Raw genomic sequence first — 54831 nt, forward strand, 5'->3', positions numbered from 1 at the left:
CGCCGTTTTATACCGCTTTTGCTGACCGATGGCGCCGTACCGCACCGGCTGCGCGCCGCGCACTGTTCGATGCTGCGACGCTCGAACAGCGCTTTCGATGCAAGCTGATCCTGGCCGGTGGCGTACATACCAATCCGCACGCGTACACACACAAGCGCACACAAGCACGCGCAAGCGGCTGCAATCTCGTTGCAATATCCGCGCAACCGGTGTGCAACCTTCCTGCAACGAGACTGCAACAATCGCCCGCCGCCACGGCTTTTCGTCGTGGCGGCGCCGTGGTGCGATCACGCGTTCAGGCACTTGCGCCGGTGCCCTCCCTGCGCAGCAATCAGCGCGCCTGGCACCCGGTTCAGAAACCGTCGGCAAGACGCGGCTGAACATCGGCGAGCGCGACGTCGGCGCTGCCCTGCGCGAGATGCACGGTGAGCCGCTTGCCGGGCTTGAGCGTGGCGGGCGAGCGCACGGCCGCGCCGTTCTGCGCATCAAGCAGCGCCGCGTATCCGCGCTCAAAGGTGCGCTGCGGGCTCAGCACTTCGAGGCGCGCCGTCAGTTCCGAAACGCGCGCCGCCTCGCGCTCGCGCTGCCGCGCGAAGGCGCCGTCCAGGCGCCGGCCGAGCGACTCCACCTGGGTGCGCTGCGCGGCGGCGTCGGGCCGCGCGCGCTGCCAGCGCATTTGCATGACGTTCAGGCGCGCACGGGCTTCGGCGCTCGTACGCGAGCCGGCCGAAGCGAGCCGTATCGCCAGTTGGCGCAGGTGCGTACGCTGTTGCGCGAGCCGCTCGGCAGGCGAAACGAGCCGGCGCGCCAGCCAGTCGAGTTGCTGCGCGCGCCGCTCGAGCAGGCGGCCGAAGTCGCGCGCGAGGGCGGCGTGCCGCTGGTCGAGGTCGCGCAGCAGCAGCGCGCGCTGCGGGCTCACGAGTTCGGCCGCGCCCGTGGGCGTGGGTGCGCGCACGTCGGCGGCAAAGTCGGCGATGGTGAAATCGGTTTCGTGCCCCACGCCGCTCACCACGGGAATCGCGCTCGCCGCGATCGCGCGTGCCAGCGCCTCGTCGTTGAACGACCAGAGATCCTCGATCGAGCCGCCGCCCCGGCACAGCACGAGCACGTCCACCTCGTTGCGCGCGTTCGCGGTTTCGAGCATCGCCGTGAGCTTTTCGGCCGAGCCCGCGCCCTGCACCGGCGCCGGATAGACGATCACCGGCAGGTGCGGTGCGCGGCGGCACAATGTCGTGAGCACGTCGCGCAGCGCGGCCGCCTGCATCGACGTAATCACGCCGATGGCGCGCGGGTGCGAAGGCAGCGCGCGCTTGCGCTCGGGGTCGAAAAGCCCTTCGGCCTCGAGTTGCGCCTTCAGGCGCAGGAAGGCTTCGTAAAGCCGGCCCTGGCCGGTGCGCCGCACGGCTTCGACGTTCAGTTGCAGTTCGCCGCGCGGCTCGTACATCGTGACGAGCGCGCGCACTTCGATACGATCGCCTTCGCGCGGCGTGAATTCGGCGTACTGCGCGCGGCCGCGGAACATCACGCAACGAATCTGCGCCTGGCCGTCCTTGATCGAAAAGTACCAGTGGCCGCTCGCGGCGCGCGTGAAGTTCGAAACCTCGCCGGAGATCCATGCAAGCGGAAAGGTGCGCTCGAGCATCGAGGCGATCGCCCGGTTGAGCGCCGAAACCGGCACGACGACGTCGCCCGAGGCAGCGGAGGAAGCGGAAAATCGGTCGGATAGCATGCGAAAGGGGATGTGGATAAGCGTCGGCCGGACAGACGATAGACCGTTCGGGGGGCGGCAGTCCAGCACGAATGCGTCCCGGCCGGCAAGCCCGACGAAGTGTCCACATTGGGTGCGTCATGCGACACGATGACCGGCGACGCCTCGCAAACGCTGACAACTCCATACATCTGATTGATTTATATAGGTTTTTTATCTTTATAACATTCTTACAGACCGATGGAATGGCCGAGCAATGGGCCTTCCAGCCTTCGCGATGTCCACTTCTCCACAAAGTTGTCCACAGGCGGTGAATTTTCCGACGTTTCGCGGGGCTTACACCTTCCCGACAGTTACGCGCGGACAGGCAACTTGCCGCGTGGCGCCGACCCGCGCTAGAGTGCCGGGTTCACGACCGACTGCGCCATGCCACACGGCATGCGAAGCCGTCCCGCTTGCGGGCGCGCCTGGTCGCCGTCTTTGCCTCGCGCCCACTTCGAACCGGAGAACCGCCTCGATGCCCGCCCAGCCCGTCAGCCTCCTGCATCCCGCGTCCGGCGCTTCGCGCGTGGGCGACGGCCGCCGCGCGGTTCGCCAAGGCGTTTTCCACGCCGCAGTTAACCACGCTGTCAGCCCCGCAGTTAACCCATGAGCGGCCCCGTCTCCAGCCTCAAGGAACGCCTCGAAGCGCAATTCGCGCACGCGTGGCAGCGGCGCGGCGCGCTCGCCTGGGCGCTCACGCCGCTCGCCGCCGTGTTCGCCGCCGTGAGCGGCGCGCGCCGCGCCGCCTTCGCGGCCGGCTGGCTCAAGCGCGTGCGAGTGGGCGTGCCCGTGGTGGTGGTCGGCAACGTGACCGTGGGCGGCACGGGCAAGACGCCCACCGTGATCGCGCTCGTTGAGGCGCTGCGCGCGGCGGGCTTCTCGCCCGGTGTGGTCTCGCGCGGCTACGGCGCGAAAATCGATCGCCCCACGCCGGTGACGCCCGACACGCCCGCCCGTCTTTCGGGCGACGAACCCTTGCTGATCGCCCGGCGCACAGGCGTGCCCGTGTGGGTGTCGCCCGACCGCGTCGCGGCGGCCACGGCGCTGTGCGGCGCGCATCGCGACATCGACGTGATCGTGAGCGACGACGGCCTGCAACACTATCGCCTCGCGCGCGATGTCGAGATCGTGGTGTTCGATCATCGTCTGGGCGGCAACGGCTTCCTGCTGCCCGCGGGACCACTGCGCGAGCCGCTCTCGCGCCGGCGCGACGCCACGCTCGTCAACAACCCGTTCGAGCGCACGCTGCCGGCCTGGCCCAATACGTTCGCGCTCAAGCTCGAACCCGGCGACGCCTGGCACCTCGCCAATCCGGCGCTGCGCCGCCCGCTCGCGCAGTTCGCCGCTGACGCGGCCACGCCGGGGCAAGGCGCCCGGATAACGTCGGACAAGCCGGGCTCTCAGGCCGCGCCGCGCATCGTGGCGGCGGCCGGCATCGGCTCGCCGGAGCGCTTTTTCGCGACACTGCGCGCGGCCGGGCTCGCGCCGCAAACCATGCCGCTGCCCGATCATTACGCCTATGCGACCAACCCGTTCGCCGACGTCACTGCCGACGCGATCCTGGTCACCGAAAAGGATGCAGTAAAATTGGGGGCCTGGAACGACGCGCGCATCTGGGTTGTCCCCGTTGAAGCCGCGCTCGATCATCGCCTCATTACCCTGGTTGTGGAGAAACTCCGTGGACGCTCGTCTGCTTGAAATCCTGGTCTGCCCGATCTGCAAGGGCCCGCTCAGCTACGACCGCGCCGCGCAAGAGCTGATCTGCCATGCGGACAAGCTCGCTTACCCGATCCGTGACGGCATTCCGGTCATGCTCGTCGACGAAGCGCGTCAAACCGTGGAAGGCACGCCGGTCGATCCGGCCGGGCCGGGCGCCGCGTAAAGAGGCGCACCGGGCCTCAGGGCCCGCTCGCCCCTTGGCCCTCCGGCCCGCGGCCACGCGGGCCGCGCCGTCGGCATCGTGTCACCGCGGCGCGCCGCACACGCCCGATTCCTTCCGGCCTGGCCGTTCCGGCACGCCTTCGCTTTCCCAATCCGCTTCCCGCTCTTGCCGAGACTGGCCATGACCGCTCCCCTGCACCCCTTTATCGCCGTCGTCCCGGCGCGTCTCGCGTCCACCCGGCTGCCCAACAAACCGCTCGCCGACATCGGCGGCAAGCCCATGGTGGTGCGCGTGGCCGAACGCGCGCGCGCTTCGGGCGCGCAGCAGGTGCTGATCGCCTCGGACTCGCAAAGCGTGCTCGACGCCGCCCGCGCGCACGGCTTCGAAGCGGTGCTCACGCGCGAGGATCACCCCTCGGGCACCGACCGTCTCGCGGAAGTCGCCGAGCACTTCGGCTGGAGCGACGAGACGATCGTGGTCAACGTGCAGGGCGACGAGCCGCTGATCGACCCCGCGCTCGTGTGCGACGTTGCGTCGCACCTCGCCACGCATGCCGATTGCGCGATCGCCACGGCCGCGCACCCCATCACCGCCCCCGACGAAATCTTCAGCCCGAACGTCGTGAAGGTCGTGCTCGATGCACGAGGCGTGGCGCTTTATTTCTCGCGTGCACCCATTCCCTGGGCACGCGACGCATGGCAGCCGCACTGGTCGCCGGCCCGCCTCGATCTCGGCGCAATGCCCGCCCCGCCTGCCCCCGCGACGGTTTACCGTCATATCGGCCTCTATGCCTACCGTGCGAAATTCCTGCGCAGCTATCCGACGCTCGCGCACTCGCCGATCGAGCAGGTCGAGGCGCTCGAACAGCTCCGCGCGATGTGGCACGGCGAGCGCATCGCGGTGCTCGTCACGCAGGAGGCACCCGCTCCGGGCGTCGACACCCCCGCCGACCTCGCCCGTGTGCAGGCGTTATACCGGCCTTAATTCCGTCCGTGACGCAAAAATCCCATGGCATAATCAATTGTTTGCGCGAGCCGTCTAAAGCCTTTGTGCGTCGGGGTTTCCCCGCTTTTCGGCGCCGCCCCGCAGCGCCGCCGCGTGCCCAGGCACCGTGCGACAAGCCGCGCGGGACGCGTTGCCGCCCACCGAATGCGTGGGACCGCCGCGCCGCAAGAATTCACACAGATCGGAGATTGTTGACATGCGTTTGATCCTGTTGGGCGCCCCCGGTGCGGGCAAGGGAACCCAGGCAAACTTCATCAAGGAGAAGTTCGGCATCCCGCAAATCTCGACGGGCGACATGCTGCGCGCGGCCGTCAAGGCAGGCACGCCGCTGGGACTCGAAGCGAAGCGCTTCATGGACGCGGGCGAGCTCGTGACCGACGAGCTCATCATCAATCTCGTGAAGGAACGCCTTCAGGAGCCGGACTGCAAGAACGGCTACCTGTTCGACGGCTTCCCGCGCACGCTGCCGCAAGCCGAAGCGATGAAGCAGGCGGGCGTCGCGATCGACTACGTGCTGGAGATCGACGTGCCGTTCGACGAGATCATCACGCGCATGAGCGGTCGCCGCATGCACCCGGCTTCGGGCCGCACCTACCACGTCAAGTTCAATCCCCCGAAAGAGGACATGAAGGACGACGTGACGGGCGAGCCGCTCGTCCAGCGCGACGACGACAAGGAAGAAACGGTGCGCAAGCGTCTGGACGTGTACGTCGCCCAGACCAAGCCGCTCATCGCCTACTACAGCGACTGGGCGAAGCGCGGCGAGGAAAACGGCCTGAAGGCGCCGCAGTATCGCGCCATCGCGGGTCTGGGCAGCGTCGACGAAATTCGCGAGCGCGCGTTCGAAGCGCTCAAGTAAGCCGCTTCAAAGGCCGCTTCAAAGACTGATTCGAAGCCGGCTTCGGCTTCCTTGCTGGTTTGCCTGCGGGCCGGCTGGCGCCGCACTCCCGATTGCCTCGGGGCGCGACGCCGGCCGGCCCGCTTTGTTTTTGGTAGGTCTCGCGTGGGCTTGCTCCTGCGCCAGGCACGAGCACAACGAAAGGAGACAAGACATGCAGATCCGCGACAACGTATTCCTCATCACCGGCGGCGCGTCGGGCCTCGGCGCGGCCAGCGCCCGCCTCATCGCGGCGCAGGGCGGCAAGGTCGTCATCGCCGACCTCAACGAGGACGCCGGCAACGCGCTCGCCAGTGAGTTGGGCGGCGTGTTCGTGAAGTGCAACGTGGCGAGCGAGGAAGACGGCGCGCGCGCCGTGGCCGCGGCAACCGCGCTCGGCACGCTGCGCGGCCTCGTGAACTGCGCGGGCATCGCGCCCGCCGTGAAGACCGTGGGCAAGGACGGCCCGCACCCGCTCGACACGTTCTCGAAGACCATCTCGGTCAACCTCATCGGCACCTTCAACATGATCCGCCTCGCGGCGGCCGCCATTGCCCAGACCGCGGCCGCCGAGGGCGGCGAGCGCGGCGTGATCGTCAACACGGCTTCGGTGGCGGCGTACGACGGCCAGATCGGCCAGGCGGCCTATGCAGCATCGAAGGGCGGCGTCGTCGCCATGACGCTGCCGATCGCGCGCGACCTCTCGCGCAGCGGCATCCGTGTGATGACGATCGCGCCCGGCCTCTTCGAAACGCCGATGCTGCTCGGCATGCCCAAGGACGTGCAGGACGCGCTCGGCGCGATGGTGCCGTTCCCGCCGCGCCTCGGCAAGCCGGACGAGTACGCGATGCTCGTCAAGCAGATCGTCGAGAATCCGATGCTCAATGGCGAGGTGATTCGCCTGGACGGCGCGATCCGCATGCAGCCGAAGTAACGCGGCGCCCTGCCCTCCGCAAAACAAAAAAGCCCGCGACGTCTATCGCGGGCTTTTGCATTTTGGCGTCCAGGGCTCGTCCGGTCGCGCCTTCAGTCGTTATCGAGCGTGCGCTGGCGTAGCTCGTGCAACTGCGATTCGACGACGGTCGCGTCTTCGGCCTCGGGGCGCTCGTCGAGATAGTGTTCGAGGTCTTCGAGCGCCGGGCGCAGATAGTCGAGGCGCGCATACGCGAAGCCACGGTCGCGCACTTCCTCGATATTCTCCGGCAGCAGGATCACGAGCCGCTGCTGGATGGCGAGCAGGCGTTGCCAGCGCTCGGTCTGGAGATAGACGGCCTTCAGGTTGCGAAGCATGCGCGCGACGATCTCGCGCCGCGTGGCGGGTTCGAGCAGCATGCGCAGCGCGCGCGCCACCGAGTCGCCCGTGTTGGCCACGAACGGTTCGAGCATCTCCACCATGTCGGACTCGGTGAGCGTGCGGCCCGTGGTGGGGTCGAGCATTTCGTCGCCTTCGGGCAGCGTCACGCGCAGCAGGAAATGTCCCGGAAACGACACGCCCTTCACCGGCAATCCAAGCTGCCCCGCCACCTCCAGATACAGCACCGCCAGCGAAATGGGGATGCCGCGGCGGCGCTTGAGCACGACGTTCAGATGGCTGTTATCGGGATCGAGAAAATCGTTGAGATTGGCAGCGAAGCCCATCTCGCGAAAGAAGCAGCGGTTGAGCACGCCGACCTGCTGACGCACGTCCGCGCCCTCGGGCATGCGGCGACGTACGCGCAGCGCGAGTTCGTCGATCTCGGCGAGCGTGCCCTGCATATCCAGATCCGGATACGCGTCCTGGGCAATCGCGAGTGCCGCTTCGGTGAGCGGCAGGCTCTCGTCATCGGCAACGAGCGCGCTGAAATAATCCAGAACCCGCGTAGACATCGTGCTCACTTCGTCCGCCTCTTGAAGTACGCGTATTTGAAACCCATGAGCCACAGCATACCGAAATATAGCGCCGCGAACAGGACGAGACACGCGCCGAGCAGCGCAATGCGCGCGAGCGGTTCGTGACGCAGCGCGATCCAGTCGTAGCTGATCGCACACCAGTGCATGGCCCCTGCGAGCACGAGGCATGCCCCGAGCAATTGCACGAAGAACGTCGTCCAGCCCGACGACGGCATGTAGATGCCGCGGCGGCGCAGCCCGATGAAGAGCAGCAGCGCGTTGATGCAGGCGCCCAGGCCGACCGAGAGCGTCAGGCCCGCGTGCGAGAAGATCGGCACGAAGAAGTAGTTGCTGATCTGCGTGGCGATGAGCACACCCACGCCGATCTTCACCGGCGTCTTGATGTCCTGGCGCGCGTAGAAACCCGGCGCCAGGATCTTGATGAGAATGAGGCCGATGAGCCCCACGCCGTACGCCGCGAGCGCGCGGCCCGTCATGACGACGGAGGTTGCGTCGAACTTGCCGTAGTGAAACAGCGTGGCCGTGAGCGGCTCGGCGAAGAAGAACAGCGCGACGGCCGAAGGCGCGGCGAGCAGGAAGGTCACGCGCAGGCCCCAGTCGAGCAGCGCGGAATACTCGTGCGGATCGGCGTCCACGTGCGCTTTCGAGAGGCTCGGCAACAGGATCGTGCCGAGCGCCACGCCGAGCAGCGCCGTTGGGAACTCCATCAGGCGGTCGGCGTAGTTGATCCACGACACCGCGCCCGGCCCGAGACGCGAAGCGATATTGGTGTTGATGATGAGGCTGATCTGCGCGACCGAGACGGCGAACATGGCCGGCACCATCTTCGCGAGCACACGCTTCACACCCTTGTGCGCAAGCGCCTTGAGCGGGTTCAGGCCGATGCGCGGCATCATGTCGATGCGCTTCAAGCCCGGCAGCTGCACGAGGAATTGCAGCACGCCGCCCACGATCACGGCCCATGCGAGCGCGTAGACCGGCTGCTTCATGTGCGGCGCGAACGCCACGGCCGCCGTGATGAACGAAACGTTGAGCAGCACCGGCGCGAACGCGGGCAGCGAGAACTGCTTGTACGTGTTGAGCACGCCGGACGCGAGCGACGTCAGCGAGATGAACACGATGTAGGGGAACATGATGCGCGTCATCGTGACGGCGAGCGGGAACGCCTGGCCGTCGCTCTTCAAGCCCGACGCGACCACGATCACGACGAACGACGCGCCGAAGATGCCGAGCAGCGACAGGGCCGCGAGCACCCAGGCGAGCACGGTCGAGGTCGCGTCGACGAGCGCGCGCGTGGCGTCGTGGCCCTTCTGGTTCTTGAACTCCGCGAGAATCGGCACGAACGCCTGCGAAAAGGCGCCTTCCGCCGAGATGCGGCGCAGCAGGTTGGGAATGCGAAACGCGACGTAGAAAGCGTCGGTGTACTGACTCGCGCCAAATGCGCGGGCAATCAGCGTTTCTCGGGCCAGACCGGTCACGCGCGACAGCAGCGTGAAGCCGCTGACTGTCAGCAGGGCTCGGAATAGATTCATGGGGCGCTTATTATACGGGCGCCGTCCGGTCCGTCGCGCATGCGCGGCCCGAAGGCCTGCGCCGCGAGGAGGCAACGGCAAAGGGCGCTGATTGTGACCGCGTCGCGTTAAAGGCGTTCACCTCTGACAGCCCTTGACGTCGCAAATACGTCACGATTGTCACCTCGACGATTCTGTTGCTATAATTGTCGATTCGAGTTCTCTCGCTCATTGCGAGTATGACCCGAAACGCGCCTTGGAAAGGGAGCGGGAAGCATCCGGAGATTTCGGGCCAGCTTCTTCGCTTTGGCACAAAAGGCGCGGCCGGCAAGCCGGCAAATACCGTTTTGCGCTTTCAGGCAACACTGCCGAAAGAGCAAATCCAGGCAAAGAGCGTTGTCCGGCACGACCACAGGTCGGCGGGTCCGCGCTCCGCAATCACAAGGAATCGAAATGGCAAACTCCGCACAAGCACGCAAGCGCGCTCGTCAAGCCGTCAAGGCAAACGCACACAACTCGGCACTGCGCTCGAAGTTCCGCACCGCCATCAAGGCTGTTCGCAAGGCGATCGACGCCGGCGACAAGGCAAAGGCTGCTGAAGTTCTGAAGGCATCGGCCAAGACGCTCGACATCATCTCGGACAAGAAGATCGTCCACAAGAACAAGGCCGCTCGCCACAAGAGCCGCCTGGCTGCTGCCGTCAAGGCAATGCAAGCCGCGCAGTAAAGAGATTCAGGCTGCCCGTCATCACGGGCACGGCTTCTCCTGCGTCACAAGAAAAACCCGCTTCGGCGGGTTTTTTGTTGCCTCGACGTTTCGCACCGCCCGCCTCCGGACCGACGCAGACCAGCGCAGACCAGCGCGAACGAAACGGACAACGGGCAACGGAAGAAAGCGGACGTAAAAAAACCCGCCGAAGCGGGTCGTTCGCGCCGCGAGGCTCAGCGAGAGCCGCCGCGCTGCGTTGCGTGGTCCTCGGGCAGCTCGCACGCCTCGGTCACGACGAGATCGTTGTCCTTGGCGAAGTTCAGCACGAAGTTGAAGGCCATCGGCTCGATGTCCTTCAGGCGCGAGTCCAGCACCACGACCTTGAGGTCGCCGATCATCGTGGGACGCACATAGAGCGAATAGCGCAGGTAGGCGTTCGGGCCGCGAGCATTGGCCGACGCTTTCGGGCCGAAGCTCGACATCACGCCCGCGAGACGCTCCGACCAGTCACTCGGTCGAAACTTCTTCCCCGAGCTGGTGATGCCTTGAATGAAGTATTCGGTTGGAGCGTCGTCGGCCATGCAGGAGTACCTGTGTGTATAGCTGCTGGGTGCGTTTGCAGCATGTAACGGCGGCACGAGCGCTGCGCCCGCGCTTTTGCCGCGGGATGCCGGCCGCGGGGGTTCGCCCGCCGCCATGCGCATGGACAGTCCGATGGATGGGGAACGGCTGCCCGCGCACCCCGCCCGGCCGCACAGTCTCGAAAATCGCCGCCGCTGCCTTTGGCAAAGCAATCGATACCAAACGATCGATGCAGAACAATCGCCGCAAAGGGATGGGCAGGTCGATTCCGGACGCGCTGCCGCTCAGCGCACAGGCCGCTCCCGCGGGCTTTTCTGCCGTTGCTGCGAGGCGTTGCCACCTTGCCGCCGCATACGTCCAGGACCCGTTTGTCGTGCCTAAGAAATCCCTGAGATTATAGCGTACCGGCCGTTATGACGCAGCGCACACAAGGCATCTGAAAGGCTAAAGTCGGGCCGCGCCGACGCCCCTCGAACCGGCATGCGGCGCGCGCCGCCGTGCCTCGCCAAACTTTCGGGCAACTCGTCAAACTGCGCAAAATCCTTTATGCTGCTTTGACTTACCACCAACCGCAGCGGCGTCGCCGGCCCCAGCATGCAGTTCGAGGCCGGATCGGGCGCCGTTTTTCGTTTCATGACCTCCCGGACCATACGCCATTACCTTCAGTTCAAGGATTTCTCCCTTGACGAATATGAATATGTGCTGGAGCGCGCGCGCATCCTGAAGCGCAAGTTCAAGAACTACGAGACCTATCACCCGCTGCACGACCGCACGCTGGCGATGATCTTCGAGAAGAGCTCCACGCGCACGCGCCTCTCGTTCGAAGCCGGCATCTTCCAGCTGGGCGGCCACGCCGTGTTCATGAACACGCGCGACACGCAGCTCGGCCGCGGCGAACCGATCGAGGATTCGGCGCAGGTGATCTCGCGCATGGTCGACATCATCATGATCCGCACGTTCGGCCAGGACATCCTCGAGCGTTTTGCCGAGAGCTCGCGCGTGCCGGTCATCAACGGCCTCACGAACGAATATCACCCTTGCCAGGTGCTGGCCGACATCTTCACGTACTACGAGCATCGCGGGCCGATTCGCGGCAAGACCGTCGCGTGGGTTGGCGACGCCAACAACATGCTCTACACGTGGATCGAAGCCGCGCATATCCTCGGCTTCAAGCTGCGCATCTCCACGCCGCCGGGCTACCCGCTCGACCCCGCGCTGGTCGCGCCGGAAAGCCAGCCGTTCTACGAAGTGTTCGCGGACCCGCACGACGCCTGCGACGGCGCTGACCTCGTCACCACGGACGTCTGGACCAGCATGGGCTTCGAAGCCGAAAACGAAGCGCGCAAGCAGGCCTTCGCCGACTGGTGCGTGGACGCGCCGATGATGGCCCGCGCCAACGCCGACGCGCTCTTCATGCACTGCCTGCCCGCGCACCGCGGCGAGGAAGTGAGCGCCGAAGTGATCGACGGCCCGCAGAGCGTGGTGTGGGACGAGGCGGAAAACCGCCTGCACGTGCAGAAGGCGCTCATGGAGTTCCTGCTGCTCGGCCGCCTGAACCACTAAGGCCAGCGCGCACCGCCTTGCAAAAAAGCCGACCCTCGGGTCGGCTTTTTTTCGTCCGCGCTCGCGACAGTCGTCAGACCGTTTCGCCAAGACGCCGCGCGAGAGCCTTCAAAAGCGGCGCGACGCGCTCGCGGAACACCTCGGGCCCCATCGACGAAGCCGGCCCGCTGCAACTGAGCACGAGCCAGCGCCGTTCGCGCGGCTCGCGAAACGGCACCGCCACGGCGTTGACGTCTTCGTGCCAGTCGCGAAACGAGTAGCAGCACCCTTCCTTGCCGAACACTTCGATCTCGCGCTTCGCGGCTTCGACCAGCGCCGGACCTTGCGCGCCCGCCGCCTTCTCCAGTTCGGCGAACAGCGCGAGGCGCACGTCGATGGGCTGCACGGCCAGGTAGGCACGCCCCATCGAACTCGTCAGCATCGAGAGGCGCGAACCCGAAGCGAGACCGAGCGTGAGCGCCGTCTCGCTGCGGATCGTCTCCAGATAAATCACGTCGAGGCCGTCGCGGCACCCGAGCGACACCGCTGCCCCCACCTCGCGCGCGAACTCGCGCATGTGCGGGCGCGCGAGTTCGAGCGTGTCGGTACCCGAGAGCAGCGCGAAGCCCAGTGACAGCACGCCCGCGTCGAGCGCATATTTGCCGAGCGATTCGTCGAAACGCAGGTAGCCGAGCACGGTGAGCGTGTAGGCGAGCCGGTTCACCGTCGCCTTGGGCAAGCCCGTGCGCTCGACGAAGTCGCGGTTGCCGAGCAGCGTCTCGCCGGGCCGGAACGCCCGCAGCAGGTCGAGCCCGCGAGCCAGCGCCACGACGAACTTGCGCTCGTCGATCGGACCCTCGGCCAGCGAGGAAGAAAACGATGAAGTTGTCGTCGATCCGGATGCAGACATGGGTGCGCTAGTGCTACACTAAAGTCAATTTGCAAAACATTGTTCCGCATAGCGGAACTAACGTCAAGCGCAAATTCGCCCAATTCAAGGATTCAGGAAAGCAAGGAGAGACACCATGGCCGCAAACGCCCAGTTCCATTGGGAAGATCCGCTGTTGCTCGACCAGCAGCTCACCGAGGACGAGCGCATGGTGCGCGACGCCGCCGCCGCCTACTCGCAAGACAAGCTTGCGCCGCGCGTGCTGGAAGCGTTCCGCCACGAGAAAACGGACGCGTCGATCTTCCGCGAAATGGGCGAAGTCGGTCTGCTCGGCCCGACGATTCCCGAGCAATACGGCGGCCCCGGCCTCAACTACGTCGCCTATGGTCTGATCGCACGCGAAGTCGAGCGTATCGACTCGGGCTATCGCTCGATGATGTCGGTGCAGTCGTCGCTCGTGATGGTGCCGATCTACGAATTCGGCTCGGAAGCGCAAAAGCAGAAGTACCTGCCGAAGCTCGCGAGCGGTGAATGGATCGGCTGCTTCGGCCTCACGGAGCCGAACCACGGCTCGGACCCGGGCAGCATGGTCACGCGCGCGAAGAAGGTGAACGGCGGCTACTCGCTCTCGGGCGCGAAGATGTGGATCACGAACTCGCCGATCGCCGACGTGTTCGTCGTCTGGGCGAAGCTCGAGGAAGACGGCAAGGACGACATCCGCGGCTTCATCCTGGAGAAGGGCTGGAAGGGTCTCTCGGCCCCGGCCATCCACGGCAAGGTGGGCCTGCGCGCCTCGATCACCGGCGAGATCGTGCTCGACGAGGTGTTCGTGCCGGAAGAGAACATCATGCCGGGCGTGAAGGGCCTGCGCGGTCCGTTCACCTGCCTGAACTCGGCACGCTACGGCATCGCCTGGGGCGCGCTCGGCGCCGCGGAATCCTGCTGGCACACGGCGCGTCAGTACGTGCTCGACCGCAAGCAGTTCGGCCGCCCGCTCGCCGCCAACCAGCTGATCCAGAAAAAGCTCGCCGACATGCAGACGGAAATCACGCTCGGCCTGCAAGGCTGCCTGCGTCTGGGCCGCATGAAGGACGAAGGCACGGCCGCCGTCGAGATCACCTCGATCATGAAGCGCAACTCGTGCGGCAAGTCGCTCGACATCGCGCGTCTCGCGCGCGACATGCTGGGCGGCAACGGCATCTCCGACGAGTTCGGCGTGGCGCGCCACCTCGTGAACCTCGAAGTGGTGAACACGTACGAAGGCACGCACGACATTCACGCGCTGATCCTGGGCCGCGCGCAAACGGGCATTCAGGCGTTCTTCTGATCGCCCCCCTGCCTCGCGCCGCCCGCGCATGAAAAAACGCCGCACGATTCGTTTCGTGCGGCGTTTTTTTTCGGCTTCAGCCGTGCAGCTTACTTGTTCGGCTGCGGCGTCATGCGCAGATACGGACGCAGCGCCTTGTAGCCCTTCGGGAACTTCTGCTTGATGACCTCTTCGTCCTTCAGCGACGGCACGATCACGACGTCATCGCCCTGCTTCCAGTTGCCGGGCGTGGCGACCTGGTAGTGGTCGGTGAGTTGCAGCGAGTCGATCACGCGCAGCACTTCGTCGAAGTTGCGGCCCGTGCTCGCCGGGTACGTGATGATGAGACGCACCTTCTTGTTCGGGTCGATCACGAACAGCGAGCGCACGGTGAGCGTCTCGTTCGCGTTCGGGTGAATCATGTCGTACAGCGTGGAGACCTTGCGGTCGCCGTCGGCCAGAATCGGGAAGCCGACATTCGCCGCCTGCGTCTCGTTGATGTCCTTGATCCACTCGTTGTGCGATTCGGCGTTATCCACGGAGAGCGCGATCGTCTTCACATTGCGCTTCTCGAATTCGTCCTTGAGCTTCGCGGTCAGGCCAAGCTCGGTCGTGCAGACCGGCGTGAAGTCGGCCGGGTGCGAGAACAGCACGCCCCAGCTGTTGCCAAGCCATTCATGAAACTTGATACGGCCAATGCTCGAATCCTGATCGAAGTCGGGTGCGATATCGCCAAGACGTAGACTCATGGTGGGCTTCCTTTGTACGAGGTGTGAACGCGTTTTGAACGCGCTCTGAACGAATCCGGGCGCACGGCCCGATGATCCAGTGGACGTTTACATACTCAAGCATACAGGTCGCGCTCGTGCCCCGCTAACGAACATCGCCTCACACCGGTATGCGTTTTTGTCATTTTGAGCCATCATGTGGAAACTTTGGGTGCCGGATCAACTCAATACGTCTCATCGCGCGCATGTCTTTGCGCGCTTAATCCAGACACTTTCCCGTGCGCCTTCGCAGGAACGGATCGTGCGAATTCGGCTCGTGACTGCGCGTCACGCTTGCCAGCGCCCGTATCTTTGTTACGATTCACGCGTGATGTGACACGATGGGAGCCAGTCAATGTCAGAAGTCAACAAGGAGAGGCTGATGTCCGATATCAAAACCGTCCTCGCGGATGCAGAGGACCTGCTCAAGCAGGCAGCGAGCGCTACGGGCGAGCGCGCGTCGGAGTTGCGCGAAACGGCACTCTCGCGTCTGAAACAGGCAAAAGAGAAAGCCGCCGACGTCCAGGTGGTCGTGGTCGAGAAAGGCAAGAAAGCGGCGCGCGCCACCGACGACTACGTGCACGAGCATCCGTGGGCGTCGATCGGCATCGCTGCCGGCGTGGGCGTGCTGGTCGGTCTGCTGATCAACCGCAAGTAAGCGCCCGCCAGCGCCGCCGTACGGCGCGCGGTCGCTGAACCGCGCGCGCCATACGCACGAGAAGCCGTCTCGGGGCCGCTAACGCCCGGATGGCTTCTCGCCTACGCTGAGCGCCGCTTCGCCCACCGGTCTCGCCGGGCGACGCCGCCGGCCGTTTTTTCTCGCGCCTTGCTCGCGCACTCGCCTGCGCAACCTGCCCTCGCCATGACGACAGACACCCAATCGCAGCGCCACGAACACGGACCCTTGCGCCGCCTGCTCAGCTCGGCGTTCGCGATGCTTCAAACGCGTCTCGAGCTGATAGGCATCGAACTCGCCGAAGAGAAGGACCGGTTGATCGCCGTGCTGTTCCTCGGCCTCGCGGCGATGATGCTCGCCTTGCTCGCGCTCGTCGCGCTCACCGCGCTCGTTGCCATCGCGTTCTGGGACACGTGGCGCTGGCAAGCGCTTGCCTGCATTACGGCCGTCTACGCGATCGCAGCGATCGTCTGCGCCATGAAAGCGCGCGCCGGTCTGCGCAATGCGCCGCTCGTCTTCCAGGCGACGCTCGAGGAATTCGAAAAAGACCGCGAAATCCTGCGCAAACCCTAGCCGGCCGGGCTTGCGATGCCCGCCGGAAGCTTGATGCCCCGGAACGCACCGCCCGCCCGCACAGCGCCCTTCGATCCGCCTGTGATCCCGCCTTCGACCTGATAGCCGCGAGCCGACGCCATGAGCCAACCCCGACCGGACACCTCCTTTCGCCCCAACCGCATTCGCTCGCACGACCTTTCTACGCCGCAACTGCGCGCGTTGCGCAAGGAACTGCTGCTCGTGCGCGCCGCTGTCGAGCGCGCCGAAATGTCCGAATCGATCGTCGAACTCCGCTCGGCGGTCACCAATTTCAGTTGGCTGCGCTTCGTGGTGCCCGGCTTCAGCCGCTCTGGGTCCAGCGGCGGCGGCGTGGGCGCCGGTCTCGGCAATCTGCTCAAGCAATATCCGCTGCTCAGTTCGCTCGTCTCGCTCATCGTTGCCAAGCCGCTGCGCACGAGCCTCGTTAGCGCCGCGCGCCCCGTCATCAAGTGGGGCGGACTCGCCTTCACGGCATGGGAGGCGTACCGCGTGTGGCAGCAGGTGCGACGCCAGCGCGGCGCGGCGCCTGGCCGCGCTTCCCGCAATTCATCCGACGAAGACGATCTCACCGGCTGATCCGCTCGCGGCTCGTCTGCCCCCGCGCGCCGCTCACCGATCCTTCCAGCACGTCTGCACAACCGCCTCGGCTGCGCTGCCGCCCACGCCCTGATTGCGGCGCACGCCTGTGGCGTCGAGCACGTACGCGCCGCAAGCGTCGTCGCGCATCGGTCCGGATTCCACGGGCTCGGCCGCGATCGCGTAACCCCCGTTGGAGTCGTCGGCCGGTATGAGACGCAGGCGGTAAGCCGGTGCCCCCGTTGACGGCGACTGATCGAATCCTGCTGGCAGCGTTCCGGTCGAAGCGCTCTGCGTGTCGACGAACTGCGCCGCGCGGTAAAGCGCCGCCACGGCGTCGACGCGGTGCCCGCGTGCGATCTGCGCGTGCCACGACGGCAACGCGAAGGCCGCAACCACGGCCGCCACAGCGAGCGCAATGACCAGCTCGAGCAGCGTGAACGCGCGGTGCCGGTAGTTTTTCACCATGCCTCCTGCTCCCCGCTTCAAAACGGCCGCGCAACGACCTGCCGCCAATGGCGCTCGATGTGCCTTGCGTCGCCTGTGTCGTCGAAGATCAACTGCGCCTGTAGCCAGCTTTGCGCCTGTTCGGACGCGCCGAAGCCGCGCGCGGTGACGAGATACGCACGCACCAGCGGACGGCTGTCGATACGCCACGCCTCGGCCAGGCACTGCGGCGGCCGGGCCGATCCCGGCCACGCGGCAACAGGCGTGAGCGCCTGGCGCTCGAAGGTGTCTTGCCGCCGCCAGGCTTGCGGCTCGCCGGATTGCGTCGCGGCGACGGGTGCGCTCATCGAGCCATTCGCCAACTCACGCGCGCAGAGTACGAGCACGGCTTCGGCGGCATGAAAGGCGCGCAGATGATCGACGACGGCGTCGGCGTTGCGTGCCTCGAGCAGGGCCGCCTCGAACGAGGCCGCCGAACTCACCAGCATCATCGAGACGATGAGCAGCACGACCGGCAACGCCATGCCGCGTCGTGCGGGCCGACTGAAGCGCAGATTCATACGGGCCAACGTCATGACGCCGCCAGCGCCGCATTGCGCAGCACGATGTGCCGCCAGAACGCCTGCCGCGCCCGCCCGTCCGCGCCGAGCCCCTGCGCGCCCTCGCAATCGACATAGTGCGTGCGCCGGGGAAAAGCGCCGCCGCGCACCAGCACGCACAGATCGACGGCGACGACCGAGGCCCACTGATCGCGCGCAAGCACCGACGCATCGACCGGCTGCGCCGCACCCGCCGTCCAGTAACGCAACCGCAAGCGCTCCACGCCCTCGACGAGCGGCTGCGCCGTGCCAACCTTGCCCGAGCCTTCGCAGTAGAGTTCGGGCTCGCCGGTCGATGCGCTCGCCTTGGCGTGATAGCGATTCACGATCTCGCTACCGGCCGCACCCGCCGCCTGACCGAGGCAGTCCGTGACCTGGCCGTTCGCGGCGGGCCACGTCGATACGCCGTCGCCCTGGTAGCGCAGCGCGAGCCCGTCCGAGCGGCCCGATAGCGATTCGCAGGCAAGCGCGGCGTCCGCGCCCACCGGCCGCCCAGCCATACAGCCGAAGATCGCCGGGCCGGCAAGCGGCACGCGCGTATCGGCGGCGACGAACCCGGCCATCTGGATCTGCTCGCCCATCAGCAGCAACGCGTTCATGCCTGCCTCGTGAATGCGCGCGGCATCGCTCGCATACGCGAACGCCTGACGCTGCGACCGGTAGGCCGCCAGCGCGCCAAGCGTCACCACGAGGCCGAGCGCCACGGCAATCGTCAGTTCGAGAAGCGTGTGGCCAGCGCCTCGACGCGCCAGGGTGAGCTTCGGTTTCATCGCAGGAACGCCAGCGCTACGCAGTCGCGTCCCGCCGGGACCGCGACGTCAAGACACGGCTGCGCCCGCGCAGCCTCAGCCGCACCCGAGGCCGCTGTGAACTGCGTGGCAAGCCAGGTGGCGCTCGCGATCGACACTTCGCCTGCGCTGCTCGATGTGGCGAGGCGCCCTTCTGGCACGATGGATGTCGACAGCGCCTTCCATCGATCCGTGGCCGCGCCCGTCACCGCCGTCGCGCGTGCGGCTTCGGCAAGCGCGGCGGCGGCGAAAACGGCGCGCTCGCGCGCCGCTGCCAACTGCGCATGGCGAGCCAAACCGAGTTGCGTGCTCATCAAGCCAAGACCGCTCATCGCCATGATGCCAAGCGCGATGGCGACTTCGAGCAGCGTCGATCCGCGCTCGCCAGCAATGCCCGCCCACCTCATGACGCCCCCGCGCACGCACCGTCGCTGATCCGCGCCCGGCCGCCCGCCGCGATGCGTATGCAGCGCCGCCATCGCGCGCCGCGCTGTGCCGCCGAAGCGGCGCGCGGCGCGACCTCGATATTGCGCAGACTGCCAATGGTCTGCCCCGCCGGCGGCGTAAACGTAATGGCGGTGAGCCCGGACGCCACCGCAATCGCGTCGAGCGCCGGCTGCACGCGCAGCGGCACGTAGGCGCCGCCTCGCTCGAACATGACGGCCCAGCCGCACGACCAGTCGGCAAGACCCGACGGGCACGCCTTCGCCGCCGCAAGACAGTTGCGCGCCGCGTCGACACGGCAAACGGTGATGCGCGCCTTGCGCCGGATCGCTTCGTTGCGCGCATAGGCGAGCGTGCCGAGCATCGCATTGGCGCGCGCATCGACCTGGTCGCGCACGCGCCAGGCGGTAAAAACGGGGGTGGACAGGGTCGCGCCGATCGCCAGCAAGACGATGACGACCATCGTTTCGATGAGCGTGAATCCTCCGTATTTCATCAGCAATCCTTAATCTGAATGGATTGCCATCAATCTACGGACGAATGCGAAACGAAACAATTAGCCGAACGGCTAGCTGGTGCGCGCGACGCCGACTCGCGAGAATGCAAGCATCACGACAGCGGCAGGGAACAGGAGGAAAAGCTATGCGAACGCGCTCAGCGCTTTTTCGCGGGAACAGCTGGGGTGGCGGCGGCGCCGGTGCGGCGGAATTCCTCGATCACGTCCTCGAATTCGGAAACGTCTTCGAAGCGTCGGTACACCGAAGCAAAACGTACGAACGCGACCTTGTCGAGTTCGCGCAATTCGCCCATCACGAGCTCGCCAAGGCGCTCGCTGCGCACTTCGCGCTCGCCGCTACCGAGCAGTTGATACTCGATGCGGGCAACCGCCGCGTCGATCGCGTCGGCCGCAACGGGCCGCTTGCGCAGCGCCAGTTGCATGCTCGCCATGATCTTGCGGCGGTCGAACTCCGTGCGGCTGCCGTCCTTTTTGACGATGGCCGGCATCGCCAGCTCGACCCGCTCGTACGTCGTGAAACGCTTGTCGCAGGCCGGGCAGCGGCGCCGGCGCCGGATCGCGGCGCCGTCTTCGGACACGCGCGAGTCGACGACCTGCGTGTCTTCGTGCCGGCAAAAGGGGCAGCGCATACTGGCTTAGCGGTAAACCGGGAAGCGCTTCGTCAGCTCGGCGACCTGCGCCTTCACGCGCTCGATCGTCGCTGCGTCTTCCGGATTGTCGAGCACGTCGGCAATCAGGTTGCCCACCTGCTCGGCTTCCTTCACGCCGAAGCCGCGCGTCGTCATCGCCGGCGAACCCAGACGGATACCGCTCGTCACGAACGGCTTTTCCGGGTCGTTCGGAATCGCGTTCTTGTTCACCGTGATGTGCGCGGAGCCGAGCACGGCTTCCGCTGCCTTGCCGGTGATGTTCTTCGCACGCAGGTCGACCAGCATCACGTGGCTTTCCGTGCGGCCCGAGACGATGCGCAGACCGCGCTTGACCAGGGTTTCGGCCAGCACGCGCGCGTTTTCGACCACGTGCTGCTGATAGGTCTTGAATTCCGGCGCGAGCGCTTCCTTGAACGCCACGGCCTTGCCCGCGATCACGTGCATGAGCGGACCGCCCTGGATGCCCGGGAAGATCGCCGAGTTGATCTGCTTCTCGAATTCGGCCTTCATCAGGATCACGCCGCCGCGCGGGCCGCGCAGGCTCTTGTGCGTGGTCGTGGTGACGAAGTCGGCGTGCGGCACCGGGTTCGGGTAGACGCCCGCGGCGATCAGGCCTGCGTAGTGCGCCATGTCGACCATGAAGTACGCGCCAACGGCCTTGGCAACCTTGGAGATGCGCTCGAAATCGATACGCAGCGCGAATGCCGACGCACCGGCGATGATCAGCTTCGGCTTGGTTTCGTGCGCGCGCTTTTCGAGCGCTTCGTAGTCGATGTCTTCGTTGGCGTCGAGGCCGTAGCTCACCACGTTGAACCACTTGCCGCTCATGTTGAGCGCCATGCCGTGCGTGAGGTGACCGCCTTCGGCGAGGCTCATGCCCATGATCGTGTCGCCCGGCTTGAGCACGGCGAAGAACACGCCCTGGTTGGCCTGCGAGCCCGAGTTCGGCTGAACGTTCGCGGCTTCGGCGCCGAACAGTTGCTTCACGCGGTCGATCGCGAGCTGCTCGACGATATCCACGTATTCGCAGCCGCCGTAATAGCGCTTACCGGGGTAGCCTTCGGCGTACTTGTTGGTGAGCTGCGAGCCCTGAGCGGCCATGACCGCGGGCGAGGTGTAGTTTTCCGACGCGATGAGCTCGATGTGCTCTTCCTGGCGGCGGTTTTCGAGTTCGATCGCCTTGAAGAGTTCGGGATCGACGTTGGCGATGGTGCTTTCGGCTCTGTCAAACATACGGATTCCGTTAAGTGTGTTCAGGTTGACCGGGTCTCGCGCGGAACGCGTAGCGGGTACGCGGCGCTGCTGGCAAAGAGGCCAGCCTTGACGTGGCGGAAGGAGGCGCCGCACACGCGAGGCAGGACAGCCATGGCCCATCAAGGCCCAGCAGCGCTAATGAAAGCGCGCGAAAATCGGCTGCCCAGGCGAACGGCAAAACGGCACCCTGCGCTTCACGGTGGGTCGTTCCACCTTGAGTCCCCAATAGCCGGCTTGCAGCCGCCACTTCGGAACCCTATCGCCAGTCACGCAGGGATTGAGCGCGTTAGTGTATTGGAACGGCAGGGAATAGGCAACCGCCCGCGCAACGCCTTGACGGGCGCGGGTTGCGGCGCGAACGACGGTACCAACTGCGCGGTGAACGATGGCGTCAACGGCGGCGTCAACGGCGGCGTGAACTGCTGCACGAACTACGGCCCGGTCGCCAAAGCGCCGCCGGCCGCCATGCGCACCGCGCGCGTTCTGTCCCTTCCTTGCCGCAACGCGGCATTGGAAGTAGGCTTTCCCCTTTCTTCGCCTACCACCGACCAGGGAGCCACCATGATCGTTTTCGTCACCGGCGCGTCCGCCGGCTTCGGCGCCGCCATCGCCCGCGCCTTCGTAAAGGGCGGGCATCGCGTCGTCGCCACCGCGCGTCGCAAGGACCGCCTCGACGCTCTCGCCGCCGAACTCGGCGACGCCCTCCTGCCCATCGAACTCGACGTGCGCGACCGCGCGGCGGTCGAAGCCGCGCCCGGCGCGCTGCCGCCCGAGTTCGCAGGCGTCGACGTGCTCGTCAACAACGCCGGGCTCGCGCTCGGCGTGGAGCCGGCGCAGAAGGCCGACCTCGACGAGTGGGAGACCATGATCGACACCAACTGCACGGGTCTGGTGCAGGTTACCCACGCGTTCCTGCCCGGCATGATCGCGCGCAACCGCGGCCACATCTTCAATCTCGGGTCGGTGGCGGGCCGCTGGCCGTATGCGGGCGGCAACGTCTATGGCGCGACCAAGGCCTTCGTGCGCCAGTTCAGCCTGAACCTGCGCGCCGACCTCGCGGGCACCGCGCTGCGCGTGACCGACATCGAGCCGGGCCTGTGCGGCGGCACCGAATTCTCGAACGTGCGCTTTCGCGGCGACGAAGACAAGGCGGCCAACGTCTACAAGGACGTGCAGCCGCTCACGGCAGAGGATATCGCCGACTCGATCTACTGGATCGCCACGCGCCCGGCCCACGTCAATATCAACACGATCGAGCTGATGCCCGTCGCCCAGTCTTTCGCCGGACTGAGCATCCATCGCGGCTAAAATCTGCTTACGTTTTTCTTACTTATGTCAGTCGTACGAAAGACGCGAAAGACGTAGAAGCTGCGCGTTCCGGTAGAATGCGCGGCATGGAAAATTGCACCAGCAAGCCGGACGAGGAGTCATCCCCGGCCGGCCGCGATTTCACGTGGCCAGTGCGGGTCTACTACGAAGACACCGACGCCGGCGGCATCGTGTTTTACGCGAATTACCTCAAGTTTTTCGAGCGAGCGCGCACCGAATGGCTGCGCGCGTGCGGCGTCGACCAGCGTCGGCTCGCCGAGGAAACGGGCGTGCTTTTTGTCGTGCGCAGCACCGCGCTCGACTACCGCGCGCCCGCGCGTCTCGACGAAGTCGTCACGACCGTGAGCCGCGTCGAAAAACTCGGCCGTGCCTCGGTCGACTTCATGCAGGAGGCGTGGCGCGACGGCACGCTGCTCGTCACGGGCGCCATCCGCGTTGCCTGCGTCGACGGCCGGGCCATGCGTCCCGCCCCCATTCCAGCCCACGTTCATGCAGCCTTGCAACGTGGACCGCAGAAAGACCTGCACGCCGTGTCAACGGCAGTGCAGTAATTACCGTTGATACGACGCCAGTGAACTCGCGCCGGTCAATGCAGGACCAAGCAGGGTTCGGCCGCGGCGGCGCGAAAGCTTCCCAAACGCCTACAGGAAGCCTCGCGTTGTCTTGCAGCCGCTCGCCCCTTCCGGGACGTCACAACGAACCTATATGAACACTACACAAGATCTGTCGATCATTTCTCTCGTTCTTAATGCGAGCATACTGGCACAGGCGGTGATGGGGCTTCTTCTGCTCATGTCGCTGATTTCCTGGACCTTCATCTTCCGCAAGTGGTTCGCGATCCGCCGGGCGCGCACCCAGACCGAGCGCTTCGAGCGCGACTTCTGGTCGGGCGGCGACCTGCAAGCGCTCTATCAGAGCGCGGCGAACAACCGTCACACGATCGGTGCGCTCGAGCGTATCTTTGAATCGGGCATGCGCGAATTCCTGAAGGCGAAAGAAAAACGCCTGAACGATCCGGGCGCCGTGCTCGACGGCGCGCGCCGCGCCATGCGCGCGGCTTTCCAGCGCGAAATGGACGCACTTGAGGCGAACCTCTCGTTTCTCGCCTCGGTCGGCTCGGTGAGCCCGTACATCGGTCTCTTCGGCACGGTCTGGGGGATCATGAACGCGTTCCGCGGCCTCGCGAACGTGCAGCAGGCCACGCTCGCGAACGTCGCGCCCGGCATTGCCGAAGCGCTGACGGCGACCGCGATCGGTCTGTTCGCCGCCATTCCGGCGGTGGTCGCGTACAACAGCTACGCCCACGACATCGACCGTCTCGCGATTCGCTTCGAAACCTTCATCGAAGAATTTTCGAACATCCTGCAACGTCAGGCCCACTAATCTTCAGCAGTCAGCAAGGAGTCGAAGATGGGAGGCTCAGTCCGTTCGAGCATGCGAGGCAGCCGCTCGCGCCGCGCGATGGCCGATATCAACGTCGTGCCGTATATCGACGTGATGCTGGTGTTGCTCGTGATCTTCATGGTGACGGCGCCGCTCGTCGCGCCGTCCATTGTCAACCTGCCCACCGTGGGCGGGGCTTCGCAACAGCAGCAGGTTCCACCGGTCGTGGTCAATATTCGCCCCGACGGCAATCTGAGCGTACGCTATAAGGACGATTCCGGCGCCACGCAGCAGGAAAACATGACGCGCGCCGATCTCAACGGCTTCGTCGCCGATCGCGAGCAAAGCCATCCCGACCAGCCCGTCGTGATCGCGGCCGACAAGTCCGTCAAGTACGAGACGGTGATGAACGTGATGTCCGACCTGAAGGCGCATGGCGTCAAACGTGTCGGACTGCTCGTCAAATCGCAATGATCCGCAAGAACGATTCGTATCCGCTGCAACCTCCACGCGAGCGTGGCACGGGACGTGCTGTCGCGCTCGCGGTGCTCATGCACCTGCTGCTCGGTCTGTTCCTGTATCACGGCATCCATTGGCAGAACAGCACGCCGGCGGGCGAAGAAGCGGAACTCTGGACCGAGGTGCCGGACCTGTCGACGCCGAAGCCGTTGCCGCCGCCCGCGCCGGTGGCCCCGACCCCTGCCCCGCCGCCGCCGCAAGCCGAGGACGCCGACATCGCGCTGCAACAGCAAAAGCGTAAGCAGCAGGAAGCGGCACGCGAGGCGCAACTGGCCGAGCAGCAGCGCCTGAAGCAGCAGCAGGAAGCGGAGGCGAAGCGCCAGCAGCAGCTCGCGGCCCAGCAGGCCGCGCAACTGGCCGCGCAGCAAAAGGCGCAGAAGCTCAAGCAACAGCAGCAGCAGGAGCAACAACAGGCCGCGGCTGAAAAGCAGAAGCAGCAGGAACAGCAGCAAGAAGCGCTCAAGAAGCAGCAGCAAGAAGATCAGCAGAAGCAGGCGAAGCTCGACGCGCAGAAGAAAGCCGACGCCGAAAAGGCGGCCAAGGCGAAGGCCCAGGCCGACGCCCAGGCGAAGAAGCTCGACGCGGAACGCCGCGCCCGCATCGCGCAGATGCAAGGCTCGATGGGCGGCGGTGAAGGTTCGAGCGGCAACGGTCTGGCGAAGAGCGGCACGGGCAGCGGCTCGGGCGGCAATGCGACTTCGCCGGGTTATGCGGACAAGGTGCGCCGGCGTGTGCGTCCGAACATCGTGTGGGCGGGCGAAACGTCCGGTCTCGAAACGGAGATTTCGGTGCGTTGCTCGCCGACGGGCACGCTGCTTTCGGCGTCGATCACGCGCAGCAGCGGCAACGCGTCGTGGGACGATGCTGCATTGCGCGCGGTCCAGCGCTCGGATCCGATGCCGGTCGATACTGACGGCAAGACGCCTTCGAGCTTCAAGATCACCTTGCGCCCGGCAGGCTAAGGGCTGCCATAAGATGCAGAAAGGTTGACGAAAGCCGGCACGCGGCGGCAGACCAAGGAACGATTCGAACGAATTCGGGTCAGTCTGCTGTTGCGTGGTGTCACAAAAATCGCTTTTTCAGGAAACAGTACAGCATGAGTTTGATGACGAAGCTTGGCCTGCGAACCCTCGTCGCGTCCTGCCTGATTACGGCTGGCGGCGCAGCGAACGCACAACTCAACGTCCTCGTCACCGGCGTGGGCTCCACCCAGTTCCCCATCGCCACGGCAAACTTCGCCGGCGAAGCGAATTCTCCCCAACAGGTCGCGGCTATCGTGCGCTCCGACCTTCAGCGCAGCGGCAAATTCACGAACATCGACGCGGGCAGCGCGCCGATCTCGGAAAACGACTCGGTCGACCTCGGCAGCTGGAAGGCCAAGGGCGCGAATGCGTTCGTCGCGGGCAGCGTGAACAAGCTCGCCAACGGCCAGTACGAAGTGCGCTTCAAGCTCTACGACACCGTGAAGGGCGAAAGCCTCGGCGGCCTCGTGCTCACGAGCCCCGCGAGCGGCTTGCGCATGAGCGCCCACAAGGTCGCGGACTACATCTATCAGAAACTGCTCGGCGATCGGGGTGTGTTCGCCACACGTCTGTCGTACGTGATTCGCACGGGCGGCCGTTATCAATTGCAGATTTCGGACTCCGACGGACAAGACGCGCACATTGCGCTCTCGAGCCCCGAGCCGATCATCTCGCCGGCCTGGTCGCCTGACGGCACCAAGGTCGCTTACGTATCTTTCGAAAAGAAAAAGCCGATCGTCTACGTGCATGACCTGCCTACGGGTCGCCGTGTGGTCATCTCCGACCAGAAGGGCAACAATTCGGCGCCCGCCTGGTCACCGGATGGACGCACGCTTGCCGTCGCACTGTCGCGCACGGGCAACACGCAGATCTTCGCCGTCAATGCCGACGGCTCCGGCCTGCGCCGCCTCACGCAAGGCACGACGATCGATACCGAACCCACCTACTCTCCTGACGGACGCACGATTTACTTCACGAGCGACCGCGGCGGCCAGCCACAGATCTACAAGATGCCGGCCCAGGGCGAAAGCACCGGAGCAGCACAACGCGTGACCTTCTCCGGTAACTACAATACGAGCCCGCGGGTCAGCCCGGACGGCAAGCAACTGGCGTACATCTCACGCACGGGCGGCGGATTTAAGTTGTACATTCAAGATCTGCAATCCGGTGTCGCCACAGCGCTCACTGACACGACACATGACGAATCGCCGAGCTTCGCGGCGAACGGTCAGTACATTCTTTACGCCACTCAGGTGAACGGCCGTGGCGTGCTGGCTGCTGTATCGACCGATGGTCGTACTCGGCAAATCCTGTCCGTTCAGGGCGGCGTCGTACGCGAGCCGTCCTGGGGTCCTTTTATGCAATAACACTTCAGGAGAGCAAAAATGATGTCGAAGAAAATCCGCCTGGCTTTGGCCGTCTTGATGATCGGCGCACTGGCAGCATGCAAGTCGGGCGTCAAGGAAGAAAACCAGAACGCCGGCGCGATGAGCACCCAACCGAACCCGAACGCGGTTGCCCAGGTGAACGTCGACGAACTGAACAACCCGAACAGCCCGCTCGCCAAGCGCAGCGTGTACTTCGATTTCGACAGCTACGCCGTCAAGGACGACTACCAGTCGCTGCTGCAAGCGCACGCGCAATACCTCAAGACGCACCCGGAACGTCACGTCCTGATCCAGGGCAACACCGACGAGCGCGGCACGAGCGAATACAACCTGGCACTGGGCCAGAAGCGTGCTGAAGCCGTCCGTCGCGCCCTCTCGCTGATGGGCGTGCCCGACTCGCAGATGGAAGCTGTCAGCCTCGGTAAGGAAAAGCCGGTCGCAACGGGCCACGACGAAGCATCGTGGGCGCAAAACCGCCGTGCTGACCTCGTGTATCAACAGTAATTGAGTATTGGATGAAGGGGCGTATGTCGCACCGTTTCTCCCTGCTGCGGACTGCCGCAGCCGCCTGCGTGGCCGGCGTCGCCTTTTCGGCGCTGCCGGCCCACGCGGGTCTCTTCGATGACGATCAGGCGCGCCAGGCGATCCTCGACCTGCGCGCGAAAACGGACAGCCTGGCGACCCAGTTGTCCGCCGCCCAGCGCACGATCCTCGACCAGTCCAACCACATCGACCAGCTCAACCAGCAGGTCGCCACGTTGCGCGGACAGGACGAGGACATGGCGAACCAGTTGGCGACCCTGCAAAAGCAACAGAAGGACTACTACACGGATCTCGACACGCGGCTCAAGAAGTTCGAACCGCAGCAGGAGACCGTGGACGGCGTGCAAGGCACGGTTCAGCCGGGTGAAATGGAAACGTTCAACGCCGCTTCGCAGCAGTTCCGCAACGGCGACTTCAAGAACGCGGCCACGTCGTTCCGTAGTTTCATCTCGAAGTTCCCGCAGAGTCCTTATCAGCCGACCGCGCAGTATTGGCTCGGCAACGCGCTTTACGCGCTGAAGGACTACAAGGGGTCGACCGCGACGTGGCAGAACCTGGTCAGCAAGTACCCGCAACATCCGCGCGCCCCCGAGGCGCTGCTGGCGATTGCGAACAATCAGATCGAGCAAGGGCAAAAGGCTGCGGCCAAGCGCACGCTCGAGCAGATCGTTTCGCAGTACGGCAGCTCGGACGTTGCCCAGACGGCGCAGAGCAAGCTCTCCCAGCTCAAATAAGCGCTGCTGGCTGGTTTTGGCGTCACGCGGAGCAGGCTTGCAGGTTGCCGCTGCCGCGACATGCGCCTCTCGCGTGTAAGGAAGGCCCGGGGCACGACGTGGCCCGGGCTTTTTCAATCGGCTTTGTGACGGGTATGGTTGACACTTCAGCCATGTCTCGCTATAATCCCGCTTCTCTTTTGGGTCGTTAGCTCAGCTGGTAGAGCAGCGGACTTTTAATCCGTTGGTCACAGGTTCGAATCCCGTACGGCCTACCAAAGCATCAAACAAAAAGCCCAGTCTTCGGACTGGGCTTTTTGCTTTCCAGGCGCCGCGCGCCATGAAAGCGGCGGCACGCGAGCATGCGTCCAGCATGTATACTTGCCCCTTCCCCGCCGTCCCCTCTCCCGCTGCACAGGCCCGTCACCATGAAGTTCACGACTATTGCCTGCGCTCTGCTCGCGCTTTTCTGGCTCAGTCTGCGCGTTCAGGCGCAAACCCAACCTCAACCCGAGGACTACGAATACCTGCGCCGCATTCGCGTGCCGGACGCCGTCGTCAATTGCGTCGCCGCGCTCGACGAGTGGGTGCACAAGGCCCAGCGCTACGATTCGCTGCTCGTGCCCGACCGCCGCGCGCTCACCGCCAATATCGAGAGCCCCGTGCCCCCGAGCGCCACGCCCGTGCCGCCCGCGAGCGCCGCCGTCACGCAGGTCACGCCCATCGACACGCTGATCCATCTGCACGCCTTCGCCAAGGTGCGCGGCAAGTACGCCTGGGTACCCGTCAAGGCGACCTGCGGCATCTGGCATTCGCACGTCGTCGACGTCGCGCTCTCGCCGCGCAGCACGCATACCGCTTCGCCCATCCACTGAGACCGCGCGCATCCGGCGTGCGCCGGCGCGCTCAGTTCGCCATGCCGCGCGCGGCGGCGGGCGCCTTGCACAACGCCGCGTTGTGCAAGATTGCTTTGCCGGTCGGCTGGTAGTTCTCTTCGTCGCAAGGCGGCAAGCCGAACGATGCGTCGCTGTCCTTGTCGCTGTCGTCGTGATTGCGCAGCGCCGTCGTCTGCGCGAGTGTGGCGAGGCACTTCGCGTTCTCGCCCAGATGATATTGCGTGAGCGCGAGGTCGCTGCGCACGCGATCGGCTTCGATCCAGTCCATGTCCATCGAACACTCGCCGATCAGTTGCGTGAACCCCGTTTCGGCCGCCGCGTAGTCCTTCTTCGCATATTGCGCGCGCGCCTGCGTGAGACGCGCCGCGCGCGAGTGGTCGGTGCAGGCGGCGCCCGGCTTCCGGTACTCGCCGTCGAACATCGCGCGCGCGCCGCAAGCGGTGCGGCATGCGTCAGCGCCGCCGGAATCGAGCCGCAAGGTGCCGTGGCCGCCTGAAATCGAGATGTGGCAGGTCTCGCCGCCATCGCTCGACACCCCTGCATTGCCTTTGAGCGTGCCGGAGAGCGAGCACGTGTGACAGTTGCCGCCGATCGTATCGAGCGTGAACCGGTTTCCCTTTACGACGAGCGTGCCATGCGCGTGGCCGCCTTCGACGTAGAAATATTCGCCGGGTTCGACAGCCGATGCGGGCGCAACGAATGCGCCCGCCACTCCCATCAAACCGCATGCGCCTGCAATCCACAACGCCGCGCGCGCCCCTGCCCGTCGCCCTGACTTCATCATTCCTTCATCCTCTCGCGACATCGCCGCAATGCGTTGCGGGCCAATGTAGCAAAAAAGCCCGCGCGCCATTCGGCGCACGGGCTTCGCATGAAGTCTGGTGCGGCGTTCGCCGCACGCGAAATCAGTCGGCCTTGACGCCTTCCACCTGGATCTGCAAGGTGGTGGCCGTCTTGAAGCCGTACGACTGGCCCCAGTTCACGCCGTAGTCGGCGCGGTCGAACTGCGCCGATGCGTCGGCGCCGCACACTTCGCGCTTGAGCATCGGGTTCTGGAAGCACTTGAACGAATCGATCTTCAGGTTCAGCGGCTTCGTCACGCCGTGCAGCGTGAACGTGCCGATCACTTCCACGGGCTTGTCGCCGTCGAAGCGGATCGACGTGCCCTTGTAGGTGGCCGTCGGGTACTTGGCGGTGTCGAGGAATTCAGCCGAGCTCACGTGCTTGTCGAGCTGCGAATTGCCGGTATCGATCGACGCTGCGTCGATCGTCACGTCCACCGTGCCCGTCTTCGCCGCGCGGTCCAGCGTGACCGTGCCCGAGCTCTTCGTGAACTTGCCGCGCCACACCGAGACGCCGCCGAAGTGGTCGGCTTCGAAGCTCGGATACGTGTGCATTGGGTCCAGGTTGTAGGTCGTCGTGGCCGCGAACGCGGGCGTGGCGATGGCGGCGGCCAGTGCGGCGGCCGCGGCGGCGGCGAAAATCGTCGTCTTCATGAAGCGATTCCTGATGCGAGAGAAACTGCGTGAAAAATGCGTGGCCGGTGCGCGTCAGTGCGCGGCGGACACGATGTGAAATTTGATCTGCACGTCGTCGGCCACGACAGAGGTGTCCTTCCACTCGCCCGCGCCAATGCCGTATGCGAGGCGCTTGATGGGCAGCGTGCCGTCGAACACCTGGTTCGCGCCGTCCTTGTGGAATTGCACCGGCACCACGACGTCGGTCGTCTTGCCCTTGATCGTGAGCTTGCCGGCCACTGTGAACGCGCCGTTCGCGCCCGGCTTGATCTGCGTGGAAACGAAAGTCGCGTGCGGGAAGTGCGCGGCGTCGAACCACTCGTCGCCCGCGACTTCCTTGTTGTATTCCGGCGCGCCGATGTCGAAGCTCGCCACCTCGACGTCGAGCTTCGCGCTCGACGCCGCGACGTTGGCCGGATCGAAGTGCACGTCGGCGGAAAAGTGGTTGAAGCGCCCTTCGACAGGCACGTTCATCTGCTTGAACACGGCGGTGACCGAGTTCTTCGCGGCCTCGGCGGCGGCATTCGCGCTGGTGGCGAAAGCCGCGCCTGCGGCGAGCGCCGCGCCGAGCGCGACGACGGAAACGGAATGGGCAAGGCGTTGAATCATGGGCGTTCGGTCCACGTTGGAGTGCGTCGGGAAGTCGGTGAAATGGGTCCGGCGCGACACGCGCCGGGCAAGTCAGTCGCGCGGCGTGCCGAACGGCAGCATGCGCGCGAGGATGTTCTGCCGGTCGATCAACTGATGCTTGATGACCGCGAGCACGTGCAGCACGACCACGGTGAGCAAGGTGTAGTTGAGCGCGATATGCACGAAGCGCAGCACGCCCTTGAGCGCGGTGTCGGGGGCGATCAGCACGGGCATCGGCCAGATGCCGAGGTACACCACCTGGATGCCCGCCGCCGAGCTGTACAGGTAGCCCGTGACCGGAATCGCGACCATCAGCACATAGAGGGCTGCGTGGCCCACGTGCGCGGCGAGCCGCTCCCAGCCATGCATGGAGCCGGGCAGCGCCGGCGCCGTGTGCGTGGCGCGCCAGACAATGCGCACGAGCACGAGCGCGAGCACGGTCACGCCGATCCACTTGTGCCACGAGAAGTAGCGCAGCTTGGTGGGCGTGATGCCGGGAATGTCGGTCATGACCCAGCCGAGCGCAAAGCCCCAGACGATGAGCGCGGCGATCAGCCAGTGCAGCAGCATGGCAAAGCCGTTATAGCGACCGGCGGGCTTGACGGTAGGGTTCATCGGCATACGACTCCAATATTCGAGGTGTGCACTTTACCCGGCCAAACCTATACAAACAATCGTCTAAAATGGATGGTTATCATCCACTTTCTCGATAGGTCGACGATGGGCCACACTTCGGATCGCGCCTCGGACCGCTCCCCCAGCCTCGAACAGCTGCGCGCGCTCATCGCCGTCGCCGAAACAGGCAGCTTCTCGGCGGCGGCGCGCCAGCTCGACCGCGCGCAGTCGGTGGTCAGCTATACGATCGCCAATCTCGAGGCGCTGCTGGGCGTGGCGCTGTTCGAGCGTGGCAAGCGCAAGCCGGAACTCACGGCCGCGGGCCGCGCGATCCTAGCCGATGCGCGCCGCCTCGATCTGCTCATGGGTCAGCTTAACGCCAAGGCGGCCGGCTTGCAGCGCGGGCTCGAGGGCGAGGTGTCCCTGGCTGTGGACGTGATGTTTCCGTCGCAGCGGCTCGTCGAGGCGTTGCAGGCGTTCGCATTCACGTTTCCCACCGTCGCGCTGAATCTCACCATGGAGGCGCTCGGCGGCGTGCTCAAGCTCGTGCTCGACGGCGACTGCGCACTGGGCATCAGCGGGCCGAACCACAACTGGCCGCATGTGATCGAGGCGCAGTCCATCGGCACCGTCGAACTCGTCATGGTCGCGGCGCCTTGCCATCCGCTCGCCAAGGCGGAGCAGCCGGTGCGCATTTCCGATGCGCGCGAGCACACGCAACTCGTGCTGACCGATCGCAGCCGCCTCACCGAAGGCCAGAACTTCGGCGTGTACAGCAATCGCGCGTGGAAGCTCGGCGACCTGGGCGCCAAGCACCGGCTGCTGCTCGCGGGACTCGGCTGGGGGTCGATGCCCAGGCACCTCGTGGAAGCCGATCTCGAAGCCGGTAGGCTCGTGCGCGTCGCGCTCGCGGACCGGCGCTCGGTGAGCTACAACATCTCGCTGATCCATCGCACCAATGCGGCGCGCGGCCCCGCCAGCGAGTGGCTCAGCCATTACCTGTTGCAAGGCACGCCGCCGCAATCGCCCTTGCCCGACGCGCGTTGAAAGCGGCGGGCGCGCACAGGCGCTTGCATGAACGGAGTTGTACAAACGCAACCGAACGCGCGCCTGACAATGCTTCACAAACCCGCGCGAGCCGCGCCCCGCGTGGCGTACACGGCAACCCAGGCCGCCTGCGCGCAGCGCCCCCGCACGCGGCCGGATTTATCGAGATGCATCGCCATGCGAGGATCGCGCCACCACTCGCCTGGGAGCGGGCCCGAGCATCCCGCCCGGCCCGGCGCCCGCACGCGAGCCAGGTTTCGCTCGGTCGGTCATCACGCCTCATGGTCAACTTCATCTGCTTTCTGCTCTGGAATCTCGCCTTGCTCGTCGCCGTGCGGGTGGGCTGCTGGCTCATTCACTGCACGCGCCCCGATCTCACGCTGCACGGCACGCGTGTCTTCGTCGTCTTGATGGCGATTGCGCTCGTGTTCGATACGGCGATCACCTTCCTCGTGTTCGCCGACGCGGGCGGCGCGTGGAAAGCGCACAACCCGAGCGAGACCTGGCCGGAGCGCGCGCTGGCTTATGCGCTCGCCGCGTTGCTCGCCCTGCTCGCGGCGCGTCGCGCGCGCCGGGTGGAATCGCGCAAGGCCCGCAGCACACGCACGGCGCCGGAGGGTGCGCTCGAAATCGAAACGTCGCCATACAGCAAATCGACGTTGCCGATGTGAGCCAGGCGGTCAAACGCCCACATCCGGCCCGCCTCTCTCGACACACCCGGCTCACGCTTCAGCTTTTCTTGCTCTTACCGGCCTTTTGTGGCGCCGCCGCCGGGGCCGCGGCGGGCACCACGCCCGACCAACCCGGCAGATAGCGCGCGTCGGAATCGTGCGCGTGCGAAAGCGCGTCGGCGAGCGCGGCGTCGAAGTCCTTGCGCAAACGCGTTTCGGACACCTTGCGGCGCAGGTAGTCGGCCCACAGGAATTCGCTGAACGGCGTCGTGTCCTTCGCATAGCCGCCGGCCGTGCGCAACTCGCCCGCGAGGCTGCGGTAAGGGTCGTCAGCCAGACCGAGAAGCTGGCGCGGCAACTGGTCGAACTCGCAGCGCTCGCCCGCCGCGTCGAACGGATGCACCCACTGGTTGTGCTCCATCATTCGCCAGAAGATGGTGGGCTCGAGCCACGAGAGATCCTTGAGCACCGTCACGCGCACGCTCGCCACGCCTTCTTCGAGCCATGCGCGCCCGAGGTGGTGATGGTCGACCACGAAATAGCGCGACTTCGGGCCGAGCACGGCCGGGAACCAGTGCGAGTCGATGGCCGACGCGCGGCCCTTCTTGTCGAGCGCTTTCCAGTGTGCGCGCTTGACGTTCACTTCGCGCAGGCCAACGGTGATCTGCGTGGGGCGCAGCTCGTCGAGCTTCACGGTGACGAGATGGAGATCGGTGTTCTGAAGGTTCATTGCGGTCCTCCTTTTTGGTGTCTGAGCCAATCGCGCAACGATACCGCCGATTGATCCCGTATGCCGTAACAATCGCCCACGCGCCGGGCGCGCCCTGCGCAGGGTCAATCCCGAGGCGAGCGGGCACGCAGGATGCACGCTTTCGCCGCTTCGCCTATAAATGCGCTGAGGGACAGACGACGATAGCCACGCGCGTTCGTCATGCGCCCACATGTCACTTCAGTCAGTTCCGTCAGTTCCATGTCTTGCCTGCTCAACCAACGACACAAGCGAGGGCATTTTGGATCTCGAAACCATCCGCACATTCATCATGACCCGGGGCATCGACTTCGGGACCAAGGTCGTGGCGGCGATCGTCCTGTGGATCATCGGACGATGGGCCATCAATCTCGTCGCCGGCCTGCTGCGCAAGGTGCTCGCGCGTAACCAGCGCATCGATCCCACTCTCGCGCATTACCTCAGCTCGATCCTCGCCGCCGTATTGAACCTGCTGCTGGTCCTCGCGATCCTCCAGGTGTTCGGCGTGCAGACCACGTCGTTCGCCGCGCTCCTCGCCGGTCTCGGTCTCGCCATCGGCACGGCGTGGGGCGGCCTGCTCGCGCATTTCGCGGCGGGCGTGTTCATGCAGGTGCTGCGGCCGTTCAAGGTGGGCGACTTCGTGACGGCGGGCGGCGTGACGGGCACCGTGAAGGAGCTGGGCATCTTCGGCACGACCATCATTTCGCCGGACAACGTGGTGAACATCGTCGGCAACAACAAGATCTTTTCGGACACCATCTCGAACTACAGCGCGACGCCCTTGCGCCGCGTCGAGCTGACCGCGAAGATCGCCAACGGCGTCGATCCCGTCGACGCCGCCAACCGCTTGCGCGCGGCCCTCGCGAAGATTCCGAACGTCTCGCAGGAGCCGCCGCCCGACGTCGAGATCCTCTCGTTCACGCCCGAAGGCCCGCTGCTGGCCGTGCGGCCCTTCACGAGCAACGACACCTACTGGCAGGTGTACTTCGACACAAACCGCGCGATCGTCGAAACCTTCAAGGACGCGGGCTACCCCACGCCCGAAACGCCTTCGATCATTCGCCGCGCGGGCGGATAACGGCGGCTCGTCCCAACAAAAAACGGCATCGCCCTCGCGGGCGATGCCGTTTTTCTTTTCCGCGTTGCCGCTCGGGCAAGCCGCGTGCTCAGCCGCCGTTGGGCTTGCGCACCGCGGCGCCGCTCGCGTTCTTGCGCGTCATCTTCCAGAGCCCGCCGATCAGGACCGGCACGATCGCGGCGCCGATGCCGACGAGCACGATCACATTGAGGTACTGGCGAATGAACGGGATGTTGCCGAAGAAGAAGCCGAGCAGCACGAGCAGCAGCACCCAGAACAGCGCGCCCGCGATGTTGAAAAGCTGAAAGCGCTGCATGCTCATTTGCGAAACGCCGGCCACGAACGGCGCGAACGTGCGCACGACGGGAATGAAGCGCGCAAGCACGATCGTCTTGCCGCCATGACGCTCGTAGAAGTCGTGCGTTTTCTGGAGCGCCGCACGGTCCAGGAAGCGCTCGAGCACGGGAATGCGCGTGTTGAACACCTTCGGCCCGATGGCCCGGCCAATCAGATAATTGACCGTGTTGCCCGTGACCGCCGCGACGATCAGCAAGGTGATCAGGAGGCCGAGATTCATCTCGTGCGTGGCCGCGAACGCGCCGCCGATGAACAGCAGCGAGTCGCCTGGCAGAAACGGCAGGATCACGAGCCCGGTTTCGCAGAACACGATGAGAAACAGCACCGCGTAGACCCACGCGCCGTACTGGTGGATGAAGACTCCAAGAAACTTGTCGATGTGCAAGACAAGGTTGGCGAACTGTAGCAGCGTATCCAAAAGTGTCCCTTATTGATCGTGGGCCGCACCCCAAAAAAAGACGTGTCGGCCCAGTGTTGCGCGAGAAGCAAAATTGACCGCGCCATCATACCGAAAGTGCCCGGCGTCACGAAAAATTCCCGTGATTTTCGGTGAATTCGCGCACAAAGCGCACCATGCTGACGGCATTTTGGCGCTTTCGACCGGGTCTTCGGGGCGCGAGGCCGCGGCTCGCCGACTCGTTATAATTGCGCGCATGTCTTCGAATTCCGAACCCATCGGCGCCACGCCCGAGGCGCCAGGCGCAACCGCCGAAACCGGCGGCGACACGGCCGCCCCGCGCGCCGCCCGGCCCGCGCGCGCGATCCAGGCCCTGCCCGACCAGCTCATCAGCCAGATCGCCGCGGGCGAGGTGGTCGAACGGCCCGCGTCGGTCGTCAAGGAACTGCTCGAAAACGCGCTCGACGCGGGCGCGAGCACGCTGCGCATCCTGCTCGACGAGGGCGGCGTGAAACGCATCTCCATCGCCGACGACGGCTGCGGCATTCCCGAAGCCGAATTGCCGCTCGCGCTCATGCGCCACGCCACGAGCAAGATCCGCTCGCTCGCCGAGCTGGAGAGCGTCGCGACGCTCGGGTTTCGCGGCGAAGCGCTGGCGTCGATCGCCTCGGTGGCCGAGATGTCGATCACGAGCCGCAGCGCCGACGCGCCGCACGCCGTGAAGATCGACGCGCACACGGGCTCGATCTCGCCCGCGGCAGGCGGCCAGGGCACGACGATCGAAGTGCGCGAGCTGTACTTCAATACGCCCGCACGCCGCAAGTTTCTGAAGAGCGAGCAGACCGAGCTTGGCCACTGCCTGGAAATGATCCGCCGCAGCGCGCTTGCGCGCCCGGACGTCGCGATCTCGGTGCTGCACAACGGGCGTGCGGTCGAGCACTGGAACGCGAGCGATCCCGCCACGCGCGTCTCGAAGATCCTCGGCGAAGTGTTCGCCACGGCGCACCTGCCGCTCGACGAGCGCGCGGGACCGCTCGCCGTGTACGGCTGCGCGGGCCTGCCCACGGCGAGCCGCAATCGCGCCGACCAGCAATACTTCTTCGTGAACGGTCGCTTCGTGCGCGACAAGCTGCTCACGCATGCGGTGCGCGCAGCCTATGAGGACGTGCTGCACGGCGACCGCTATCCGTCGTATGTGCTGTTCCTCGACCTGCCGCCCGAGGCCGTCGACGTGAACGTGCATCCCTCGAAGATCGAAGTGCGTTTTCGCGACTCGCGCTCGATTCACCAGTTCGTGTTCCATGCCGTGCAGCGCGCGCTGGCACGCCATGCGGGCGCTTCGCCGGAAACGACCTCGGGCGGACACGCCGCGCTCATCGAGCCGCGGGCGTTGCCGGGCGCCGGGGTGCTCGGCGGTTCGGTCGGGCTGACGTCGGGTGCGTCGGGTGGATCGGGCACTGCGGGCGCTTCCGGCGCCACGGATTTCCCGCGCTCGGGCGGCACGTTCGGGGCGGAAGGCAAGTTCGGCACCGCGAGCGTGGCGAGCAGCTTTGGCGGCACGGGCGGCGCAGGTACGCACGCGTCGGGCTTCAGCCCGGCGGGTGGCGGCAGCGGCGCGGGAGCGGGCTCAGGCAACACCTGGCTGCGCCAGTCGCGCATGCAGCAAGGCAGCCTGCCCGTTGCACAGCCGCTCGCGCTCTACGACGCGCTGTTCGGCCGCAAGGACGTTGGCGCGGGCACCGCGCAAGGCGCGACCGTGCCGCAGGCGCAGGACGGCGCAGCCGGGGCATTCACCGCAAGCGCCCCGCCGCCCGCCTTCGATGCCGGCGACGATCACCCGCTCGGCTTCGCGCTCGGCCAGGTGCACGGCATCTACGTGCTGGCGCAAAACGCGCGCGGCCTCGTGATCGTCGACATGCACGCCGCGCACGAACGCATCCTGTACGAGCAGTTCAAGCAGGCGCTCGCCGACCGTTCGCTCGCCGTGCAACCCTTGCTGATCCCGATTTCGATGACGGCCGACCCCGTCGAGACCGGCACCGTCGAGGAAGAGAAAGCGACGCTCGAAGCGCTGGGCTTTGACCTGGCCGTGCTCTCCCCCACCTCGATCGCGATCCGCGCCGTGCCCGCGCTCCTCAAGGACGCCGACCTCCAGGCGCTCGCGCGCGCCGTGCTCGCCGACCTGCACGAGTACGGCGGCTCGCGCGTGCTGACCGAGCGCCAGCACGAGATGCTCGGCACGCTCGCCTGCCACCACGCGGTGCGCGCGAACCGGCGGCTCACGCTCGACGAGATGAACGCGCTGCTGCGCCAGATGGAAGTCACCGAGCGCGCCGACCAGTGCAATCACGGCCGGCCGACCTGGTACCAGCTCACACTCGCCGATCTCGATCGGCTTTTCATGCGCGGTCAATGACGCAGTCCACGAAACACGGAACCGGCGCGCTGCCCGTCGCGTGCCTGCTCGGCCCGACGGCGTCGGGCAAGACAGCGGCCGCGCTCGCCTATGCCGCGCAGTCGGCGGCGCGCGGGCACACGGTGGAAATCGTGAGCATCGATTCGGCGCTCGTCTATCGCGAGATGGACATCGGCACGGCCAAGCCGAGCGCCGCCGAACGCGCGGCCGTCGCGCATCACCTGATCGACATCGTCGATCCCGTGGACGCTTATTCCGCCGCCGACTTTCGCGCCGACGCACTGCGCGTGACGGGCGAGATCGTCGCGCGCGGGAACGTCCCGCTGCTGGTGGGCGGCACGATGCTCTACTACAAGGCGCTCACGCAAGGCCTGAACGACCTGCCTTCGGCCGACCCGGCCGTACGCGCGCAACTCGACGCCGATGCCGCACACGACGGCTGGCCCGCCATGCATGCGCGCCTGGCCCAGGTCGATCCCGCCACGGCGGCGCGTCTTGCGCCGAACGATTCGCAACGCATCCAGCGCGCGCTCGAAATCTTCATGCTGAGCGGGCAGCCGATGTCGGTGCTGCTCGCCACGCCCTCCACGCGCGAAGACGAAGCCGCACGCTACCGCTTCGTGCCCATCGCGCTCGAACCGTCGGATCGCGGCGTGCTGCACGCGCGCATCGAAGCGCGCTTCGACGCGATGCTCGCGAGCGGTCTGATCGACGAGGTGAAGGCGCTGCGCGCGCGCGGCGATCTCAACCCCAACCTGCCGTCCATGCGCTGCGTGGGCTATCGCCAGGTGTGGGAATACCTCGACGGCGAAGTCGATTACGACACCATGCGCGATAAAGGCGTATTCGCCACGCGCCAGCTCTGCAAGCGCCAGCTCACGTGGCTGCGCGCGATGCCGGAGCGCATCGTCGTGGATTGCTGCGCGGCGGATGCGACCGTGCAGGCGGTCGCGGCGGTCGAGCGCGCATTGGCGCCCGCGTTGGGTCGGAGCGGCGGCTAAGGCGAAAGCCGTCAGTGGTAGTCGTCTTCGCGTTGATGACGAACGGCGAGGATCGTGACGTACTGAACCGTATCGTGCGGCGCGGGAGCCAGGGTCTCGTCCCGCTTTGCGCCCTCGATTTCGAACAGCGCGACATAGCCGGCGTTGCCGAAGGAAATCACCAGCTCGCGCAGAAAGGGATTAGCGTCATCGACCTTGCGGCACGTGAACGGGAAGCTCGCAAGCAGTTCCGTGGCCCGGCGTATGGCGTCGAGCGCACGAGCCGCAGCCTCGACGTCGTACTCGAGCAAAAAACCGTAGAGCCTTTTGAGGTCGTCGCGCGCACCGCGTGTGTAGCGAACGCGAAAACTCATTTATCTTTCCGCTTCGCGTGCAGCATCGCCTCGAGTTCGGCGTGCACGTTGTCGGCAGCGAAATAATCGTTGTCCCGCCGCGCCTGTTCACGCGAGTCCAGCCCTCGCGCAACGAACTCGCGCTGTAGACGGCGGCGCGCAACGCCTTCGCGCAGTGCGGCCTCCATGAACGCGGAGAGCGACTCGTTTTCGTGCAGCACGTCTTCCGCAGCTTGCCGCAGTTCGGGGTCAACGCGCAGCGGGGGCATGGTGGCGGTCTTCATTGCCTCTCCTTGCATCGCAAATGTAATGCAGATAGTAGCACGCGGCGCTTGAACCATTCGGCCAATGGTTACACGCGGCGCCACACCCTTTGTGCATCACAACATTCGTTCCCAGCCCCGAGGCGGCTGCGTCCTTTCACGACGCATGAGTCGCCCCCCATCGCACCGCGCCACCGAAAACCGCCGCCCTCCGCTTGACTTTCGATCGACCGGATACGATCATTCGTTCAACAATAGAGCAATTGCTCAGGCATGAGCCTGGCGGCCGCTTTGAGTAAGGAGACACCGAATGAACACCGAACGCAGCCATGCGAACGTGATCCTGCACATCGGCGCCGGGTCGTTTCACCGGGCGCATCAGGCGTGGTATCTGCATCGCGTGAACCTCACGCGCAAGCCCGGCGAGGCCGCCTGGTCGCTCACCGTCGGCAATATCCGCTCCGACATGAACGCCGTGATGGACGCGCTCGCCGCGCAGAACGGCGCCTACATGCTCGAAACGGTCACGCCGCAGGGCGAGCGCGCATACGAGGAGATTCACTCGATCACACGCGTGCTGCCGTGGTCCGCCGATCTCGCGAGTCTGGTCGACGCGGGCGCGGACGCCGACTGCAAGATCATCGCCTTCACAGTGACCGAAGGCGGCTATTACCTCGACGAGCACGACCGCCTCGACACCGCGAATCCCGACCTCGCCGCCGATCTCAAGGACGGCCGCACGACGATCTACGGCGCGCTCGCCGCGATTCTCGAAGCGCGCATGGCGCGCAACGGCGGCCCCGTCACACTGCAAACGTGCGATAACCTGCGCAGCAACGGCAAGCGCTTTCACGCGGGCATGCGCGAGTTTCTCGCGCTGCGCGGCGCAACGGACCTGCGCGACTGGTTCGACGCGAACACGGCCTGCCCCGACTCCATGGTCGACCGCATCACGCCGCGCCCCACGCCCGACGTGCGCGAACGCGTGAAAGCCGCGACCGGCGTGGACGACGCATGCCCCGTGATGGGCGAGGCGTTCATCCAGTGGGTGATCGAGGATCACTTCTGCGCGGGGCGACCCGCCTGGGAGCGCGCGGGCGCGGAGATGGTCGAGTCGGTGATGCCCTACGAGGAAGCGAAGATCCGCATCCTCAACGCCACGCATAGCTGCATCGCCTGGGCGGGCACGCTCGTCGGGCTCGACTTCATCCACGAAGGCACCCAGGACGCCGATATCCGCACCTTCGCGCGCGAGTACGTGAGCGAGGACGTGATCCCCTGCCTCACGCCCAGCCCGCTCGATCTCGCGAAGTATCGCGACGTCGTGCTGGAGCGCTTCAGCAATCCGTACATCCAGGACACGAACCAGCGCGTGGCCGCCGACGGCTACTCGAAGATCCCCGGCTTCATCGCGCCGACCCTCGCGCAACGCATCGCCGCCGGCGCGACGCCCGCCGCCACGGCCATGCTGCCCGCGCTGTTCCTGCACTTTCTCGAACGCTGGCATAAGGGCACGCTGCCCTACCGCTACCAGGACGGCGTGATGGACGAAGCCGCCGTGCACCGCATGTTCGACAGCGGCGACCCCGTCTCGACGTTTCTCGGCGACAAACTGCTATGGGGCGGCCTGGCCGGCAACCCGACGCTGGGCAGCGCCGTGCGCGGCGCGCTCACACGTGTCGACCAGTGGCTTGCCTCGCGCGGTTGCAGCGTTTGATACCGGCCACACCTGAACCCCGCACCACGCGCGCCCTCCGGGTCGGCGCGCATGGCGCCGCGTCCGGTGCGCGGCTAAAGTAGCGCAACTCTCATCAAGACTTCAGCGCGCCTATGTATCTCGGCATCGACCTCGGCACCTCCGAAGTGAAAGTCCTGCTGCTCGCGCCCGACGGCCGCGTGATCGGCACGGCCGGCACGCCTTTCGTCGTCTCGCGCCCTCACCCGCGCTGGTCCGAGCAGAATCCCGCCGACTGGTGGGACGGCACGCGCCGCGCGCTCGCCGCGCTGCGCGAAGCCCATCCGCAGGAATTCGGGCAGGTGCGCGGCATCGGCCTTTCCGGGCAGATGCACGGCGCCGTGCTGCTCGACGCCCGCGACAACGTCCTGCGCCCGGCGATCCTCTGGAACGACATGCGCGCCGTGGACGAGTGCGCCGAACTCACCGCGCGTGCACCGCAGTTGCATCGCATTGCGGGCAATCTCGCCATGCCGGGCTTCACCGCGCCCAAGCTGCTGTGGGTCGCGCGCCACGAGCCGAAGATCTTTCGCGAAACGGCCTGCGTGTTGCTGCCGAAGGACTACTTGCGCCTGCAACTCACCGGCGGCAAGGTCTCCGATCCCTCCGATGCGGCGGGCACGCTCTGGCTCGACGTGGCCAGGCGCGACTGGTCCGACGCGCTGCTCGACGCCTGCAACATGACACGCGCGCAAATGCCCTCGCTTGCCGAAGGCAGCGCGCCCTCGGGCACGCTCCTGCCCGCGATTGCGCGCGAATTCGGCCTGCGCGAGGACGTGATCGTGGCGGCGGGCGGCGGCGACAACGCGACCAGTGCCATAGGCATCGGCGCGACGCAGCCCGGCGACGGCTTCGTCTCGCTCGGTACCTCGGGCGTGCTCTGCGTGGTGGGCGACCGCTTCCGGCCCAACCCGGCTTCCGCCGTGCATGCGTTCTGCCACGCGATTCCGGACCGCTGGCACCAGATGAGCGTCGTGCTCTCAGCGGCAAGCTGCCTGCGCTGGGTCTGCAAGCTCACGGGCACGAACGAGCCCACGCTGCTCGCCGAAGTCGAACAACTCAGTCCGCAAACGCTCAACGAAGCCCCGCTCTTCCTGCCGTATCTCTCGGGCGAGCGCACGCCGCACAACGACCCGTACGCACAAGGCGTGTTCTTCGGCATGACGCACGCGACCGATCGCGCGCTGCTCGGCTACGCCGTGCTCGAAGGCGTGACGCTCGCGCTCACCGACGGGCTCGACGCGCTCGCGGCCGCAGGCACCGAAGTGGGCGCGCTCTCGATGCTGGGCGGCGGCGCGCGCAGCGGCTACTGGGCGCAACTCGTTGCGGACGCATTCAACACGCCCACGCGCCAGCACGGCGGCGGCGAGACGGGCGCGGCGCTCGGCGCGGCGCGGCTGGGCTGGCTGGCAGCGGGCGGCGACGCGCGCGAAGTGCTGACCAAGCCCCCAGTCGTGGCCGAGTACACGCCGAACGCCACGCGCCACGCGGCGCTGCGCGAGCGGCTCACGGCCTACCGCGCGCTGTACCGCCACGTACGCCCACTCTTCGAGCCCTCGCGCGAACGCCTCGCGTAAGGTGTGCAGTACACTTCGGCCCCGATCCAGCCTCGACCACCACCGTGCCCAAGTCCACCGAAAAACTCGATCTCGCGACCCGCGCCGCCTGGCTCTACTACGTGGCCGGCAACACCCAGAACGAAATCGCCGAGAAACTCCAGGTGTCGCGTCCGGTCGCGCAGCGCCTCGTCGCATTCGCGGTCGAGAAGAATCTCATTCGCGTGCGCGTCGATCACCGGCTCGCCGACTGCCTCGCGCTCGCCGATGCGCTGTCGAAACGCTACGGCCTTTCGGTCTGCGAAGTGGTGCCGGTGGACAACGACACGCCCGAGGAGATCGACCGCAAGCTCGCGGTGGCGGGCGCACAGGTGATGGAGCGCTACCTCACCGAAGAGCGGCCGATGGTGGTGGCCGTGAGCAGCGGCCGCACGCTCAAGGCCGCCGTCGATCAGATCGCGCAACTGGAGCGGCCGCAGCACCGGCTGGTTTCGATGGTGGGCGCGATCGCGCAGGACGGCTCGTCGAATCGCTACGACGTCGCGCTGCATATCTCCGAGAAGACCGGTGGCAAGCATTTCCTGCTGCCCGCGCCGCTCATCGCCGACAACGAGGCCGAGCGCGCCCAATGGTGCAATCACCGGCTCTATCGCATCGTCGAATCGCTCTCGGGCGAGGCCGATGTCGCGTTCGTGGGCATCGGCAATATCGGCGAGCATTGCCCGCTGCATGAGGACGGCTTCATCACGTCCGACGAAGTGCGCGAGCTGATGAATCAGGGCGCAGTGGCCGAGATGCTCGGCCTGCCGATCGACGCGGCCGGCAAGCGCGTGGATTCGCCCACCGGCCGCCGCGTGACGAGCGTGTACCTCGATTCGCCGCCGCGCCGCCCGACCATCGGCTTTGCCGGCGGCGCGCGCAAGCGCGATGCAGTGATCGCGGCGCTCAACGGCGGCTGGCTCTCCGGGCTCGTGACCGATGAGCTGTGCGCGCGCGCCGCGCTCGCACGCTGACGCCTCCCGCCTCCATACGCCGAAGACAAAAAAAGCCCGCACGAAGCGGGCTATCAAAGGCAACCTCAGGTACCTCGCCACACAGTACACCGCCTCAGCCAGCGAGGCGGTGCGTCCGGCAAGCCAGTGAATTCACGCAGCCAGTTGCTGCGCGAAGCGACGCTCGAACGCGAGACCATCTGCATTGAAGAGATGGCAATGATCGGGCGTCGAGCCGACTTTCAACGCCTCGCCGCGCTGGTGCTGCTCCAGCGGCGGAATGCGCGCGATCAGGCCCTCGGGCGCAACCGCGCATTCGGCGTAGAGATAAGCGGCGTCGCCGAGCGACTCGACCGCCATCGCCTTCGCGCTCACGCCTTCCGCGCCCGTCATGATGTGCAGGTGCTCGGGGCGGATGCCCACCGTCACCTTGTCGCCTTCGCGCGCATTGCCCGGCTCGACCGCCACCTTCTGCGTATCGCCCGTTTCGTAGCGCACGACAATGCCGTCGCTGCCGACCTGCTGCACCGTGCCGTCGAGGAAGTTCATCTTCGGCGAGCCGATGAAGCCCGCGACGAACCGGTTCGCCGGCGCGTGATAAAGACGATTCGGACTGCCAACCTGTTCGACATTGCCCGCCGAAAGCACGACGATCTTGTCCGCCAGCGTCATCGCTTCGACCTGGTCGTGGGTCACGTAAATCATCGTCGTCTTGAGCTCGTCGTGCAGGCGCGCGAATTCCAGACGCATCTTCACGCGCAGCGCGGCGTCGAGATTCGAAAGCGGCTCGTCGAACAGGAACACTTTGGGCTTGCGCGTGATCGCGCGCCCAATCGCCACACGCTGCCGCTGGCCGCCCGAAAGCTGCTTGGGCTTGCGGTCGAGCAGATGGTCGATGTGCAGGATCTTCGCGGCGTTCTTCACGGCCGCGTCGATCTCGGGCTTCTTCGCGCCCGCGAGCTTCAGGCCAAACGCCATGTTGTCGTAGAGCGTCATGTGCGGATACAGCGCGTACGACTGGAACACCATCGCAATGCCGCGCTTGGCCGGGGGCACGTCGTTCATGCGCGTGCCATCGATCATCAAATCGCCGCCGCTGATGTCCTCCAGCCCCGCAATCATGCGCATGAGCGTGGTCTTGCCGCAGCCGCTCGGGCCCACGAACACCACGAACTCGCCGTCGCCGATGTCGAGGTTCACGTCGCGCAGCACTTCGTTGTCGTCGTAGCGCTTCAGTACGTCTCTGAGGATCACGCTTGCCATGATGTGTCTCCGTTGCCGCGGAATTGCCCGATATCGCTCAATACGAACGCGCATCCGCCTGGTTGATTCGTTGCGCCACCCGTGCGGGCAGCGTCGTCATGTCGTCGAAGATTTCGATTGCGCCCGCCTCGCGCAACTCGTGGGCGTGCGCGTCGCCGCCCACGTGCGTGCCGCCCACGAAGCCGAGCACCATCATGCCCGCCGCGCGCGCCGCGCTCACGCCCGTCACGCTGTCCTCCACCACGAGGCACGCGGCGGGCGTCACGCCCATGCCTTGCGCCGCGGCGAGATAGACGTCGGGCGCGGGCTTCGGCCGCGCGACGATATCGGCGCAATACACGCGCGCGCCGAAGAAGCGATCGAGTCCGTTGCGCGCGAGCACCTCGCGCACCACGGCCGTGTAGCTGTTGCTCGCGCAGGCCTTGGTGAGCGTCACCGCTTGCAGCGCGGCCACGACGCCCGGAAAGAGCGGCGCCTCTCGTGCTTCGGCTTCGGCCACCGTGCGGATCGCGTCGACATCGGTGGCGCTCAGGCTGCGCCCGAGCGCCTCGCCCGCGCCGCCCAGCACGCGCTCGATACGCTGGCCGAGCAGCGGCATCACCACGGGCGCCGCGTCGACTCCTGGCCAGCGTGCTTCGAGTTCGCGCACCAGCACACGGGCCGCCACGGCTTCGCTGTCGATCAGCACGCCGTCGCAGTCGCAGATCAGGGCTTGAATGGGCATTGCCTTGTCCATTTACTTGACCGCCCCGAAGGTGAGGCCGCGCACCAGTTGCTTCTGCGAAAGCCAGCCGACGATCAGCACCGGCGCCACCGCGAGCAGTGATGCCGCGGAGAGCTTCGCCCAGAACAGCCCCTCGGGGCTCGAATACGAGGCGATGAACACGGTAAGCGGCGCGGCGTTGGAGCTGGACAGATTGATACTCCAGAATGCTTCGTTCCACGAAAGAATAATCAGCAGCAGCGCGGTGGAAGCGAGCCCTGGCACCGCCATCGGCATGAGCAGATAGACGATTTCCTGCCACGTGGCCGCGCCGTCCATGCGTCCGGCTTCGAGAATGTCGCGCGGAATCTCATTGAAATACGTGAAAGTCATCCACACCGCAATGGGCAGGTTGATGAGCGTATAGACGATGATCAAACCGGACACGGTGTCGAGCAGCCCGGTGTTCTTCCACAGCAGGTAGATCGGCACGAGCACGCCCACCGACGGCATCATCTTCGTGGAGAGCATCCACAGCAGGACCTTCTGCGTGCGCTGGGTCGGGAAGAACGCCATCGCATACGCGGCGGGCACGGCAAGAAGCAGGCAGACGACGGTCACGCCGGCCGAGATCAGCACCGAGTTCCACGCGAACGAGAAGTAGTTGCTGCGCGCGAACACCTCGCGGAAGCTGTCGAGCGTCGGCAGGAAGAAGATCGTCGGAATATAGGCCTGTTGCTCGGTCTTGAACGCCGTGATCGTCATCCAGAAGATCGGGAAGAACAGCGCAAGCGCGATGAGCCAGGCAAGCAGCCCCGGCAGCACGCGGCCGATGAACTGGAGCGGCGACGAACGGTTGACCGCGTCGGGCGATGGCGCGGGCGTAGCGGTAATCTGGCTCATTTTTCGTACTCCCCTTTGAGGTTGCGCGCGAGCATGCGCACGAGGAAGAACGACACGATGTTCGCGAGCACGACGGCGAGAATGCCGCCAGCCGAGGCGATGCCCACGTCGAACTGTTGCAGGCCCATCGAGTAGATCAGGTAAGTGAGGTTGGTGGTCGCATTGCCGGGACCGCCGCCCGTGGTCGTGTAGATCTCGGCGAAGATCGACAGCAGGAAAATGGTTTCCATCATCACGACAACGGCAATCGCGCGCCGCAGGTGCGGCAGCGTGATGTAGAAGAACAAGGCGATCGGGCCCGCGCCGTCGATCTTCGCGGCTTCCTTCTGCTCCTGGTCGAGCGACTGGATCGCCGTGAAGAGAATGAGGAACGCGAACGGCAGCCACTGCCACGCCACGATCATGATGACCGCCGTGAGCGGATACACGGCGAACCAGTCGATGGGCGTCATGCCTATCGAACGCATGGCGATGGCCACGAGCCCGTACACGGGGTGCAGGATCATGTTCTTCCAGATCAGCGCGCTCACCGTGGGCATGACGAAGAACGGCGCGATCGCGAACAGGCGCGCCACGCCCTGGCCGATGAACTTGCGGTCGAACAGCACCGCCATCAGCACGCCGCCCACCACGGTGATCACGAGCACCGCCACGATCAGCTCGATGGTGTGCACGATCGACGGCACGAACGAGGGGTCAGTGGCAAGGAACTTGTAGTTGTCGAAGCCCGCGAAACCCTTCAGGTCCGGATTCAGCAGGTTGTATCGCGTGAACGAATACCAGATCGTCATCGCGAGCGGAATCGTCATCCACAGCAGCAGCACCGCGACGGACGGCGTCACGAGCCAGCGTGACGCCGAGCGGCGTGTCTCGACCTGCTGCGGTTTCTGCGGCGTACGCGCTCGATTGAATATAGGCATGGGGAGATGGAGATGACGCATGAGGACCACCCTTCTCGGTTGCGCGCCGGCTCGTGGCACGGCGCGACATCGGCTTCGCGAGGGGGCGCGCCGCGCCGGGTGGCCCGGCGCGCGCTCGCGGCACTACGCTTGCTGCGGGAACATCGCAGCGTGGCTACGTTTGCTACCCTTACTTCTGGTACCCGGCCTGCGCCACAGCGCGGTCGGCAGCGGCATTGCCCGCGGCCAGCGCCTGATCGACGCTCATCTGCCCGGCCACGGCACCTGCAATGCTCTGGCCCACGACCGTACCGAACGACTGGAATTCAGGAATCCCGACGAACTGGATACCCGTGTACGGCACCGGCTTCGCGGTCGGGTGATTCGGATCGGCGGTCTGGATCGCCTTGAGCACGAAGTCCGAGAACGGCGCGGCCTTCTTGTACTCGGGATTCTGGTACGTCGAAATACGCGTGCCCGACGGCACCGAAGCCCAGCCCTCGTCCTGCGCGACCATCTGGACGTATTCCTTCGACGTGGCCCATTCGATGAACTTCTTCGCGGCGTCCTGCGACTTCGACGACTTCGGCACCGCGAGCGCCCACGACCACAGCCAGTGCGCGCCATTCGGCGTAGCCTGCGTCGGCGCGGCCGCGAAGCCGATCTTGTCGGCTACCTGCGACTGCTGCTTGTTGTAGAGAATGCCGGCGGCCACCGTCGCGTCGATCCACATCGCGCACTTGCCCGAGGACATCAGCGTGAGGTTTTCGTTGAAGCCGTTCGAGCTCGCTCCCGGAGGGCCGTCCTTCTTCAACAGATCCACGTAAAAGTTCACGGCCTTCTTCCACTCGGGCGAGGTGAGCTGCGCATGCCACTTCTCGTCGAACCAGCGGCCGCCGAAGGTGTTCGCAACCGTCGTCACGTACGCCATGTTCTCTCCCCAGCCGGCCTTGCCGCGCAGGCAGATGCCGTAGGTGCCGGCGGACTTGTCGGTGAGCTTGTCGGCGAAGTCCTTGATCTGGTCATAGGTGGGCTGTTCGGGCATCTTGAGGCCCTTCTTGTCGAACAGATCCTTGCGGTAATACGTCATCGAGCTTTCCACGTAGAACGGCAGCGCATAAAGCGTGCCGTTGTACGAGAGGCCGTCGCGCGCGGTCTTCACCACATCGTCGATGTCATAGCTCGCGGGCAGGTTCGTCATCGGCACGATCCAGCCGCGCTTGCCCCATTGCGGCGCCTCGTAGGTGCCGATCATCATCACGTCGAACTGGCCGCTGTTGGTCGTGATGTCGGTGGTCGCGCGCTGGCGCAGCACGTTTTCTTCCAGAATCACCCAGTTCAGCTTGATGCCCGGATTGGCCTTCTCGAAGGCCGGCGAGAGCTTCTTCAGCTCGATCATGTCCGGGTTGTTCAACATGGCGATCGTGACGGTCTGCGCGTGAGCGGCGCTCGCCGCGGCGACGAGTGCGCCGGCACTCACCGCTCGACCTATGCACTTTGCTGCGGTCTTCATTGCTGGCTTCATGACGTTGTCTCCTTGTTCGTTGCGTTATGTCGTATTGCGTTGTGCAAGGGCTGCGGGAAGGGTCAGCTCATCCAGTTTCCGCCGTCGACGTTGAGTGTCTGCGCGGTGATGTAGTCGGCGTCGGCGGACGCGAGAAAGAGCGCGGCGCCCGTGAGATCCTCGGGCAGACCCATGCGCCCGAGCGGCACGGCCTCGCCCACGAGGCGCTTTTTCTCGCCCAGCGGACGATGTTCGTAGCGTGCGAAGAGCGCGTCGACCTGCTCCCACATTGGCGTGTCGACCACGCCCGGCGCGATGCCGTTCACGTTGATGCGATGCGGCGCGAGCGCGAGCGCCGCCGACTGCGTGTAGCTCAGCACCGCAGCCTTGGTTGCGCAGTAGTGCGAAACGAGTGCCTCGCCGCGGCGGCCCGCCTGCGAGGACATGTTGATGATCTTGCCGCCCTGCCCTTGTTCGACCATGCGGCGCGCCACGGCCTGCATGAGGAAGAACATGCCCTTCACGTTCACCGCGAAGAGGCGGTCGTAAATGTCCCAGGATTCGTCGAGAAGCGGGCGCATGTCGAACAGCGCCGCGTTGTTGAAGAGAATGTCGATGCGGCCAAAGCGTTCGACCGCGCTGAGCACGATGCGATCGATGTCCTCGCGTCGCGTGACGTCCGCGCTCACTGCCAGCACGCGCTCGGGGTACGCGGCAGCCAGCGTGGGCGCGATGGATCCGGCGGCCTTCACGTCAACGAGCACGCAGCGCGCGCCTTCGTCGAGATAGCGCTGCGCGACCGCCTCGCCAATGCCGCTCGCCGCGCCGGTGAGCACGGCTACCTTGTCCTGCAAACGTCCTGCCGCCGGGATCGCGGAATGTGCCACAGGTTTGTCTCCGGTTTCATTCGTGTGGGGCGCCAGAAAAACACTTTGGTGAAGTGCATCTGGGCGATCGCCCCACATGTGAGCATTTGCTCTTTCGTTGATCGAATGATCGGATACGAGTCGGAGCCTGTCAAGGCGAACGAACGCGATTGACCGACATTTCGATGGTGCGGCGCGCAAGCCCTCGCGGGGCGTGGCATGGAGATCCGGCCCCCTTGGCCGGACGGCGAGCTGACTCGCCAAGAGAAGTGATACGTTATATCATCTCGCCTTCGCGACGCCGACGCTCCCGCGCCTCTTTCAGATTCCGCTATAAACAAGGATAGAACCATGCTGACGTTCACCCGCGCGAATTGCCCCCAACGCCCCGCCACTACGGGCGCGCTAACGCGCGTTACCCCCGCGCTCGCGCGGCTCGCGGCAGGGCTCGCCCTCGCGCTGGGCACGGCGCTCGGCGGCGCGAGCGCGGCCCTGGCAGCGCAGGCGGGCAGTGCCGCGATTCCGGTGGTCGCCGCCGAGAACTTCTATGGCGACGTCGTCAAGCAGATCGGCGGCAGCTATGTGGACGTCACAAGCATCCTCAGCAACCCCGATCAGGACCCGCATCTTTTCGAGGCGAGCCCGAAAACGGCCCGCGCGCTCCAGAACGCGCGCGTAGTGGTCTATAACGGCGCCGACTACGACCCGTGGATGACCAAGCTGCTCGGCGCAACGGGCGCGGGCAAAAGCGGCAACGACCGCGCGACGATCGTCGCGGCGGACCTCGTCGGCAAGAAAGCGGGCGGCAATCCGCACCTCTGGTACGACCCGAAAACCATGCCCGCCGTGGCGCGCGCCGTGAGCACGGCGCTCGGCGCAGCGGACCCGGCGCACAAGAGCGTGTACGATGCCAACCTGGCGACGTTCCTCGCCTCGCTGCAACCGGTCGACGCCAAGGTCGCGGCGCTGCGCGCGCACTACCAGGGCCAGCCGGTCACGGCTACGGAGCCGGTGTTCGGCTACATGTCGGACGCTATTGGCCTCGATATGCGCAACCAGCGCTTCCAGCTCGCGGCGATGAACGACACCGAGGCGAGCGCTTCGGACATCGCCGCGTTCGAGCGCGACCTGCGCGAGCGCCGCGTGCGCGTGCTGATCTACAACAGCCAGGCGACCGAAGCGCTCACGCGGCGCATGCTGGCACTGGCGAAGCAGTCGAAGGTGCCGTCGGTGAGCGTGACCGAAACGCAGCCGGCCGGCGTGAACTTCCAGCAATGGATGCTCGCCCAGCTCGAAGCGCTCGACAAAGCGCTCGCCGCGAGCGCGCAGAATCAACATTAATCGTATTCAGCAAGGACACACGCCATGACAGGGGCCGGCCCCTCGCCCACTGATCTCGCTTCACAGCAAGGCGCGCAACACCATGGCGCTCATGGCGCGCACCGCGCGCCCGCACCCGTGCTCACGCTCGCGGGCGTGAGCCTCGCACTCGGCGAGCGCACGATCCTGCGCGACGCGAACTTCGCGGTGAACCAGGGCGAATTCATCGGCGTGCTCGGGCCGAACGGCGCGGGCAAGACCACGCTCATGCGCGCCATTCTCGGCCTCGTGCCGGCCTCGCACGGCGCGATCCGCGTGCTGGGCGAGCCGGTCGCGCGCGGCAACGCGAAGATCGGCTACATGCCGCAAACGCGCACCGCGCTCGCGAGCCGCCGCGTGCGCGGCCGCGACTTCGTGGCGATGGCCGCCGACGGCCACCGCTGGGGCCTGCCGCGCGCCGACGCGACCACGCGCGCCGACGTCGAGCGCGTGCTCGATCTCGTGGGCGCGACCGCGCTGGCGGACCGCCCGCTCTCGGAGCTTTCGGGCGGCGAGCGCCAGCGCCTGCTGCTCGCGCAATGCCTGCTCGGCGACCCGAAGCTGCTGCTGCTCGACGAGCCGCTCATCAGCCTCGACCCCAACCATCAGCGCGGCGTGGTCGAACTCGTGCGCCGCGTGCAGCGCGAGCTCGGCATCGCGGTGCTGTTCTCCGCGCACGAACTCAATCCGCTGCTCAACGCGCTCGACCGCGTGCTCTATCTCGGCAACGGCGTGGCCGCGCTCGGCAGCGTGGACGAAGTCATCACCGCGCCCGTGCTCTCGCGCCTCTATGGCTCGCCCATCGAGGTGATGCGCATGAAGGGCCGCATCTTCGTGATGTCGGGCGACGTGGAAGTCGAAAAACACGACCACGAGCATGAGCACGACCATGCGCACGATCATGGTCACGGCCACGCTCACGACGGCGGCCACAGCCACGGCAATAACGACAACGCACACGGCCACACGCACGATGCTTGAATACGATTTCATGGTGAACGCCTTCGCGGCGTCGGGCATCGTCGCGGTGCTCGCGGGCATCGTCGGCTACTTTCTGGTGATGCGCGGGCAGACGTTCGCGGGCCACGCGCTCTCGCACGTGGGCTTCACGGGTGCAACGGGCGCCGTGCTGCTCGGTGTCTCGCCGATGTGGGGCATGGTGGGCTTCACGCTCGCAGCGGGCGTGTCGATGGGTGCGCTCGGCGAAAAGCTCGCGGGCCGCGATGTCGCGATCGGCGTGATCCTCTCGCTCGCGCTCGGCTTCGGCCTGCTGTTCCTGCACTTCTTCACGTCGTACGCCACCCAGGTCACGGCGCTCCTGTTCGGCAACGTGCTCGGCGTGAGCCGCGAAACGCTGGGCGTGCTCGCGGCGCTGGCCGTGGCGAGCCTCGTGGCGCTCGCGGCCATCATGCGGCCGCTGTTGTTCGCCTCGCTGCAACCGGAGCTTGCCGAAGCGAAGGGCGTGTCTCTGCGCGCCGTGTCGATGCTGTTTCTCGCCATCGCCGCACTCGCCGTGGCCGCGTGCACGCAGATCGTCGGCGTGCTGCTCGTCTTCACGCTGATGGTCGGGCCCGCCGCCGCCGCGCAGAACCTCACCACGCGCCTTTCCACGGGCCTCGTGCTCGCCGCGCTGCTCGCGCTCGTGCAGGCGTGGCTCGGCGTGACGCTCGCGTACTACACCGACTGGCCCACGAGTTTCTGGATCACCGCGCTCGCCGCGCTGGTGTATGGTGCAAGCTTGATCGGGCGTCGCTAGCACGTTGCGCGCGCATCGAAAAAAGGCGTTGCCCCTTCCGGTGGCAACGCCTTTTTCGTTTGTATGGCTCGCTTGCGTTACTTCGACAAGATCCGCGCATGATGCGCGAGATGATCCTCGACGAACGACTGGATAAAGAAGTAGCCGTGATCGTAGCCCTCGTGGCGGCGCAGCGTGAGCGGCTGCCCCGCCGCCTTGCACGCGGCTTCGAACACATCGGGGTTCAACTGGGTGGGCAGGAACGAATCGGCCATGCCCTGATCGACGAGGATGCCCTCCTCGAACTTGCGCGTCGCCTTCGCCACCAGTTCGCTCGCGTCGTATTGCTTCCACGCTTCGCGGTCGTCGCCCAGATAGCCGCTGAAGGCCTTCTCGCCCCACGGGCAGCGCGTGGGCGCCGCGATCGGCGCGAACGCCGACACCGAGCGATAAATGTCCGGATTGCGCAGCGCGAGCATCAACGCGCCGTGCCCGCCCATCGAATGCCCGAAGATGCCGAGACGCGCGCCGTCGACAGGCAGATTCGTCGTCACCTTCGCGCGCAGTTCGTCGCGCACGTACGAATACATGCGCCAGTGCTTCGACCACGGTTCGCGCGTGGCGTCGACATAAAACCCCGCCCCCACGCCGAAGTCCCACGCATCGGCTTCGCCCGGCACGTTCGCGCCGCGCGGGCTCGTGTCGGGGGTGATGAGCGCGAGGCCGTGTTGCGCGGCGAAGCGCTGCGCGCCCGCCTTGATCGGGAACGTCTCCTCCGTGCAGGTCAGGCCCGCGAGATAGAAGACCCCCGGCACGTTCGCCGTGCGCGCCTGCGGCGGCAGATACACCGAAAAGCGCATCGGCAGGCCGATGGTTTCCGACTCGTGCTGATAAATGCGCTGCACGCCGCCATGGCAGGCGTGTTCCTCGATCAGGTTCAGCATTCCGTATTTCCTCGCTTGGTAGGTGAGTCCAATTCGCCTCATCACGCCGCTGGCGCGAACCAGGTGCGCACGCGGCCGTACAGGTCGATGAAACGCGCATAGCGCCGGGCCAGCGCCGCGTCGGGGCGCGGCGACGCCACGCGCGTTGCGGCGGGCGCCAGCGCGGCAAGGTCGCTCGCGTGCCAGTGCCCGCACGCGAGACCGCCCAGCAGCGCCGCGCCGCGCGCCGCCGCGTTCGGGCAGTCGATGGCGT

At 66.0% G+C, this 54831-nt stretch carries 60 protein-coding genes, 1 tRNA gene and 1 riboswitch (1 of these 62 only partly in view); of the genes, 32 read left to right on the forward strand and 29 right to left on the reverse strand.

Translation table 11 applies throughout. The features are described from left to right. Positions 1–352: 352 nt before the first annotated feature. On the reverse strand, positions 353–1729 hold the full coding sequence (xseA, locus tag C7402_RS27320; protein WP_116612850.1) for an exodeoxyribonuclease VII large subunit: 1377 nt from the start codon (positions 1727–1729) through the stop codon (positions 353–355). Positions 1730–2356: 627 nt separating this feature from the next. Between xseA and lpxK the strand changes: the two genes are divergently transcribed. The 5 genes from lpxK to C7402_RS27345 all read left to right on the forward strand — a co-directional run bounded on the left by lpxK (position 2357) and on the right by C7402_RS27345 (position 6448). Next, positions 2357–3448, forward strand: a complete 1092-nt coding sequence (lpxK, locus tag C7402_RS27325) for a tetraacyldisaccharide 4'-kinase (protein ID WP_116612851.1) — start codon at positions 2357–2359, stop codon at positions 3446–3448. Beyond that, positions 3429–3632, forward strand: coding sequence for a Trm112 family protein (locus C7402_RS27330; protein WP_112173251.1), 204 nt, complete (start codon positions 3429–3431; stop codon positions 3630–3632). The genes lpxK and C7402_RS27330 overlap by 20 nt, the downstream gene beginning before the upstream one ends. 180 nt (positions 3633–3812) lie before the next feature. Continuing rightward, positions 3813–4616: a 3-deoxy-manno-octulosonate cytidylyltransferase gene (gene kdsB / locus C7402_RS27335; RefSeq protein WP_112173252.1), complete on the forward strand. Its 804-nt coding sequence runs from the start codon at positions 3813–3815 to the stop codon at positions 4614–4616. Positions 4617–4833: 217 nt separating this feature from the next. Beyond that, on the forward strand, positions 4834–5496 hold the full coding sequence (gene adk, locus C7402_RS27340; protein WP_112173253.1) for an adenylate kinase: 663 nt from the start codon (positions 4834–4836) through the stop codon (positions 5494–5496). A 193-nt stretch (positions 5497–5689) separates the two neighbouring features. After that, positions 5690–6448, forward strand: coding sequence for an SDR family NAD(P)-dependent oxidoreductase (locus C7402_RS27345; RefSeq protein ID WP_116612852.1), 759 nt, complete (start codon positions 5690–5692; stop codon positions 6446–6448). Positions 6449–6540: 92 nt separating this feature from the next. On the opposite strand, the gene C7402_RS27350 is transcribed toward C7402_RS27345, so the two are convergent. After that, positions 6541–7380 (reverse strand): SirB1 family protein, encoded by an 840-nt coding sequence (locus C7402_RS27350; protein ID WP_116612853.1) that lies wholly within the window; start codon positions 7378–7380, stop codon positions 6541–6543. A gap of 5 nt (positions 7381–7385) precedes the next feature. Beyond that, the gene (gene murJ, locus C7402_RS27355; protein WP_112173256.1) at positions 7386–8936 is read right to left on the reverse strand and encodes a murein biosynthesis integral membrane protein MurJ; all 1551 of its coding nucleotides are present in this window, start codon (positions 8934–8936) and stop codon (positions 7386–7388) included. A gap of 432 nt (positions 8937–9368) precedes the next feature. On the opposite strand from murJ, the gene rpsT reads away from it, so the two are divergent. Beyond that, complete coding sequence (gene rpsT, locus C7402_RS27360) at positions 9369–9641, forward strand: 30S ribosomal protein S20 (protein ID WP_112173257.1); 273 nt, start codon at positions 9369–9371, stop codon at positions 9639–9641. 215 nt (positions 9642–9856) lie between these two features. Here the strand turns inward: rpsT and C7402_RS27365 are convergent, their stop codons facing one another. Further along, positions 9857–10204: a DUF3579 domain-containing protein gene (locus C7402_RS27365; protein WP_112173258.1), complete on the reverse strand. Its 348-nt coding sequence runs from the start codon at positions 10202–10204 to the stop codon at positions 9857–9859. Positions 10205–10838: 634 nt separating this feature from the next. On the opposite strand from C7402_RS27365, the gene argF reads away from it, so the two are divergent. Next, positions 10839–11768 carry an ornithine carbamoyltransferase gene (gene argF, locus C7402_RS27370; protein ID WP_112173416.1) on the forward strand — a complete coding sequence of 310 codons (930 nt, stop codon included), beginning with the start codon at positions 10839–10841 and terminating at the stop codon, positions 11766–11768. Between the two features lie 73 nt (positions 11769–11841). Here argF and C7402_RS27375 read toward each other — a convergent pair whose 3' ends face one another. Beyond that, the gene (locus C7402_RS27375) at positions 11842–12657 is read right to left on the reverse strand and encodes an IclR family transcriptional regulator (protein WP_112173259.1); all 816 of its coding nucleotides are present in this window, start codon (positions 12655–12657) and stop codon (positions 11842–11844) included. Positions 12658–12772: 115 nt separating this feature from the next. Here C7402_RS27375 and C7402_RS27380 point away from each other — a divergent pair, with 115 nt between their 5' ends. After that, positions 12773–13963 (forward strand): acyl-CoA dehydrogenase, encoded by a 1191-nt coding sequence (locus C7402_RS27380; protein WP_116612854.1) that lies wholly within the window; start codon positions 12773–12775, stop codon positions 13961–13963. An 89-nt stretch (positions 13964–14052) separates the two neighbouring features. On the opposite strand, the gene C7402_RS27385 is transcribed toward C7402_RS27380, so the two are convergent. Then, positions 14053–14691, reverse strand: coding sequence for a peroxiredoxin (locus tag C7402_RS27385; RefSeq protein WP_112173261.1), 639 nt, complete (start codon positions 14689–14691; stop codon positions 14053–14055). Positions 14692–15064: 373 nt separating this feature from the next. On the opposite strand from C7402_RS27385, the gene C7402_RS27390 reads away from it, so the two are divergent. The 3 genes from C7402_RS27390 (at position 15065) to C7402_RS27400 (ending at position 16555) form a co-directional block, all read left to right on the forward strand. Continuing rightward, complete coding sequence (locus tag C7402_RS27390) at positions 15065–15367, forward strand: ElaB/YgaM/YqjD family protein (protein WP_007584918.1); 303 nt, start codon at positions 15065–15067, stop codon at positions 15365–15367. Positions 15368–15571: 204 nt separating this feature from the next. After that, positions 15572–15958: a phage holin family protein gene (locus C7402_RS27395; protein ID WP_112173262.1), complete on the forward strand. Its 387-nt coding sequence runs from the start codon at positions 15572–15574 to the stop codon at positions 15956–15958. Between the two features lie 120 nt (positions 15959–16078). Further along, positions 16079–16555 carry a DUF3318 domain-containing protein gene (locus tag C7402_RS27400; RefSeq protein WP_116612855.1) on the forward strand — a complete coding sequence of 159 codons (477 nt, stop codon included), beginning with the start codon at positions 16079–16081 and terminating at the stop codon, positions 16553–16555. Positions 16556–16588: 33 nt separating this feature from the next. On the opposite strand, the gene C7402_RS27405 is transcribed toward C7402_RS27400, so the two are convergent. The 7 genes from C7402_RS27405 to glyA form a co-directional block, all read right to left on the reverse strand. After that, positions 16589–17020: a type IV pilin protein gene (locus C7402_RS27405; protein ID WP_372460397.1), complete on the reverse strand. Its 432-nt coding sequence runs from the start codon at positions 17018–17020 to the stop codon at positions 16589–16591. 20 nt (positions 17021–17040) lie between these two features. Then, entirely contained in the window at positions 17041–17577 is a 537-nt protein-coding gene (locus tag C7402_RS27410) for a pilus assembly PilX family protein (protein WP_208949008.1), read from the reverse strand. Beyond that, positions 17574–18371: a PilW family protein gene (locus C7402_RS27415; protein WP_116612858.1), complete on the reverse strand. Its 798-nt coding sequence runs from the start codon at positions 18369–18371 to the stop codon at positions 17574–17576. Before C7402_RS27415 ends, C7402_RS27410 begins: the two co-directional genes overlap by 4 nt. Then, complete coding sequence (locus tag C7402_RS27420; RefSeq protein WP_133254563.1) at positions 18368–18796, reverse strand: type IV pilus modification PilV family protein; 429 nt, start codon at positions 18794–18796, stop codon at positions 18368–18370. The genes C7402_RS27415 and C7402_RS27420 overlap by 4 nt, the downstream gene beginning before the upstream one ends. After that, the gene (locus C7402_RS27425) at positions 18793–19329 is read right to left on the reverse strand and encodes a GspH/FimT family pseudopilin (RefSeq protein ID WP_116612860.1); all 537 of its coding nucleotides are present in this window, start codon (positions 19327–19329) and stop codon (positions 18793–18795) included. The genes C7402_RS27420 and C7402_RS27425 overlap by 4 nt, the downstream gene beginning before the upstream one ends. A 158-nt stretch (positions 19330–19487) precedes the next feature. After that, entirely contained in the window at positions 19488–19979 is a 492-nt protein-coding gene (gene nrdR, locus C7402_RS27430; RefSeq protein WP_112173269.1) for a transcriptional regulator NrdR, read from the reverse strand. Between the two features lie 6 nt (positions 19980–19985). Continuing rightward, positions 19986–21233 (reverse strand): serine hydroxymethyltransferase, encoded by a 1248-nt coding sequence (gene glyA / locus C7402_RS27435; RefSeq protein WP_116612861.1) that lies wholly within the window; start codon positions 21231–21233, stop codon positions 19986–19988. Between the two features lie 175 nt (positions 21234–21408). Next, a riboswitch (ZMP/ZTP riboswitch) is annotated at positions 21409–21534 on the reverse strand. 281 nt (positions 21535–21815) lie between these two features. On the opposite strand from glyA, the gene ydfG reads away from it, so the two are divergent. From ydfG to C7402_RS27485, 10 genes are all read left to right on the forward strand, one after another. After that, positions 21816–22562: a bifunctional NADP-dependent 3-hydroxy acid dehydrogenase/3-hydroxypropionate dehydrogenase YdfG gene (gene ydfG, locus C7402_RS27440; RefSeq protein ID WP_116612942.1), complete on the forward strand. Its 747-nt coding sequence runs from the start codon at positions 21816–21818 to the stop codon at positions 22560–22562. A 77-nt stretch (positions 22563–22639) separates the two neighbouring features. Next, positions 22640–23134 carry a tol-pal system-associated acyl-CoA thioesterase gene (gene ybgC / locus C7402_RS27445; RefSeq protein WP_116612862.1) on the forward strand — a complete coding sequence of 165 codons (495 nt, stop codon included), beginning with the start codon at positions 22640–22642 and terminating at the stop codon, positions 23132–23134. A gap of 154 nt (positions 23135–23288) precedes the next feature. Continuing rightward, on the forward strand, positions 23289–23966 hold the full coding sequence (tolQ, locus tag C7402_RS27450) for a protein TolQ (protein WP_112173272.1): 678 nt from the start codon (positions 23289–23291) through the stop codon (positions 23964–23966). Positions 23967–23993: 27 nt separating this feature from the next. Further along, complete coding sequence (gene tolR / locus C7402_RS27455) at positions 23994–24440, forward strand: protein TolR (RefSeq protein WP_112173273.1); 447 nt, start codon at positions 23994–23996, stop codon at positions 24438–24440. Further along, on the forward strand, positions 24437–25447 hold the full coding sequence (gene tolA, locus C7402_RS27460) for a cell envelope integrity protein TolA (RefSeq protein ID WP_116612863.1): 1011 nt from the start codon (positions 24437–24439) through the stop codon (positions 25445–25447). Before tolR ends, tolA begins: the two co-directional genes overlap by 4 nt. Positions 25448–25581: 134 nt before the next feature. Continuing rightward, positions 25582–26874 carry a Tol-Pal system beta propeller repeat protein TolB gene (gene tolB / locus C7402_RS27465; protein WP_116612864.1) on the forward strand — a complete coding sequence of 431 codons (1293 nt, stop codon included), beginning with the start codon at positions 25582–25584 and terminating at the stop codon, positions 26872–26874. A gap of 18 nt (positions 26875–26892) precedes the next feature. Next, entirely contained in the window at positions 26893–27399 is a 507-nt protein-coding gene (gene pal / locus C7402_RS27470) for a peptidoglycan-associated lipoprotein Pal (RefSeq protein WP_112173276.1), read from the forward strand. Positions 27400–27422: 23 nt separating this feature from the next. After that, a complete protein-coding gene (ybgF, locus tag C7402_RS27475; RefSeq protein ID WP_112173277.1) occupies positions 27423–28172 on the forward strand; it encodes a tol-pal system protein YbgF in 750 nt (249 codons plus the stop codon). 181 nt (positions 28173–28353) lie between these two features. After that, positions 28354–28429, forward strand: a tRNA-Lys gene (locus C7402_RS27480). 150 nt (positions 28430–28579) lie between these two features. Then, positions 28580–29026, forward strand: a complete 447-nt coding sequence (locus tag C7402_RS27485) for a BspC domain-containing protein (RefSeq protein WP_116612865.1) — start codon at positions 28580–28582, stop codon at positions 29024–29026. Positions 29027–29057: 31 nt separating this feature from the next. On the opposite strand, the gene C7402_RS27490 is transcribed toward C7402_RS27485, so the two are convergent. The 4 genes from C7402_RS27490 to C7402_RS27505 all read right to left on the reverse strand — a co-directional run bounded on the left by C7402_RS27490 (position 29058) and on the right by C7402_RS27505 (position 31815). Beyond that, a complete protein-coding gene (locus C7402_RS27490; protein ID WP_165842013.1) occupies positions 29058–29765 on the reverse strand; it encodes a hypothetical protein in 708 nt (235 codons plus the stop codon). Between the two features lie 187 nt (positions 29766–29952). Further along, a complete protein-coding gene (locus C7402_RS27495) occupies positions 29953–30543 on the reverse strand; it encodes a YceI family protein (protein ID WP_112173281.1) in 591 nt (196 codons plus the stop codon). Positions 30544–30597: 54 nt separating this feature from the next. Further along, positions 30598–31173, reverse strand: a complete 576-nt coding sequence (locus C7402_RS27500) for a YceI family protein (protein ID WP_116612866.1) — start codon at positions 31171–31173, stop codon at positions 30598–30600. A gap of 72 nt (positions 31174–31245) precedes the next feature. Further along, a complete protein-coding gene (locus C7402_RS27505) occupies positions 31246–31815 on the reverse strand; it encodes a cytochrome b (RefSeq protein ID WP_116612867.1) in 570 nt (189 codons plus the stop codon). Between the two features lie 99 nt (positions 31816–31914). Between C7402_RS27505 and C7402_RS27510 the strand changes: the two genes are divergently transcribed. Both C7402_RS27510 and C7402_RS27515 read left to right on the forward strand, forming a co-directional pair. After that, positions 31915–32856: a LysR family transcriptional regulator gene (locus C7402_RS27510; protein ID WP_112173284.1), complete on the forward strand. Its 942-nt coding sequence runs from the start codon at positions 31915–31917 to the stop codon at positions 32854–32856. Positions 32857–33137: 281 nt separating this feature from the next. Continuing rightward, entirely contained in the window at positions 33138–33527 is a 390-nt protein-coding gene (locus tag C7402_RS27515; RefSeq protein ID WP_116612868.1) for a hypothetical protein, read from the forward strand. A gap of 58 nt (positions 33528–33585) precedes the next feature. Here C7402_RS27515 and C7402_RS27520 read toward each other — a convergent pair whose 3' ends face one another. After that, positions 33586–34257 (reverse strand): ParB-like protein, encoded by a 672-nt coding sequence (locus tag C7402_RS27520; protein WP_116612869.1) that lies wholly within the window; start codon positions 34255–34257, stop codon positions 33586–33588. A 280-nt stretch (positions 34258–34537) separates the two neighbouring features. On the opposite strand from C7402_RS27520, the gene C7402_RS27525 reads away from it, so the two are divergent. Further along, positions 34538–35353, forward strand: coding sequence for a mechanosensitive ion channel family protein (locus C7402_RS27525; protein WP_116612870.1), 816 nt, complete (start codon positions 34538–34540; stop codon positions 35351–35353). Between the two features lie 88 nt (positions 35354–35441). Here the strand turns inward: C7402_RS27525 and C7402_RS27530 are convergent, their stop codons facing one another. Next, positions 35442–36128 carry a DedA family protein gene (locus tag C7402_RS27530; protein WP_112173288.1) on the reverse strand — a complete coding sequence of 229 codons (687 nt, stop codon included), beginning with the start codon at positions 36126–36128 and terminating at the stop codon, positions 35442–35444. 235 nt (positions 36129–36363) lie between these two features. On the opposite strand from C7402_RS27530, the gene mutL reads away from it, so the two are divergent. Together mutL and miaA are read left to right on the forward strand one after the other, a co-directional pair. Further along, a complete protein-coding gene (gene mutL / locus C7402_RS27535) occupies positions 36364–38523 on the forward strand; it encodes a DNA mismatch repair endonuclease MutL (RefSeq protein ID WP_116612944.1) in 2160 nt (719 codons plus the stop codon). Further along, positions 38520–39524 carry a tRNA (adenosine(37)-N6)-dimethylallyltransferase MiaA gene (gene miaA / locus C7402_RS27540; protein WP_116612871.1) on the forward strand — a complete coding sequence of 335 codons (1005 nt, stop codon included), beginning with the start codon at positions 38520–38522 and terminating at the stop codon, positions 39522–39524. The genes mutL and miaA overlap by 4 nt, the downstream gene beginning before the upstream one ends. A gap of 11 nt (positions 39525–39535) precedes the next feature. On the opposite strand, the gene C7402_RS27545 is transcribed toward miaA, so the two are convergent. Both C7402_RS27545 and C7402_RS27550 read right to left on the reverse strand, forming a co-directional pair. Further along, positions 39536–39877 carry a type II toxin-antitoxin system RelE/ParE family toxin gene (locus C7402_RS27545; RefSeq protein ID WP_116612872.1) on the reverse strand — a complete coding sequence of 114 codons (342 nt, stop codon included), beginning with the start codon at positions 39875–39877 and terminating at the stop codon, positions 39536–39538. Continuing rightward, on the reverse strand, positions 39874–40140 hold the full coding sequence (locus tag C7402_RS27550; protein ID WP_116612873.1) for a YlcI/YnfO family protein: 267 nt from the start codon (positions 40138–40140) through the stop codon (positions 39874–39876). The genes C7402_RS27545 and C7402_RS27550 overlap by 4 nt, the downstream gene beginning before the upstream one ends. Positions 40141–40429: 289 nt before the next feature. Here C7402_RS27550 and dalD point away from each other — a divergent pair, with 289 nt between their 5' ends. The 3 genes from dalD (at position 40430) to C7402_RS27565 (ending at position 44423) form a co-directional block, all read left to right on the forward strand. Further along, on the forward strand, positions 40430–41836 hold the full coding sequence (gene dalD, locus C7402_RS27555) for a D-arabinitol 4-dehydrogenase (RefSeq protein ID WP_116612874.1): 1407 nt from the start codon (positions 40430–40432) through the stop codon (positions 41834–41836). A gap of 113 nt (positions 41837–41949) precedes the next feature. After that, on the forward strand, positions 41950–43431 hold the full coding sequence (gene xylB / locus C7402_RS27560) for a xylulokinase (protein ID WP_116612875.1): 1482 nt from the start codon (positions 41950–41952) through the stop codon (positions 43429–43431). A gap of 44 nt (positions 43432–43475) precedes the next feature. Next, complete coding sequence (locus C7402_RS27565) at positions 43476–44423, forward strand: sugar-binding transcriptional regulator (protein ID WP_112173295.1); 948 nt, start codon at positions 43476–43478, stop codon at positions 44421–44423. Between the two features lie 132 nt (positions 44424–44555). Here the strand turns inward: C7402_RS27565 and C7402_RS27570 are convergent, their stop codons facing one another. The 6 genes from C7402_RS27570 to C7402_RS27595 all read right to left on the reverse strand — a co-directional run bounded on the left by C7402_RS27570 (position 44556) and on the right by C7402_RS27595 (position 50546). Then, positions 44556–45665 carry an ABC transporter ATP-binding protein gene (locus C7402_RS27570; RefSeq protein WP_112173296.1) on the reverse strand — a complete coding sequence of 370 codons (1110 nt, stop codon included), beginning with the start codon at positions 45663–45665 and terminating at the stop codon, positions 44556–44558. A gap of 37 nt (positions 45666–45702) precedes the next feature. Further along, complete coding sequence (locus C7402_RS27575; RefSeq protein ID WP_244314953.1) at positions 45703–46389, reverse strand: HAD family hydrolase; 687 nt, start codon at positions 46387–46389, stop codon at positions 45703–45705. Between the two features lie 12 nt (positions 46390–46401). Further along, a complete protein-coding gene (locus C7402_RS27580) occupies positions 46402–47271 on the reverse strand; it encodes a carbohydrate ABC transporter permease (protein ID WP_116612877.1) in 870 nt (289 codons plus the stop codon). Further along, entirely contained in the window at positions 47268–48212 is a 945-nt protein-coding gene (locus C7402_RS27585) for a carbohydrate ABC transporter permease (RefSeq protein WP_208949010.1), read from the reverse strand. The genes C7402_RS27580 and C7402_RS27585 overlap by 4 nt, the downstream gene beginning before the upstream one ends. Before the next feature lie 148 nt (positions 48213–48360). Further along, positions 48361–49695, reverse strand: a complete 1335-nt coding sequence (locus C7402_RS27590; RefSeq protein WP_116612878.1) for an ABC transporter substrate-binding protein — start codon at positions 49693–49695, stop codon at positions 48361–48363. A 62-nt stretch (positions 49696–49757) separates the two neighbouring features. Beyond that, positions 49758–50546, reverse strand: coding sequence for an L-iditol 2-dehydrogenase (locus C7402_RS27595; RefSeq protein WP_224040805.1), 789 nt, complete (start codon positions 50544–50546; stop codon positions 49758–49760). 345 nt (positions 50547–50891) lie between these two features. Between C7402_RS27595 and C7402_RS27600 the strand changes: the two genes are divergently transcribed. From C7402_RS27600 to C7402_RS27610, 3 genes are read left to right on the forward strand one after another with little or no spacing between them, the layout of a single operon-like run. Continuing rightward, the gene (locus C7402_RS27600) at positions 50892–51881 is read left to right on the forward strand and encodes a metal ABC transporter solute-binding protein (protein WP_116612880.1); all 990 of its coding nucleotides are present in this window, start codon (positions 50892–50894) and stop codon (positions 51879–51881) included. Positions 51882–51905: 24 nt separating this feature from the next. Further along, entirely contained in the window at positions 51906–52880 is a 975-nt protein-coding gene (locus C7402_RS27605) for an ABC transporter ATP-binding protein (RefSeq protein WP_116612881.1), read from the forward strand. Further along, positions 52873–53655, forward strand: a complete 783-nt coding sequence (locus tag C7402_RS27610; protein ID WP_112173303.1) for a metal ABC transporter permease — start codon at positions 52873–52875, stop codon at positions 53653–53655. The genes C7402_RS27605 and C7402_RS27610 overlap by 8 nt, the downstream gene beginning before the upstream one ends. 77 nt (positions 53656–53732) lie before the next feature. On the opposite strand, the gene fghA is transcribed toward C7402_RS27610, so the two are convergent. Both fghA and C7402_RS27620 read right to left on the reverse strand, forming a co-directional pair. Then, on the reverse strand, positions 53733–54578 hold the full coding sequence (fghA, locus tag C7402_RS27615) for an S-formylglutathione hydrolase (RefSeq protein WP_116612882.1): 846 nt from the start codon (positions 54576–54578) through the stop codon (positions 53733–53735). A gap of 41 nt (positions 54579–54619) precedes the next feature. After that, positions 54620–54831: the 3' portion of a xylulokinase gene (locus C7402_RS27620; protein WP_116612883.1), read on the reverse strand. 1267 nt of this gene lie beyond the right edge of the window; only the last 212 of its 1479 coding nucleotides appear in the window; its start codon lies off the right edge, out of view; the stop codon is at positions 54620–54622.

This window comes from Paraburkholderia unamae (genome assembly GCF_003096875.1).
GTDB classification, from domain to species: domain Bacteria; phylum Pseudomonadota; class Gammaproteobacteria; order Burkholderiales; family Burkholderiaceae; genus Paraburkholderia; species Paraburkholderia unamae.

Bases quoted from the DNA above. Each gene is read 5' to 3' on its own strand.
- C7402_RS27520 (WP_116612869.1), bottom strand. From the start codon at position 34,257: ATGAACCTTCAGAACACCGATCTCCATCTCGTCACCGTGAAGCTCGAC.
- C7402_RS27505 (WP_116612867.1), bottom strand. From the start codon at position 31,815: ATGCCGATGAACCCTACCGTCAAGCCCGCCGGTCGCTATAACGGCTTT.
- glyA (WP_116612861.1), bottom strand. From the start codon at position 21,233: ATGTTTGACAGAGCCGAAAGCACCATCGCCAACGTCGATCCCGAACTC.
- C7402_RS27415 (WP_116612858.1), bottom strand. From the start codon at position 18,371: ATGAAACCGAAGCTCACCCTGGCGCGTCGAGGCGCTGGCCACACGCTT.
- adk (WP_112173253.1), top strand. From the start codon at position 4,834: ATGCGTTTGATCCTGTTGGGCGCCCCCGGTGCGGGCAAGGGAACCCAG.
- C7402_RS27500 (WP_116612866.1), bottom strand. From the start codon at position 31,173: ATGATTCAACGCCTTGCCCATTCCGTTTCCGTCGTCGCGCTCGGCGCG.
- C7402_RS27575 (WP_244314953.1), bottom strand. From the start codon at position 46,389: ATGCCCATTCAAGCCCTGATCTGCGACTGCGACGGCGTGCTGATCGAC.
- pal (WP_112173276.1), top strand. From the start codon at position 26,893: ATGATGTCGAAGAAAATCCGCCTGGCTTTGGCCGTCTTGATGATCGGC.
- C7402_RS27375 (WP_112173259.1), bottom strand. From the start codon at position 12,657: ATGTCTGCATCCGGATCGACGACAACTTCATCGTTTTCTTCCTCGCTG.
- xseA (WP_116612850.1), bottom strand. From the start codon at position 1,729: ATGCTATCCGACCGATTTTCCGCTTCCTCCGCTGCCTCGGGCGACGTC.
- mutL (WP_116612944.1), top strand. From the start codon at position 36,364: ATGTCTTCGAATTCCGAACCCATCGGCGCCACGCCCGAGGCGCCAGGC.
- ydfG (WP_116612942.1), top strand. From the start codon at position 21,816: ATGATCGTTTTCGTCACCGGCGCGTCCGCCGGCTTCGGCGCCGCCATC.
- lpxK (WP_116612851.1), top strand. From the start codon at position 2,357: ATGAGCGGCCCCGTCTCCAGCCTCAAGGAACGCCTCGAAGCGCAATTC.
- C7402_RS27400 (WP_116612855.1), top strand. From the start codon at position 16,079: ATGAGCCAACCCCGACCGGACACCTCCTTTCGCCCCAACCGCATTCGC.
- C7402_RS27610 (WP_112173303.1), top strand. From the start codon at position 52,873: ATGCTTGAATACGATTTCATGGTGAACGCCTTCGCGGCGTCGGGCATC.
- C7402_RS27490 (WP_165842013.1), bottom strand. From the start codon at position 29,765: ATGGGAGTGGCGGGCGCATTCGTTGCGCCCGCATCGGCTGTCGAACCC.
- C7402_RS27550 (WP_116612873.1), bottom strand. From the start codon at position 40,140: ATGAAGACCGCCACCATGCCCCCGCTGCGCGTTGACCCCGAACTGCGG.
- C7402_RS27425 (WP_116612860.1), bottom strand. From the start codon at position 19,329: ATGAAATACGGAGGATTCACGCTCATCGAAACGATGGTCGTCATCGTC.
- xylB (WP_116612875.1), top strand. From the start codon at position 41,950: ATGTATCTCGGCATCGACCTCGGCACCTCCGAAGTGAAAGTCCTGCTG.
- tolB (WP_116612864.1), top strand. From the start codon at position 25,582: ATGAGTTTGATGACGAAGCTTGGCCTGCGAACCCTCGTCGCGTCCTGC.
- C7402_RS27515 (WP_116612868.1), top strand. From the start codon at position 33,138: ATGGTCAACTTCATCTGCTTTCTGCTCTGGAATCTCGCCTTGCTCGTC.
- murJ (WP_112173256.1), bottom strand. From the start codon at position 8,936: ATGAATCTATTCCGAGCCCTGCTGACAGTCAGCGGCTTCACGCTGCTG.
- tolQ (WP_112173272.1), top strand. From the start codon at position 23,289: ATGAACACTACACAAGATCTGTCGATCATTTCTCTCGTTCTTAATGCG.
- C7402_RS27385 (WP_112173261.1), bottom strand. From the start codon at position 14,691: ATGAGTCTACGTCTTGGCGATATCGCACCCGACTTCGATCAGGATTCG.
- C7402_RS27395 (WP_112173262.1), top strand. From the start codon at position 15,572: ATGACGACAGACACCCAATCGCAGCGCCACGAACACGGACCCTTGCGC.
- C7402_RS27495 (WP_112173281.1), bottom strand. From the start codon at position 30,543: ATGAAGACGACGATTTTCGCCGCCGCCGCGGCCGCCGCACTGGCCGCC.
- dalD (WP_116612874.1), top strand. From the start codon at position 40,430: ATGAACACCGAACGCAGCCATGCGAACGTGATCCTGCACATCGGCGCC.
- C7402_RS27600 (WP_116612880.1), top strand. From the start codon at position 50,892: ATGCTGACGTTCACCCGCGCGAATTGCCCCCAACGCCCCGCCACTACG.
- rpsT (WP_112173257.1), top strand. From the start codon at position 9,369: ATGGCAAACTCCGCACAAGCACGCAAGCGCGCTCGTCAAGCCGTCAAG.
- fghA (WP_116612882.1), bottom strand. From the start codon at position 54,578: ATGCTGAACCTGATCGAGGAACACGCCTGCCATGGCGGCGTGCAGCGC.
- C7402_RS27485 (WP_116612865.1), top strand. From the start codon at position 28,580: ATGAAGTTCACGACTATTGCCTGCGCTCTGCTCGCGCTTTTCTGGCTC.
- miaA (WP_116612871.1), top strand. From the start codon at position 38,520: ATGACGCAGTCCACGAAACACGGAACCGGCGCGCTGCCCGTCGCGTGC.
- C7402_RS27580 (WP_116612877.1), bottom strand. From the start codon at position 47,271: ATGAGCCAGATTACCGCTACGCCCGCGCCATCGCCCGACGCGGTCAAC.
- C7402_RS27350 (WP_116612853.1), bottom strand. From the start codon at position 7,380: ATGTCTACGCGGGTTCTGGATTATTTCAGCGCGCTCGTTGCCGATGAC.
- ybgF (WP_112173277.1), top strand. From the start codon at position 27,423: ATGTCGCACCGTTTCTCCCTGCTGCGGACTGCCGCAGCCGCCTGCGTG.
- tolR (WP_112173273.1), top strand. From the start codon at position 23,994: ATGGGAGGCTCAGTCCGTTCGAGCATGCGAGGCAGCCGCTCGCGCCGC.
- argF (WP_112173416.1), top strand. From the start codon at position 10,839: ATGACCTCCCGGACCATACGCCATTACCTTCAGTTCAAGGATTTCTCC.
- C7402_RS27345 (WP_116612852.1), top strand. From the start codon at position 5,690: ATGCAGATCCGCGACAACGTATTCCTCATCACCGGCGGCGCGTCGGGC.
- C7402_RS27420 (WP_133254563.1), bottom strand. From the start codon at position 18,796: ATGAGGTGGGCGGGCATTGCTGGCGAGCGCGGATCGACGCTGCTCGAA.
- C7402_RS27605 (WP_116612881.1), top strand. From the start codon at position 51,906: ATGACAGGGGCCGGCCCCTCGCCCACTGATCTCGCTTCACAGCAAGGC.
- kdsB (WP_112173252.1), top strand. From the start codon at position 3,813: ATGACCGCTCCCCTGCACCCCTTTATCGCCGTCGTCCCGGCGCGTCTC.
- C7402_RS27390 (WP_007584918.1), top strand. From the start codon at position 15,065: ATGTCAGAAGTCAACAAGGAGAGGCTGATGTCCGATATCAAAACCGTC.
- C7402_RS27585 (WP_208949010.1), bottom strand. From the start codon at position 48,212: ATGCGTCATCTCCATCTCCCCATGCCTATATTCAATCGAGCGCGTACG.
- tolA (WP_116612863.1), top strand. From the start codon at position 24,437: ATGATCCGCAAGAACGATTCGTATCCGCTGCAACCTCCACGCGAGCGT.
- nrdR (WP_112173269.1), bottom strand. From the start codon at position 19,979: ATGCGCTGCCCCTTTTGCCGGCACGAAGACACGCAGGTCGTCGACTCG.
- C7402_RS27590 (WP_116612878.1), bottom strand. From the start codon at position 49,695: ATGAAGCCAGCAATGAAGACCGCAGCAAAGTGCATAGGTCGAGCGGTG.
- C7402_RS27410 (WP_208949008.1), bottom strand. From the start codon at position 17,577: ATGACGTTGGCCCGTATGAATCTGCGCTTCAGTCGGCCCGCACGACGC.
- C7402_RS27510 (WP_112173284.1), top strand. From the start codon at position 31,915: ATGGGCCACACTTCGGATCGCGCCTCGGACCGCTCCCCCAGCCTCGAA.
- ybgC (WP_116612862.1), top strand. From the start codon at position 22,640: ATGCGCGGCATGGAAAATTGCACCAGCAAGCCGGACGAGGAGTCATCC.
- C7402_RS27365 (WP_112173258.1), bottom strand. From the start codon at position 10,204: ATGGCCGACGACGCTCCAACCGAATACTTCATTCAAGGCATCACCAGC.
- C7402_RS27545 (WP_116612872.1), bottom strand. From the start codon at position 39,877: ATGAGTTTTCGCGTTCGCTACACACGCGGTGCGCGCGACGACCTCAAA.
- C7402_RS27570 (WP_112173296.1), bottom strand. From the start codon at position 45,665: ATGGCAAGCGTGATCCTCAGAGACGTACTGAAGCGCTACGACGACAAC.
- C7402_RS27380 (WP_116612854.1), top strand. From the start codon at position 12,773: ATGGCCGCAAACGCCCAGTTCCATTGGGAAGATCCGCTGTTGCTCGAC.